Below are 57,671 nucleotides of genomic sequence, written 5' to 3' on the forward strand. Positions count from 1 at the left end.
CGCTGCCACCGACGCGGTCGGGACCACGGCCGGCGGCCGGGCCCGGCCGGACAGCGGCCCGGACGCCCCGGTCGGCCGGGCGACCCGGAATGGCGAAGCGGCGACCCGCAACGGCGACACGGCGACCCGGAACGGTGACGGGGCGGCGCAGCTCGGCGAGCGGCCCGGCCGGCTCGCCCAACCGACCATGAGCGCGCCCGGCGGGGTGACCGGGGTGAGCGCGTCGGGCGGGGGGACCGCGTCCGACGGGGTGGGCGAACCGACCACCGAGCTGGACGTGCTGGCCGTGCCGGCCACCGAGCAGGACGTACCGGTCGAACCGGCCGCGTCGGTCCGGACGTCCGGCGGGCCGGCCAAGGCCGAGGCGGCGGCCCGGCTGCATCCGAGCGTGGAGTGAACGGAGCCGCGACGACGGTGCCGGGCGGTCCGACGGTGCCGACCCCGTCCGGGGCGGGCTTCGGGGGAGTCGGGGACGGCGGCACTCGGGGTCACAAATAGACTCGCTCAGGTCACGGCGCGCGTGCCAGGCTGCGCCGGGGAAGCCGACGGCGGAAGCCGCGAAGACGTCAAGGCATGAAGGGGGCACCGATGTCCGCCATCTCCCGCGAGGAGGTCGCGCACCTGGCGCGACTGTCGCGGCTCGCCGTCACCGAGGAGGAGCTGGACACCTTCGCCGGCCAGCTCGACGTGATCCTCCAGGCCGTCGCGCGGGTCGGCGAGGTGGCCGCCGCGGACATCCCGCCCACCTCGCACTCCGTGCCGCTGACCAACGTGCTGCGGGACGACGTGGTGGTGCCCGGACTGACCCGGGCGGAGGCGCTCTCCGGGGCGCCGGACAGCGAGGAGGACCGGTTCCGGGTGCCGCGCATCCTGGACGAGGACGAGCCGCCCAGCCCCCGTGGTGAGGGCCCGGCGGAAGGGAAGGCGTGACCACCATGGCTGACCTGACCAGGATGACCGCGACCGAGATCGCGGCCCTCATCGCCACCGGCGAGGCGTCCGCGGTCGAGGTGACCCAGGCGCACCTGGACCGGATCGCCGCGGTCGACGACCGGGTGCACGCCTTCCTGCACGTCGACACCGACGGTGCGCTGGAGGCCGCCCGCGCGGTCGACGCCCGGCGGGCCGCCGGGGACGAGCTGGGCCCGCTGGCCGGGGTGCCGGTGGCGGTCAAGGACGTGCTCACCACCAAGGGCGTACCGACCACCGTCGGGTCGAAGATCCTGGAGGGCTGGCGCCCGCCGTACGACTCGACGATCGTGCGCCGGCTGCGCGAGGCCGGCACGGTGATGCTGGGCAAGACCAACATGGACGAGTTCGCGATGGGCTCGTCGACCGAATACTCGGCGTACGGACCGACGGGGAACCCGTGGGACCTGGGCCGGATTCCGGGCGGCTCCGGCGGCGGCAGTTCGGCGGCCCTGGCCGCGTACGAGGCACCGTTGGCGATCGGCTCGGACACCGGTGGCTCGATCCGGCAGCCGGGTGCGGTGACCGGCACCGTCGGGGCGAAGCCGACCTACGGCGGTACGTCGCGGTACGGCCTCGTCGCCTTCTCCTCGTCGCTGGACACCCCCGGCCCGTGTGCGCGTACCGTGCTCGACGCGGCGCTGCTGCACGAGGTGATCGGCGGGCACGACTGGCGGGACTCCACCTCGATCCCGCAGCCGGTGCCGGACGTGGTCGCCGCCGCCCGGGCCGGTGCCACCGGCGACCTGACCGGGGTCAGGCTGGGACTGGTCACCGAGTTCTCCGGCGAGGGCGCCGAGCCGGGCGTGATGGCCGCGTTCCGGGACGCCGTCGACGCGCTGACCAAGCTCGGTGCCGAGGTCGTCGAGGTCTCCTGCCCGCACTTCCAGTACGCGCTGCCGGCGTACTACCTGATCGCGCCGAGCGAGTGCTCGTCGAACCTGGCCCGGTTCGACGGGGTACGGTTCGGACTGCGGGTCGGTGACGACGGCGTGCACTCGCTGGAGGAGGTCATGTCGCTGACCCGGGACGCCGGCTTCGGCCCCGAGGTCAAGCGGCGGATCATGCTCGGCACGTACGCGCTCTCGTCCGGCTACTACGACGCCTACTACGGGCAGGCGCAGAAGGTGCGTACCCTGATCACCCGCGACTTCAACGCCGCGTTCGAGCAGGTCGACGTGCTGGTCTCGCCGACCACGCCGTTCGTGGCGTTCCCGTTCGGCTCGCGTACCGCCGACCCGTACCAGATGTACCTGGCAGACCTCTTCACCATCCCCACCAACCTGTACGGCGGACCGGGCATCTCGGTGCCGTGCGGGCTCTCCGAGGGGCTGCCGGTCGGCTTGCAGATCATGGCGCCGACGATGGCGGACGACCGGATGTACCGGGTCGGCGCCGCCCTGGAGTCGGTGATCGGCACGCTCACCCCGCCGGCGCTCTGAGCCGGGGTCCATCTCCTTCCGGACATCTTGATCGACGACGCCACGCCCCGGAACCGACGCCGGTTCCGGGCGTGGCGGGGTGCCGAGCCCGCCGGGGGGCAGTGAGCTGTCGCGCATTCTGGTGAGCGGTGCGGCGGCTTCGGCGAGCCGGGGTTTCGGTGCGTCGGGCGGCTTCGGTGCGTCGGGCGGCTTCGGCGGTTTTGATGAGTCCGGCCTTCGGTAAGTTCAGCGGCTTTGGTGAGTCGGGCGGTTTCGGTGGACCGGCGATGCCCGTTGCGCTGTCGCCGGCCGGTGGTGGTCCGCGACGCCTGTCACACCTCCGTTCTTATTGCCAAGACTTTGCAATAAGGTCGGGCTGGACCGGCCATCCCGCCACGGGGAGACGACCATGCCGCACGGCTCCACCAGCCCTGCTCCTGCCGTCGAGACCTGCGCCACGCCGGACGGTTCCGTTCCCGAGCTGATGACCGCCTGGGGGCGCGGCTGGGCCGTCTCCCGGGGGACGTCCGCGCCGGTCGAGGTGGTCGGCGGCTTCCGGATCGACGTCGGCCTGCCTGGTCATCGGGTACGCCACGTGCTGCACAGCTACGACGCCGAGGCGCTCGCCCGGCTGGCCGGAGCACTGACCGCCCCCGGCAACTGGATCAAGGCCAGTGGCGATCCGGCCGAGTTCCGGGCCGCCCTGCCCGACGGCTGGACGATCGACATCGCCGGCTACCTGATGACCGTGCCGTTCCGCGCGGGCGCGGTCGAACCGCCGCCCGGGTACGCCCTCGGCGTCGACATCGAGCCTGGCAGCGGGGTCGTCGTCGCCACGGTGCGGGACGGTGCCGGTGAGCGGGCGGCGTCGGGGCGGCTGGCGCCAGCCGGGAAGTTCGGCATCGTAGACCAGGTCGAGACCGAGCCGGCGCACCGGCGACGAGGGCTCGGCGGCGTCGTCATGCGTACCCTCGGCGACCGGGCGGTGGCGGGCGGACTGCGTACCGGAATCCTGGTCGCCACCGACGACGGCCGCGCCCTCTACCGCAGCCTCGGCTGGGTCGTGCGCTCGGACGTCTCGGGGGCGTACCGGCCCGAGGCTCACCCCGGATAGGGGTTGTCGCGGCGCCCGGTGCGCAGGGTGCGGGCCCACCAGGTCAGCTCGGTCAGCATCGTGTCGGCGGCCTGTCGGGTGGGTGCGTCGACGACGAGTGTGCCGTTCTGGTCGACCAGGCGCCGGGGCCCGGCGATGGCGACCGCGTTGCGGGTGGTGGCGCCGTACAGTTCGGGGAAGACCAGGCGGAGCTGTTCGACGGCTCGGATGCCGCCGGAGGACGCGCCGTAGGAGACGAAGCCGACCGGCTTGAACATCCACTCTCGATAGTGCCAGTCGATCGCGTTCTTCAGCGCGGCCGGAAAGCTGTGGTTGTATTCGGGGGTCACCACCACGAAGCCGTCCGCCGAGGCCAGCCGGCCGGCGATCGGGCTGTTCGGGTTGCCGCCGGCCGGGGTGCCGGACAGCGGTAGATCGACCTCGGCCAGGTCGACCAGGTCGACGGCGAGGTACGTACGCCGCCGGGCCGTCTCGGTGAACCAGTCGGCGACGATCCTGCCGACCCGTGGTCGACGGACGCTGCCGACGATTACCGCGAGGGTGAGATCCGGGGCGGGGACGATGGGGGAGCGTTCCGGCTCGGTCATGCGGGCCACGCTAGAACCACAACGAATGTTGAGGTCAAGCTCGACTGTCGTCGCTGTCGTCGCTGTCGGTTCGCGCGGGAGTCGCCGTCCCAGGACCTGGTTCTCGTCGTCATCAAGTGGATCCTGAGCAGGACGGACGACCCGTACGAGGGTGCCCGGCGCGAGCCCGGGTTCGCCAACCTGTGGTCCGTGCGGATCCGCAACACCGCTGAGGGGCCCAGGACGGGCTTCACCGTCGTGCTCTGCTCCTACTTCGTCAACTAGGAGAAGCACCAGGTGGAGGCCGACAACTTCGCCACCCTCAGCTACCCGGTCTGACGGGGCGGCCCGGCGCGTTGGCGGCTCACGCCACATTGCGGCCGGCAGGTACAGAGGAGGGATGCGGAGCGTGGTCGTCCTCATGGCACTGTCGTTGTCGAGTACGTTCCTGGAGCGCGAACTTCCGGCACAGGCGATACGCGTCGGACCCGATCCGGCCGCGAAGCGGCACCGCGAGCGGCAGCTCCTCCAACAGATCGAGCGGGTCCTCACCGGCGGTCGGGACGTGGTCGTCGACGCGTCCTCGCGGAGTACTCGACGCGCCGTCATCCGCAGCGCGAGGACGAACGGCGCACGGGTGGTCGGTTATTGGGCGCGGCCACCGGAGCTGGGCATGCCCTGGATCCTCGAGTACGAACCGGAGTACAGCCAGCTGAGACGGCGACCGCACAGGGCGGAGGGATTCGACGTGCTCTACGAGATCGTCGGCCCGGAGGAAGCGGACTACCAGCTCCGAGAGCTCTGAGCCGGCTGACGCCGGCCGGGTGGACGGGCCGGTGCCGGGTCGGTTGTCCAGTCGTGTCCAACCGGGTCCAGGATCCCCGGCGACGTACCCGGACATCGAAGAGCATCTTCTCCAGTAGCGGCGCCGGCGGGGGTCCGGCGCACATGCCTACCGAGGAGGAGTCACTCCATGAGAGTCCTGTCCAAGAGGGCGAACTGGGCGACGTCCGTGGCGGTCGCCCTGGTGATGGCGGCACCGGCGCTCGCCCTGGGCCAGTCGGCGACCGCCGCACCGGCACCGGGGCTGGACCCCGGCGCCACCGCCGAGGCGTGGGCGGCCGGGCGGGCCGCGTACGGGCCGAACGCGACCGAGCACCAGGCGATCGTGGCGTACTGGACGCCGGAGCGGATGCGGGCGGCACAGCCGGTCGAGGAGTCACCTGCCTACCAGCAGGCGGTCGAGCGGTACGTCGACAGCGGCCAGGCCACCCGCCGGTCGGTGGACCGGGGCGCCCGGCTGACGGTCCCGCCGGCCGCCGGTGAACTGGGCATGCCGAGCAGCGGTCCGGTGCCGGCGGCGCTGAACCCGAACTTCGCCTCCAACCACCCGACCGCGCGGACCAGCGGCAAGGTCTTCTTCACCATGGGCGGCGGCAACTTCGTCTGCTCCGGAACCGTGGTCAACTCCGAGGGCCAGGACACCGTCTGGACCGCCGGGCACTGCACCCACCCCGGCGGGCCGGGCGGCGCGCTGGCCACCAACTGGTCCTTCGTGCCCGCGTTCGACGACGACCTGGCCAATCCCCGGCCCTTCGGCACCTGGACCGCGGCCCGGCTCTTCCCGGCGCCGGGCTGGACCGCCAGCTCCAACTTCAACGAGGACATGGCCGTCGCGATCATGAACACGCTCAACGGCCAGCACATCGTGGCCCGGCTCGGCGGGCAGGGCCTGGACGTCAACCGGGGCCTGAACGTGCCGATCAACGCCTTCGGCTACCCGGCCGAGGCCCCCTTCGACGGCGGCAACCTGCTGCGCTGCTCCGGCACCTCGCAGCCGGAGTTCCAGGGCGCCACCCAGACCATCCGGATCCCCTGCGACATGACCCGTGGCTCCAGCGGCGGCGGCTGGCTGCTCAACTGGGACGGCAACTTCGGCTTCCTGTACGGCGTCAACAGCCGGATCGACCGGATCGTCAGCCCGACGATCATGATCTCGCCGTTCTTCGACAACACCGCGCTGACCCTCTACAACCAGACCCGCAACCTCTGACCACCTGATCGTCGGAACGGCTCCGGCGGGCGGACCCGTACCAGGGTTCGTCCGCCGAAGCCGTCGCCGTCCGGCACCGCCGTCCCGAGAAGGCATCCGGGGGAGTCGCCCGGAGGAGTCGTCCGGAGGAGTCGTCCGGGCCGTCGGCGTACCTGGGGTTATCGGGCCATCGCCGGCTGGCGCTGCGTCCGGCCGAGGAACTCCCGGATGTACCCGGCGATCTCGTCGACGTGGGTCTCCAGCGCGAAGTGACCGGTGTCGAGCAGGTGGATCTCGGCGTCCGGCAGGTCCTGCTGGAAGGCGTGCGCGCCGGCCGGGCCGAAGACCGGATCGTTGGCGCCCCAGACCGCGAGCAGCGGTACATGGGTCTGCCGGAAACACTCCTGCGCCTTCGGGTAGATCTCCAGGTTCGTCTGGTAGTCCCGGAAGAGTTGGAGCTGGTTCTCGTGGTTGCCGGGCCGGGCGAGCACCTCCATCGCGTGGTGCCAGGCGTCCGGGCTGATCAGGCTGACATCCGGCACCCCGGTCTCGTATTGCGCCCGGACCTCCTTCTCGGTGAAGGCCAGCCGGGCGGCGGCCTCGTTCTTCGGCCCAGGATCCTTCGCGTACGCGAACAGCGGCTTCCAGAACTTGTCGACGAAGCCCTCCTGGTAGGCGTTCCCGCTCTGGGTGACGATCGCGGAGATGCTCTCCGGTCGGCGCAGCAGCAGCCGCAACGCGATCGGCGCACCGTAGTCCTGCATGTAGACGGCGTACCGGCGGATGTCGAGCTGGTCCAGCAGGCTCATGGTCACGTCGGTGAGCGCGTCGAAGGTGTACGGGAAGTCGCCCAGCGACGGGACCGAGGAGTAGCCGAACCCGATGTGGTCCGGAGCCACGACGTGGTACTGGTCGGCCAGGGCCGGGATCAGGTTCCGGAACATGTGCGAGCTGGTCGGGAAGCCGTGCAGCAGGACCAGTGGGGGAGCGTCCGGCGGGCCGGCCTCGCGGTAGAAGACCTCCATTCCGTCGACCGTCGCCGTCCGGTGGTGCACTCCGCCGATCATGTTTTCCCCCGATCTGCCCCTTTCCTCTCATCCTGCCCGCAGCCCGGCGCTCTCCGGGCGGGTATCGACGCTGGCGGACGTACCCGATCCGGGTTTGCGGCAACGGGGGCCGGCGCGCGCCGACGGCGGCCGACCCCGACGGACCCTGGCGGTTCAGGGCTGGAGGAACCACGGGCTGGTGTACGCCACGCCCCAGTCGTTGCACGGATGGTCCGCCGGCCCAGGGCTGGCGTTCGGCTGCGTCGGATCGGAGATCCGCAGCACCACCCAGTGCCCGTCGACGATGTCCCGGAGACCCGGGTGGCGAAGAACCGGCCGGCCTGCATCGCGGGGTGTCGTTGTGCAGGTCGGCGTGGACCAGCGTGGTGCCCTGGGTGATCAGGGACGCCCGCGACGCGCCGGTGCCCGCGGCCTGGTTCGGCCCGGCCGCCCGGACGGCTCGGCGGGGCTCCGGGAGTTGGGCCGGCTCAGTGGGGCTCCGGGAGTTGGGCCGGCTCGGGCCGCTCAGGAGTTTCGTCCGGCTCAGTGGGGCTCGGGGAGTTCGTGGCCGGTGAGCAGGCGGGCGCCGTCGAGCACCAGCGGCTCCCAGCGGGCCGCCCCGGTACGCCCGTGTTTCGGGTCGACACCGGTGAAGACCCGGCCGCCGATGCGTACCCGGACGTGCCGGGCGGACCAGTCGGCGGTGGCCCGCTGGCGTACCCGGCCGGGGCAGCGCCAGGTGCGGTCGTCGAAGCGTACGACCTGGGAGTGCCCGTGTACCTGGCCGAACGGCACGAACCCGCCCCCGGCGTAGTACTCCAGCCACGGCTCGTGCAGCTCCCAGCCCGCCTCCGCCCAGAACGGCCCAGCGGTCCGGTCCAGTCCGAACTCCCCGCCCCGGAACAGCAGCGGCTGCGGTCGTCCGTCGAGCAGTCGGGCCGCGAGCGCCGCGCTCGGCGGCTCGCCGAGTTCCCGCCAGGCGCCGACGGTCAGGCCGGCGTGGCAGACCAGCAGGTCCTCCGCGTCGGCCGTCCGGATCGCGACGGCCACCCGCAGCCGGCCCGCCGCCCACCAGGAGCGGAGCAGTTCGACGCCGGCCTCGTCGAGCTGCTCCGGCCAGAACGGCGTACCGCCGGGCAGGTACTGCGCCTCGTGGTTGCCGGCGAGCTGGATCCACCGCTCCGGCTCGCTGTCGAGGTACCGGCGGACCAGGTCCAGCACCGCCGGGCTGTCCGGGCCACGGTCGACCAGGTCGCCGACCTGCACCACGGTCAGGTCGTCGGGCAGGCTGGGCCGGTCGGGATCCGCGCCCAGCGCCCGAAGCGCGGCGTGGAGCTGCTCGGGATGGCCTCCGACGTCACCGATCACCGCTATCCGGGCCATCGCCGCTCCTCGACCGTGCCGCAACCGTCTCTGGCGAGACTATCTCGGCGACGATCTCCACACTGGCCGCTCGCCCTCTGCTCGGTCGTCGCTCGTCACGTCGGGTTACCGCGTCGCGCCGTGAGGCGATCCCCGACCACGTCCGGTGGCCGGCCGACCCCGGGCCGTGCCGGTCAGGCAAACGCGGCCGAAATTTCGGTCCCGATCCCCGGCAGGCGGGCCAAACGCACCGAAGTGATCTATTAGGGTGCCTTGACATGACTGGCGGTTCAGGTGACGGGTTCACGGTAGACCCGACAGCGCTGGAGACCTTCTCCAAGACCAGCTTCGCCCGTGCGGACGACTTCGACGAGATCCGTGGCCGGCTCCGGGACGGCGCCGTCGGCCGCTCGTCCTTCGGCATCATGCCGGCCTCGTTCACCCTCTACGAGCAGTACGAGACTTGTCTGGACGAGTGCCTCGCGGCGCTGGCGGACGGGGTCGAGGTGATGGAGGTGATCGCCGACGCGGTCACCGCCGAGCGGGACTCGTACCTCAACAGCGACGCCGCCGCGCAGGCCCGGTTCGGCGGCGGCTGACCGGCCGCCGCGCCGGCCACGGGTAGACGAACGACGAGCACGCAGAAGACCGACAAGGGGGAGGGTCGAGTGTCGACCGTCGCGCTCGAACGCAGCAAGAACTATTTCGAGCAGTTCATCGGCTCCGTGCCGGAACCGCTCCAGGGATTCACCCGTACGGTGCTGTCGCCGTTCGAGCAGCTCCTCGAACAGGTGGCCGGCGACCCCGACGACCTGATGCGCGGCGCGGAGCGCTGCCTCGCGGCCTCCACGGACGTGCTCGGCATCGCGGCGCAGCAGCAGGCCGACCGGGCGCAGCTCCAGCCGCCGGCCTGGGGCGGCAGCGCCCAGGAGGCGTTCCAGACCGGGCTGACCAACGTCGAGCAGACGATCCGGCAGCTCGCCGAGGGCCTGAACGCGGCCAAGGAGGTACTCGTCGAGGCGGCGAACGCGGCCGTCGACGCGTTCAACCTGCTCTGTGAGCTGATCTTCGAGTTCCTGACCGCCTTCCTGATCGAGGCGATCATCGCCGCCGCCGCGGCGTTCTTCAGCTTCGGCGCCTCGATCGCCGCCTTCGTCGTACGCTGGCTGGCCCGGCTGGCGTTGACGCTGGGCCGGGGTGCCCGGATCGTCAGCAAGCTGGTCCGGATCCTGGTGAAGCTGGCCCGCAAGCTGGACGACGTCAAGGCGATCCTCACCCGCTACCGTCAGCGGGTGATGGAGCTGCGCAAACTGAAGAAGGAGTACGCCGTCTGGCGGCAACAGGGCCGTACCGCGCAGGGGCGGGCGATCCTGGCGGAGCACAGCCTCAAGGTCGGCGTACCCCGCTTCGTCTTCAACCAGATCTCGCCGGTCAACCTGAGCGGCAAGGGCGGTGCGGTGCTGGACACCGCCGTCGGCATGCACGACATCTCGGACGGGCAGAAGGACCGCAACTACGCGACCGACGGCACGTACCGGCAGGACATCGGCCCGTACACCAAGAGTGCGCAGGATCTGATCGACTCGGTGGGCTGACCGGCCGCCCGGCGGACCGGTAGCCCGTGCACCGAAGCGGACGAGGGTAGGAGAGGACGACGTGGCGGAATATCCCGCGTTGGATCGGCTGGAGCAGCTCGCGAACGGTCTGGACGACCTCCAGTTCCAGATGAACCGGCGGATCGAGGAACTCCAGGCGCAGCCGGTCGAACTGGAGAGCGAGAGCGGCGCCGTACGGGTCACGGTCGACCACGGCGGTCGGGTGGACCGGGTCGACATCACCTCCCGGGGCATGCGATACAGCCCCGAGCAGCTCGGCTCGGAGATCACCGGCACCATCCGGCGGGCGCAGCGGGAGGCGACCCGGCGGTTGCAGGACTCCATGCGGGAGGTGCTGGGCAGCGCTGCCGACGACTATCCGCTGAGCTGACCGATGTCGACCGACTACCGCCACCGCTACGCTGACGCGGTTACCAGCAAGCTGGAGCCGGGCGAGGCGATCCTCGCGCTCAGTGAGGCCAAGCGCCCGCATGGCCTGGCGCCGGACCCGCCGCCCCGACCGCCGGAGCCGTCCCCCGGCGACGGGGCGAAGGTGGCCGGGATGGGGCTGGCCAACGTCGCGCTCAGCGGTGTCGAGGCGATCGACAACATCGGTGGCGGCGGCCCGACCGACTGGCTGATCCGGCTCTTCTTCGGGCGTGCCGCCCGGGGCCGGCTCGACTCGGTCGCCGCCGACTACGTCCGGGCGGTGGCGACCGACCAGCGGCTGCTGGCGGTGGTCACCGACCGGCGGTTCGTGGTCTACCGGATCGGCCGCTCGACCGAGATACGACCGTTCGGGCAGCCGCCCAAGCCGTTGGTGGCGGCGAAGTTGAAGCCACTGTGGACGGTGGACCGGGCGGTCGTCGCCGGGGCGCGGCGCCGCTGGCACCGGCTGCACGGCGCCCGGCTCCGGGTGACCTTCCGGGACAACTCCTGGCTGGAGCTGACCGGCCCGCTCTGCCTGGGCCGCCGGCGGGCCGACGAACTCCGGGCCGCCCTCGGCGGCTGAGCCCGGCCCGAATTGGTGCGTCTGGCCCGAAGCGGCGTGGCCGGATCGGGGCGCTGTGGCTGGCTCGAAGTTGTGTAGCCGGCTCGGGGTGACGTGGCCAGCCCGAAGTGGCGTGGCCAGCCAGCCGGCTCGGGGCGGTGTGGCCGGATCGGGGCGGCGTGGCCGGGGCGGGCTACCGTGACCCGATGACGACGGGTACCGGGACCGCCGGTCGCCGAGGAGGTCCGAAGATGACCCGGAGTTCGGCACGGGACGACTGGCGGCGGGTCTTCGTCGCCGAGGCCCGGCGGCGCCGGTTGCCCCGTGCCGAGATCGGCGCGGCGTTGGCCGAGGTCGACGCGTACTGCGCGGAGCCGGGGACCGATCCCACCGACGCGTTCGGCGAGCCGACCGAGTACGCGGTGGCGCTCGCCGACGGGTACCGGGCGGCCGAACCGGAGTCGGCGGTACGGTCACCGTGGCTGGGCGCCTTCGTGGCCGCCAGCACCCTGGTCGGGGTGATGGCCCTGCTCGCCGGGGTGGAGGCGACGACCGGGGACGGCAGCGGGGCGCTCACCGTCGGGCAGGTCGTCTCGGCTCTGGCCGGGGTGGCCGGGATCGTGCTCGTGGCCGCGTGGCTGTTCTGGCCCGCCCGGGCGTACCGGCCGACTCCCGACTGGCGGTTCGGCCTGGTCGGTGCCGCCGCGATCGCCGTGACGACGGTGCCGGTGCTGGTCTGGCAACAGGTGGCGGTACGGGTACCGGGCTGGCTGCTGCTCGGGGCCGGTCTGCTGCTGCTGTTGGCCGCGTGGTGGCCGCTAGCCTCCGGCCGACTGCTCGCCGACCGGGCACCCGCGCGGGCCACCGACGCCGGAAGCTCGGCGCCCGCCCCGGGTTGGCGTACCCGCACCGTCCGCTGGGGCCTGCCGGTCGCCCTGCTCTGCGTGGTGGCCATCGCCGTCCTGCTGGACGCCACCGGCACCTCCTGACCCCACCCGCCATCCTCTCCTCCCCAGTCCGCTGTCCTGGCCCTCCCCGTCCGCCCTCCACCGGAATCAGCCGGGACCGGCTGCCCTTGCCGTCCTGCACTTCCCAGTTGGCCGTCCTCTCCTTAGCGGGCTGTCGTCCCCTCTCGCGGGCCGCCCTCTCCCGAAACCCGCCATCCGGCCGTCCGCTACTCCGCCTGGCGTACGTCGTGCTCCATCCGCGCAGTCGTGGATGACGATCGTCGGCCGACGCGGTGACCGCACCCGCCCGCCTAGCGTCGATGCCAGAGCCCGCCACACAGGCAGGCGACCGTAGCCCGCCACACAGGGCGGCGACCGTTGCCGGTCACGAGAGGCGACGGCCGTTGCCGGTCACGAGAGGCGACGGCCGTTGCCGGTCACGAAAGGCGGCGGCGTAGTGCGCCCGGCAGGGCGGCGATGTGCGCGCCGGGCAGGGCGGTGGCCGTCAAGGCGGCAGAGGCTCGACACAGCGCTAGCGGAGGAGGGCAACCGATGACAGCGACGATCCCGCCGACGGCGGAACCGGTCCGGCCGGCGGAGGGGCATGATCGGAACGTGACAGCGGGCGACGAGGGCGGGACGGGTGTTCCGGCGATGCGGCGCCGGCCGCGCTGGAATACTTCGGCCCTGGTCGCCCTGACCCTGGTCGGGATACCGGTCGGCACCGCCGTCGCCGGGGCGCCGATCACCTACGAGGGCACCCTGCCGCTGGCCGCCTGGCTCGGCCTGTTCCTGCTGCTCCGTCGCCGCTGGCCGGTGGCGGTGCTGCTGGCCAGCCTGGCGGCTGTCACGGCGTTCCGGATCGCCGACCTGACCGGGGCCGGTTGGGTGTGGCCGGCATCGGTGATCTTCTTCCTGCTGGCGGCCGACGACACGCCCCGGCGGCACGGCCTGCGCTGGGCGGTCGGAGCCGGACTGTTCCAACTGGTCTTCGCGGTCAACTGGCAGTGGACGTCGGAGGGCCAGGACGTGCAGCGGGCGATCGGCGAGGTCGGCGGGGAGGCGCTCGGCCTGGCCCTGACGATCGCGGTCGCGGTCGCCCTCCGGAACTGGCTGCGCTGGCGTACCGAACTCGCCGCCGGGCTGGCGCACGCCGAGCAGGAGCGGCGGCTGGAGGCCGGGCGCCGTACGGCGGAGGAGCGGTTGCAGATCGCCCGTGAGCTGCACGATGTGGTGGCGCACACGCTGACCGTGGTGGGTGTGCAGTTGCGGGTGGTGGACGAGGCACTGGACGACTCCACCGACGAGGCGCGGGCCGCGCTGCGTACCGCGCAGGAGATCCGGGCCAAGGCGGTGGCCGACCTGCGGTCGCTGATCGACGTACTGCGTGGTCCGGACGACCGGTCCGCTGCCGGCGCCGTCCCGGCCCCGCAGGCCGACCTCGGCGGCCTGGCCGAACTCACCACCCGGACCCGGGCCAGCGGCCTGGAGGTCGTCCTCGACGTCACCGGCGAGCCCGGCACCGTGGCCGCGCCGGTGGCGCTGGCCTGCTACCGGGTGATCCAGGAGGCGCTGACCAACACGGTGAAGCACGCGGCTGCCCACCGGGCCATAGTGCGGTTGACGATCACCGACGACGAGGTCGGCGTGGAGGTGGTCGACGACGGCATCGGTCCCGGTCCGGGCTCGGTGCCGGGGCACGGCGTCAACGGGATGCGGGAACGGGTCACCGCCCTCGGCGGCACCCTGACCGCCGGCCCGGCCGACGGCGGTGGCTACGCGGTGCGCGCGACGATTCCTGTGGCAGGCTTCCGGCCGTGACGATCAGGGTGCTGCTCGCCGACGACCAGGCCCTGGTGCGGGCCGGGTTCCGCAGCCTGCTGCGCCGGGGGCGGGAGATCGAGGTGGTGGGCGAGGCGGCCAGCGGCGACGAGGCGGTCCGGCTGGCCCGTACCCTGCGTCCGGACGTGGTGCTGATGGACATCCGGATGCCGGGCCTGGACGGTCTCGCAGCCACCGAACGGATCGTGACCGACCCGGCGATGTCCGGCTGTCGGGTGATCATCCTGACCACGTTCGAGACCGACGAGTACGTCTTCGCCGCCCTGCGTGCCGGAGCCAGCGGGTTCCTCACCAAGGAGATCGAGCCTGCGCAGCTCCGTCAGGCGGTCGGGATCGTCGCCGCTGGCGAGGCGCTGCTCTCGCCGAGCGTCACCCGCCGGGTCGTCGAGCAGTTCGCGCACCGGCCGGTGGCGGCGACCGACACCGGGGCGCGGCTGGCGGTGCTCACCGAACGGGAGCGCGAGGTGCTCCGGCTGGTCGCCACCGGGCTGACCAACGACCAGATCGCCGGGCGGCTGTTCATCAGTCCGCTGACCGCCAAGACCCACATCACCCGGGCGATCGGCAAGCTCGGCGTCCGGGACCGGGTCCAGTTGGTGATCCTGGCGTACGAGACCGGCCTGGTCCGCCCCGGCACCCCGGCCGAACCGCCGGACTGAGCCGGTGCGGTCGGTGGGGTCGGGAGGCGGAGGCGCCGAGGCGGCCGGGATCGCCGGGTCGGGGCGCCGCCCCGACGGGCGGCACCCCGACCCGGCGAGGGGAGGTGGCGGGCGTTCCGGGGTCAGCCGACCGCCGCCGCCTCGGCTACCTGCTCGGCGTCCGGCCGGAGCTGCGGGGCGGCCAGGGTGAGGGCGATGTTGACGGCCGCGAACACGGCGGCGACCAGCAGTCCACGGTGGAAGCCCTCGACCAGCGCCTGCTGCTGGCCGGCTCCCTGGGCCAGCGCGTCGCCGACCCGGCTGCTGGACAGCGTGGTGACGACGCCCAGCCCGAGTGCGCCACCGACCTGGAAGAAGGCGTTCAGCACGCCCGAGGCCGCGCCCGCCTCGTGGTTCGCCACGTCGGCCACCGCGACGATCTGGGCCGGCACGCTCAGCGTGACGATGCCGAAGCCGAAGAGCAGCAGTCCGGGCAGCAGTTCGGTGGTGTAGTCGCCGGCCGCTCCGGCCCGGCTGAGCAGCAGCAGGCCGGCCAGGCCGACGGCGGCGCCGGCGAGCTGCACGGTACGGGTGCCGAGCCGGTGCACGAGCTGGCTGGCGAGTACTGCGCCGAGGATGGCCGTGAAGCCCATCGGCAGGAAGTGCAGTCCGGCCTCCAGCGCCGAGTCGCCGCGTACCTGCTGGAGGTAGATCGCGGTCAGGAAGAACATCGCGAGGAAGGCGGCACCGTTGAGCGCCAGGGCGGCACTCGACACGCCCAGCGCCCGGGACCGGAACAGCCGCAGCGGCACCAGCGGGGCGGCCGAGCGCGCCTCGACGGCGACGAAGGCGACAAGCAGGGCGGTGCCGCCGATCAGGAAGCCGAGCACCTCGAACGAGCCCCAGCCGCTCGGCTCGGCGCGTACGACTCCGAAGACGACCGCGAGCAGCCCGGTGGTGCCGAGCAGTGCGCCGGCCGCGTCGAAGGTGCGCGGGCCGGTCTGGTCGTGCCGGATGTCCCGTACGAAGGTGGGCAGGACGGCGACCAGCGCGAGCACGATCGGCACGTTGACGAAGAAGACCCAGCGCCAGGTCAGCGAGTCGACGAGCAGACCGCCGGCCACCACTCCGAGGGTGCCGCCGAGCCCGGCGAGGCCACCCCAGACGCCCATCGCGATGTTGCGTTCCCGGCCGTGCGGGTACGTGACGGTGAGGATGGCGAGCGCGGCGGGGGAGAGCATGGCGCCGCCCAGTCCCTGTACGGCGCGGGCGCCGATCAGGAAGCCGGGTGAGTCGGCGAGGCCGGCGACCATCGAGGCGGCGCCGAAGAGCAGTAGCCCGGCGACGAAGACCCGCCGGGGGCCGAGCAGGTCGGCGGCCCGCCCGCCGAGCAGCAGGAAACCGCCGAAGAGCAGCGTGTACGCGCTGATCACCCATTGCAGGCTGTCGGGCGTGAAGCCCAGGTCGGTCTGGATGTGCGGGAGCGCGACGTTCACGATCGTCACGTCCAGCACCACGATGAACTGCGCGAGTGCCAACACCGCGAGGGTGGCCCAGGGACTGCGTCGCATTAGCTACCTCTTTGCCGAAGCCGAGACCATGGAAGATGTGTACGCCATACGTCTACGCCGTACGTATGCACCGTAGACAAGGAAGTCTACGGTGTATACTTCGCGGTGTGGCAAGTATGAGCAAGGACACGTCCCGGCAGCGGCGGCTCGACCCGGACCGGCTGGTGGCGTCCGCCCTGGAACTCGCCGACGCCGAGGGACTGCCGGCGGTGACCGTCCGGCGGCTCGCCCAGAGCCACGGCGTCACCCCGATGGCCCTCTACCGGCACTTCCGGGACAAGGACGAGCTGCTCGACGCGCTGGCCGCACACCTGTTCGCCTCAGTCGTGGTGCCCGAGCCCAGCGACGCGCCCTGGCCCGAACAGTTCCGGGAGCTGCTGGCCGCGATCCTCGCCGCGCTGTCGCCGCACCCCAACGTCGCCGGGCTGACCCTCACCCGGATCTTCGCCTCGGACCCGGGGCTGGCCCTGGCCGAACGCACCCTCGGGCTGCTCGCCGAGGCGGGCTTCTCGGCCGAGCAGTCCGCCGAGGTCGGCAGCCAGGTCCTCTGCTCGCTGATCGCGATCGTCACCCCCGACCCGGCCGGCGCCGACACCCTGGACCCCGAGGCCCGGGAGGACCGGCTGCGGGCCAAGCGGCTCTCGCTCGCGGCGCTCCCGCCCCGGCGCTACCCGCACGTGGTCGCCGCCGCCGACGCCCTGGTGCACTGCACCAGCGGACAACGCGACCCGGAACTGGCCGTGGACCTGATCGTCGCCGGGGTCCGCGCGGTCCGCCCGGCGGTGAAACCCGGACGAGGCCGGGCGGGGTGAACGACTAGGCTTGCAGGGTTCTGTCCGGATGCCGCCGGGGGGCCGGCTGCCGCCCGAGAGCTGGAGTCTTGATGAGCACGACCGTCCTGCCCTCGTACGACGACGTCGTCGAGCGCTACGCCCCGGTGATCGGCCTGGAGACCCACGTCGAACTGGGCACGAAGACCAAGATGTTCTGCGGCTGCCCGACCGACTTCGGCGGCGAGCCGAACACCCGGGTCTGCCCGGTCTGCCTCGGGCTGCCCGGCTCGCTGCCGGTGGCCAACAAGGCGGCGATCGAGGCGACCATCCGGATCGGCCTCGCGCTGAACTGCTCGATCGCGCCGTGGGGCCGGTTCGCCCGGAAGAACTACTTCTACCCGGACATGCCGAAGAACTTCCAGATCAGCCAGTACGACGAGCCGCTCTGCGTGGACGGCTGGCTCGACGTGGAGATCGTCGGCGAGGACGGCCAGCCCGAGCTGTTCCGGGTCGGCATCGAGCGGGTGCACCTGGAGGAGGACACCGGCAAGAGCCTGCACGTCGGCGGGGCCACCGGGCGGATCCACGGCGCGACCGAGTCGCTTGTCGACTACAACCGGGCCGGCATCCCGCTGGTCGAAATCGTCACCAAGCCGGTCGCCGGTACCGGCGCGCAGGCCCCGATCGTGGCTCGGGCGTACGTCACCGAACTGCGCGACGTGATCCGCTCGCTGGGCGTCTCCGACGTCCGGATGGAGGAGGGCTCGCTGCGCTGCGACGTCAACACGTCGCTGTCGCCGGCCGGCTCCGCCGAGTGGGGCACCCGGACCGAGACCAAGAACGTCAACTCGCTGCGCTCGGTCGAGCGGGCCGTCCGTTCGGAGATGCTGCGCCAGGCCGCCGTGCTCGACGGCGGTGGCCGGATCGTCCAGGAGACCCGGCACTTCCACGAGGACACCGGCGACACCACCTCGGGCCGGTCCAAGGAGACCGCCACCGACTACCGCTACTTCCCCGAGCCCGACCTGGTGCCGCTGGCCCCGGACACGGACTGGGTGGCCGAGCTTAAGGCGGCGCTGCCGGAGCTGCCCCGGGTGCACCGGCGGCGGTTGCAGCAGGAGTGGGGCCTGAACGACCACGACATGCAGTCGGTGCTCAACGCCGGTGCGGTCGAGCTGATCGAGCAGACCGTGGCCGCCGGCACCACTCCGGCCGGTGCCCGGAAGTGGTGGCTGGGCGAGCTGTCCCGGCGGGCCAACGAGGCCGGCGTCGAGCTGGCCGCCGTCGGTGCCACCCCGGCGCAGGTGGCCGAGCTGCAGAAGCTGGTGGACGCGGGCAAGCTCAACGACAAGCTGGCCCGTACGGTGCTGGAGGGTGTGGTGGCGGGCGAGGGCTCGCCGAGCGAGATCATGGCCGCTCGCGGCCTGGAGGTGGTCTCCGACACCGGCGCGCTGACCGCCGCCGTGGACGAGGCCATCGCCGCCAACCCGGACATCGCGGCCAAGGTCCGCGACGGCAAGGTGGCGGCGGCCGGCGCGCTGGTCGGCGCCGTCATGAAGAGCACCCGGGGCGCGGACGCGAAGACCGTCCGCTCGCTGATCCTGTCCCGGCTCGGCGTCGAGGGCTGATCCCGGCTCGGCGTCGAGGGCTGATCCCGGCTCGGCGTCGAGGGCTGACCGGTACGCAAAGGGCTCCGTCCCGTCGCGATCCGCGCGGGGCCGGAGCCCTTCGGCGTACCCGGGGGTCGGAACCCGCCGGCTCATCTGCGGGGGCCGGGGCGCCGTCGGCGTACCCGAAATCGGTGCGGCGGCGTCAGCCGGTGGGGGTCGGGTCCGGTGGCGGGGCACCGGCCGGCGGGATCGGACTGGCCGGGGTCGGCGTGCCGGGGGTCGGGGTTGCCGGGGTCGGCGGTTCCGGCTTCTCGACCACGTGCCGTTCCAGGTTGACCTGCGCCTCGCCGGTGCCGCCGAGCAGGATGTCGTCGTACGCCTGTAGCGCCCGCTGCTGGTCGAAGTAGAGCACCGACATCGCCAGCGGGGTCGGCTTGTCGCCCTCCAGGCCACGCAGCCCGGCCCCGCCGGTGGAGCCCTGCACCTGGAGCTGGGTCGGCATCGCGCCCGGCACCTGTGGCAGTTCACGCACCTCGCGGCTGTGCGTGTGCCCGGCCAGCACCAGCGGTGTGACGCCGGAGAGCGCCTCGGCCGACGCCGGGTCGTGCACCAGGGCGATGTCGACCGGCTTGCCGGAGGCCCGGATCGTCGAGGCCAACTTCTCGCCGGCCCCGGTCACCTGGTCGACCGTCTGCGGCAGGGCGCCGGACCCGGCCGGCGAGGTCTCCTTGTCCGGGGTGAAGCGGGGGTCGCCGATGCCGGCGATGGTCAGCCCGGCGACGTTGACGATCGAGTTGTCGAGTACGACGGCGTTCGGCTGCCGGTCGACGGCGGCGGCGGTGGCCGGCGAGTCGTGGTTGCCCCGGATGAAGACGTACGGCACCTTGAGCAGGCCGATCGAGCCGACGAAGGACGCCTCCGGCTCGCTGCCCCAGTCGGTCATGTCCCCGGTGTCGATCACTACGTCGATCTTGAACTGCTCGACCACGGTCCGGACCACCTGCCAGGCGGTCGGGTTCAGGTGCAGGTCGGAGACGTGCAGCACGCGTACGGTGCCCTGCTCCTGGTCGAAGACCGGCAGGGTGGAGACGGTGGTGTAGAGCTGGCTGACGTTGCCGACCATCCGCTGGAGCTGGTCGGCGTACCGGCCGTAGTCGTTGGCGATCCGTCGGGCGTCGCCGACGATGGCCGGGGCGTTGACCAGGAGTCCCTCGTACCGGGGTTCCTCGATCGAGTCCGGCCGGAAGGTCAGCGCGGCGATGCCGAGGCTGCCGCCGGTGATCAGCAGGGCGAGCCCGCCGGACCAGGCCACCCGACGGGTACGCCGGAACACCAGCGCCGCCAGGATCATGCTGGCCAGTACGGAGACCGCGACCGTGCGTACGCCGACCCGGATCACGCCGTTGGTCACGTCGCTGACGGCGGACTGGCTGGCCCGGCTGATGCTGGCCGGGTCGTCGATCAGTGCCTCGGTGCGGCGCTGGTCGAGCGAGCCGAGCCGGACCGAGAGGTGTGCCGGGCCGGAGTGGCTGCTGAGCTGGAGCGCGCCGAGCGGCGGGATGGTGACGGTGGTGCCGCCGTCGACCGACGGTGTGATCGCCATCTCCGCCCGGAACGGCCCGATGTCGGTCTGCATCCGGCCGCCGAGCAGGACTCCGACGACGATCCCGACCACCGTGACGGCGATGATCGACAACGCCGTACCGGTCCGCCGGCTCGGCTTCGACGTCACCACGGCCCTGACGCCACGTACGGCGGAACGCGACCAGCGCAGCACACGCCGAGCCGCCGGGGGCGACGTGCCCCCGGCGGCTCCGGTGTCGTTCCTCCGCCTGTCCATGCTCAATCATCACCTGCCCAAAGCGACATCTTCAAAACCCGCCGCAGGTCGCACGCCATTTCCACCGCGGGTATGAGCTAGCTCTCCCCGCGTGGCGGGGCCGGACCCGCCCCCGGGTGTCGGGCGTCAGCTCTTGCCGGCCGCGCCGCCGGAGAAGACCAGCCGGAAGATCCGATCGTCCTCGGGGGCCGGGTCGCGCTTGCCGTCGTGGTTGGAGGTGGAGATCCACAGCGAGCCGTCCGGCGCGGCGACCGCCGTCCGGAGCCGACCGTACTCGCCGACCAGCAGCGGGCGGGGCTGGCCAAGTACCGTACCGGCGGCGGTGAGTTCCACCAGCCAGAGCCGCTCGCCCCGCAGGCAGGCCGCCACGAGGACGCGTTCGATCATCGCGGCCCCGGAGCAGGACGCCTCGGCGGTACTCCAGGTGACCAGCGGATCGACGTACTTCTCGGCGTCGGCGCCGCCCCCGCTGGTGCCCTCGACCTCGGGCCAGCCGTAGTTCTTGCCCGGCGTGATCAGGTTGATCTCGTCCCACTGGTTCTGCCCGAACTCGGTGGCGTAGAGCCGCTTGTTGGCGTCCCAGGCGATGCCCTGCACGTTCCGGTGCCCGTACGACCAGACCAGCGAGTTCGGGAACGGGTTGCCCGGTGCCGGCTTGCCGGCGGCGGTCATCCGGAGGATCTTGCCGCCGAGGCTCTTCAGGTCCTGGGACAGCCCACGCTCAGAGGCGTCACCGGTGGTGGCGTAGAGGTAGCCGTCCGGCCCGAAGCCGAGCCGGCCGCCGTTGTGGATGCCGGAGAGCGGGATGCCGGTGACGATCGGCGTCGGCTCCGCACCCAGGGTCAGCTTGGCGACCCGGTTGTCCTCGCTGGTGGAGTAGTAGACAAAGACGGTCTTGTCCCGCTGGTAGGCCGGCGAGACGGCGATGCCCAGCAGGCCGCCCTCGCCGGCCGCGTCGACCTCGTCGAGGGTCTGCACGGTGGTGACCCTGAGCCCGTTGGTGTCCGACTCCGGGCCGACCTTGAGGATCTTGGCGGTGTCCCGCTCGGTCACCAGCGCGCCGCCGTCGGGCAGGAAGGCGATCCCCCACGGGATCTGCAAACGACGGGCGAGCACGGTCGCCGCCACCTGCTGCCCGGCTCCACCCTGACTGGGTGAGACGGACGGGGTCGGGAACCTCGGCGGCTCGCCGGCCGGATCCGGTTCCGGCTCGCCGAAGGCGCAACCACTGGTGACGAGCACGGCCGCCGCACAGAGCGCGACCGCCGCGCGCCGACGGCTGAGTCTGGGGTACGGGCGAGCGCTCACCCGGACCAGGGTAGTCCGATCCCGTCGTACGCCGTCGGTCCGCTCGATCATCCACACCGATCTTTCCTCGGTCATCCCACCGGTCTTTCGGAGTCGTCGCTGGCCGGAGCGCCGGTCGGCGCGACCGTGGCCGCGTCCGGACGCCGCCCGGTCGGGTCGCCGCACCGGTCGACCCGTCAGCGGAGAGAGTCTCCGTGCCCCCCGGCCGGTTCCCGCCCCGGTCCGCGTTCGCGCCGGTCGGGCTGGCGCGCTTCCCGCACTGCGTAATTCCGCACGGGAGTGCCGCCTTTCGGCCGACGCGGAAATCGACGCAACCTTCCTTCCGTGCCCCATTGGTGCCCGGCCGGAACGCCGGTCATTGCGGGCGTACGGGATGTTGCGGTCAACGACGGAGATCGACATCCGGCCGCCGTACCCCGGTCGGCGGTGCGGGATCGCGCAGCGGGTGAAGGCGCTGTGAAAAAACACCTGAGCCGACTTGCCCGGCCCGGCTTGAATTGTTGCCGGAGAGGGGGCGCGATGATCCACAGTAGCGACGAACTGCTCGTCGGGCCGTCGGTCCCGTCGTTGGTCCGGCTGGGACGCTCACCCGACGCCGATCTGGTGTACCGGACGCTCCTCGTCCTGGGGCCCGTGGCGGCCGGCGACCTCGGCCGTGGGCTGGGGCTGTCCCGGCAGCGGGTCACCGACGCGCTCGCCGAACTCGCGGCGGTCGACGCGGTCTGCGCCGGTCCCGGAGACCGGCCCGGCTGCCAGGTCTGGACGCCCCGACCACCCGGGCACGTCTTCCGGACGCTCCGCGCCGCCCAGTCCACCGGCGCGGTGCGGCGGATCGTCCCCGTTCCCGGCCCGGCGCCCGGCGACCCGGCCGGACCGGGGCTGCCCCGGGTCTCGCCCGCCGACCCCGGCGTACGGCTGCTGCCCACCCGGCGGGCCACCCGGGCCCGGCTCGCCCAACTGGTCGGCCTGGCCCGGCACGAACACCTGTCGATGAGTCCGGAGCAGGTCTTCGAGCCGGAGTCGGCCCGTTCGGGAGTGCCGCTCGACCAGGGGTTGCTGGACCGTGGCGTACGGATGCGGGTGCTCGGCGTGCAGCCGGCGGACCCGGATCCGCTGCGGTCGTACCGCCGGCAGCCGGCGGAGAGCCGGCCGGACTACCGCCGGCAGTCGTCCGTACCGATGAAGCTCATCGTGATCGACCGGCGGGTGGCGCTGTTTCCGCTGGTCCCCGGCGACTACAACCTCGGCTACCTCGAGGTGACCGAGCCCTCGGTGGTGGCCACCTTCGTCGCCATGTTCGAGCAGCAGTGGAGGACCGTCCCCGAGCGATCGGAGCCAGCCATGCCACAGATCGACCTCAGCGCCCGGGAGCATCAGTTGATCACCCTGCTGGCACAGGGGCACACGGATGCCAGCGCCGCACGGCAGATGCGGATCAGTGCCCGCTCGGTCACCAACATCCTGCGCACCCTGATGGACCGGGTCGGTGCCGAGAACCGCTTCCAGTTGGGCCTCGCGCTGGGCGCCCTGCGGGCCGTACCGGTTCCGGGGCCGCCGGGCGGTGTGCACAGATCGGCCGGACCGGCCCGGTGAGCCGAGGCGGCACCACCGGCCGGACGGGAGATGTCAGCACCACAGGCGGAAGGGAGCAAGCATCGGATGACGGGTACGACGGGAAAGATCCGCGACGGCGGAGCCGACGCGGCGGTGACCAGATCGGGAGGTGGGGCCAGGATCGTCGTCGCGACCGTGCTGGCCGGGGCGATGTCGCTGCTCGACGCTGCCGCACCGGGCGAGTCCGACTGGCGGCGGGCGGGGCCGGACCGGGCGGCCTCGGCCTCCGGCGACGATCCGCCGCCCGGCGATTCGTTCCAGGAGTCCGGCGGCGTCTGCGGCAACTGCGTGTGACCGTACGAATCCGAACTGGCCGGGTACGCAGCGGGGGGTACCCAGACCGGTCATCTGCTTCGGTAACGCGCGAGTGGTGCTGATCAGAAGAAACGGGCATGTCGCCGGGCGGATCAGCGTTCCGACCGTGCGAGACTGCCCGGCATGGCGCTCGCCACCACACCGGAGCTGACCGAGCCGCCATCCCGGTCCGTCCGGCGGCGACCCACTCCCGGGTGGGTCGCCGCCGGGCTCGGCGGGCTCGGCGTCGGCTACCGGCTGGTGCTGTTGCTCGCCGAGGTGCCACCGAGCAACAGCGACGAGGCCGTCACCGGACTGGTGGCCCGGCACATCGCGCAGGGGCGCGACTTCCCGCTCTTCTTCTACGGCCAGCACTACATGGGCGCCCTGGAGTCCTACCTCGCCGCACCGCTGTTCGCGGTCCTCGGCTCCTCCACCTTCGCGCTGCGCCTGCCCAACCTGCTGCTCTACGCGGCCTTCCTGGCGCTGATGTGGCAGCTCACCCGCCGGCTCTACAGTCCCTGGCTGGCGGCGGTGACCGTCGGCCTGCTGGCGCTCGGCTCGGACCGGATCCTGAAGAACCAGCTCATCGCGGGCGGCGGCTATCCGGAGATGAACCCGGCCGGCGCGCTGCTGGTGCTGCTGGCGGTCAACCTCGGGCTCGGCGCCGTACGCCGGACCGGCCCGGCGTACGCGGGCTTCGGGCTGGTTGCCGGACTCACCCTCTGGGACGACTGGCTGATCCTGCCGTACGTCGGCGCGGCCGGTGCGCTGCTGCTCGGGTTCCGGTGGCGGGCGCTGGGCGGTCGCTCGGGGCTGGCGCTCGGCGCCGGCTCGGCGGTCGGACTCGTCCCGATCGTGCTGCACAACCTCACCGCCGCACCCGAACACCGCTCGCTGGCCGTCTACGCCGGACTGGGCGGTGGCGCCGGCTCCTGGCCGGACCGGCTGCACGGTGCCGTCCTCTTCGGACTGCCGATGGGCACCGGGCTGTGTCCGCCGGGACGGTGCACGCCCTGGCAACTGTGGTGGGGCGTTGCCTATCCGGTGCTGCTCGGGGTCGCCGTCCTGCTCGCCTGGCGGGCACTGCGCCGCGCCACCGACCGGGTGACCCGGGTCCGGCAGGCCGGCCGGCTGGCCCTGCTGGCCGGGGCGGCGACCAGCCTGCTGGCGTACGCGGCCAGTGGCGCCGCCGCGACCAGCCCGGTGGAGAGCGCCCGTTACCTCTCCGTGCTGCTGATCTCGACGCCCGCCGTGCTCTGGCCGCTCTGGTCGGCGCTGACCCGGCCGTACCGGCCCGTCCGGCTGGCCGCCGCCGTCCCGCTGGCCGGGCTCGCGGTCAGCATGCTGCTGGCCAGCGCCTCCCTGCTGGTGGCGAGCCCGGAACTGGCCGGGCGGGCGACCCAGCGCCGGGACCTGGTCGCCGGGCTCGACCGGCTGGGCGTACGCGAGTTCTACACCGACTACTGGACCTGCAACACCGTCATCTTCCTCAGCCGGGAACGGATCGTCTGCGGGGTGATCGGCGAAGACCTGCGGGCCGGCTGGGACCGCCATCCCCGCTACCCGAGGCTGGTCGCCGAGGCGCCCCGGCCGGCGTTCGTGCTCGCCGAACGGTCGGCGCTGGACCTGGCGGTACGGGCCCACCTGCGCGGTGCGGGCGTGCCGGTCACCGAGACCATCCTCGCCGGACACTCCGTCTACCGGCCGTCCGCCCCGGTCGACCTGCCGCTCCACTGACCCCGCGACCACAACCGTGACCTCGACGGCAGCATGGGCATTGGCACCGGAACCGACACCGACGCCGGGCAGCCTGGGCTCCGCCGTCGAGGGTGATCGCCGGCATCCCGGTGCCGGGGACTATCGTCGGCGGACGTGAAGGTGTGGATCCCCCATTCCGAGGGCCTTGAGCTGCTCGGCGAGATTCCCGACGGCGTCACGGTGGAGATCGCCCCGACGCCGGACCAGCTTCCGTCGGACCCGGCCGGAGTGCGCTTCTGGGTGCCGCCGTTCCTCGCCCAGGGCGCCGCCGTGCCGGTCGCGGCCAAGCTGCCCGACCTGCGGGTGGTCCAGTTGCTCTCCGCCGGGGCGGACATCTGGGCCGGCCGGCTGCCGGCAGAGGTCACCCTCTGCGACGCGCGCGGCGTGCACGACTCGTCCACCGCGGAGTGGGTGGTCGCGGCGGTGCTGTCGTACCTGCGGTCGTTTCCGCTCTTCGCGGTCGCCCAGACCCGGCACGAGTGGGTGTACGACCGGGTCAACCCCACCGACGAGCTGGCCGGCAAGCGGGTGCTGATCGTCGGCGCGGGTTCGATCGGGGCGGCCACCCGGGCCCGGCTGGCGCCGTTCGAGGTCGACCTGACCATGGTCGCCCGGACCGCCCGCCCCGCCGAGGGCGTGTACGGCGTCGACGACCTGCCGGCGCTGCTGCCGGAGGCGGACGTGGTGGTGCTGCTGATACCGCTCACCGACGCCACCCGGGGTCTGGTCGACGCCGGATTCCTCGCCGCCATGGCCGACGGCGCCCTGCTGGTCAACGCCGCCCGTGGCCCGGTGGTCGACACCGACGCGCTGGTCGCCGAGGTGACGACCGGCCGGATCGCGGCGGCGCTGGACGTCACCGAGCCCGAGCCGCTGCCGCCCGGGCACCCGCTCTGGGACCTGCCCAACGTGCTGCTCACTCCCCACGTCGGCGGCTCGGTACGCGGGCTGCTGCCCCGCGCCTACCGGCTGGCCGGGGCGCAGTTGCGGCGGTTCGTCGCCGGAACCCCGCTGGTCAACGAGGTGGTCGACGGGTACTGAGCCGGCGCGGGTGCGACGGTCGGGCCGCCTGGCCGGGCGGGCTACGACGCCGCGTCGTCCCGGGACTCCCCGAGTGGCTGGCCGCTGGCACCGACCAGGTCGGGCAGGTCTGCGGCCCGGACCGCCGGCAGCGTCGCCGTGCGGCCGTCCCAGAGCAGGACCACCGCCTGGCCGCGCTGGTCGGACGTCAACTCCACGATCTCGGACCAGGCGATCCAGCGCTGGCCGAGCAACGCCCGGATCCGTATCCCGCCGGGGTCGGCGTCGGTGCCGGCCCGCCAACCCCAGACGCCGACCGCGACCGGTATCAGCAGCAGCGGGGAGAGATACCAGCGGGCGGTGGCCAGCGGCACGGCGCCCAGGAACGCGAGAACGGCGGCCACCCAGATCGCCTGGCTGTGCCGGAAGCGGAGTGTGCCGGTCTTACCCACCCGCTGATTTTCGCACCCCGCCCGGACCGGCCCGGCGACGGCCTCGCCGGGGTGGCCTCCGTCGCTCCCGCCCTCTGCGGGCTGGCGTTGTCCGGGCTGGCGTGTACCGGCTGGCCGGGAGGCGCTGTCTGAAGCGTGACGACGAACGGCTGGATCTCGAATCCAGCCGCACCGGACCACGGTGGTCCTGCTCGACCGGTGTTCGACTCGTCGGGGGTGGTGCCGTGGCTTCGACCGGGGGAGTGTCGTCGCTCCCGGCCGGCGCCGGGCCGCCCCGAACGCCTTCGTCGAGCTGTCGCCGACGACGGCGCGGCCGGTGCCGGAGGCGACCGGTAGTGGATCGGCCGGGCGGTCCGAGTGGGGTCGGCCGGCCGGTCGACACCGCTGGCCGGGCCGGGGGTGGATCGGGCTTGACCGGCTGGGGGAAGATTCTCCCGAGCAACCCGGAGTGGGAGATCCCTACCAATACGTAACCACGCCCCCGGCCGATCGTTGGGGGTTGATAGGAATGGTCGGCTGTGCTGGCCGACCCGTCCTGCACCACGTCCGAGCCCCCTCTGCGAAGGCATCCCGCCATGTTCGTGGCGCACATCGCGGACGGCCGAGCCCGCCGGCTCGTCGTCCGGGTCACCGAGACCGGTGCCCCACTGCTCGCCGTGGGCATCCTGTTCGCCGGTCACCTCGGCGCACTGCCGCCGTACGCCGCGGTCGCGGTCGCGGTCGGCGCGGTCGCCGCCGTGGCCGCCGCCCGGCTGGTCCGGCTGGCCATCAGACTCCACCGCGGCAGTACGGGCTTCGGCCCGTGCCGGGGCGCCGGCTTCCTCGGCTTCGGCCTGGTCGCCAGCGCGCTCTCCTCGTTCGCCCTGTTCCTGGCGCCACCGGACGCCCGGTCGACGGTGGCGCTCGGCGGTCTGTTGCTGACGCTCGCCCTCTACCTGCTCGGGATGATGCTGCTGCCCGGCCGCGCGAGCACGGTGCCGGTACGGCTGCGCCGTGGCTTCGACGGGCTGAGTCTCGGCGTCAGCCTCGCCTTCTCAGCCTGGGTGATCCCGCCGCATCCGCTGCCGACCCTGGCCATGGTCGCCGCGCTGTTGGCCACCGCCGCGCTGCCGACCATCACCATCACCACCCTCCGGGCGTACGAGCACCGGCGTTCCGCCGCACTCTGCGGCACCGGGGCCGGTCTGGCGGTGTTCGGGCACTCGCTGGTCGCCGTCCTGATCGACTACGGCGCACCGGCGACGGCACTGCCGCTGGTCGCCATCTCGCTGGTCGCCGGGCCCGCGCTGATCGCCGCCGGAGCCCGCCGGGCGAATCCGGTCGCCCAGCCGAGCACCGGCCCGTCCGAGCCGCAGACCAACCTGACCGCCTATCCGCTGCTGACCATCCCGGCGATCGTGGCGACCCTCTCCGCGCTCTGGCGGCTGAGCACCGTCGGCACCTTCGACAGCACCCAGATCCTGCTGGGCCTGGCCGTGATCCCGACCCTGGTGGTCCGCGAGGTGCTGGTGATGCTGGACATCCGCCGGTACGCCAAGAAGCTGGCGACCCAGGAGGCGCACTTCCGCTCCCTGGTCTCCGGGGCCAGCGACCTGACCATGATCGTCGGCGAGGACCTGCTCATCCGCTGGCAGTCGCAGACCGCGGCCCGGATCTTCGGGCTCTCCGACGCCGAGGTGCTCGGCCGGGCGTTCCCCGACCTGATGCATCCGGACGACGCCGCCGACGTCACCCGGGTGCTCACCGACGTGCTCGCCGGGCGCCAGGTGCCGACCGGGCGCCCGCAACTGGTCACGGCGCGGCTGCTCGACGGGCACGGCGCCTGGCGGGACACCGAGTCCACCATCAGCGACCAGCGGGCGGTGCCCGAGGTGGCCGCGCTGGTGGTGCACGTCCGGGACGTCAGCGAACGGCAGTTGCTGGAGCGCAAGCTGAACGAGCTGGCCTTCACCGACGAGCTGACCGGGCTGGCCAACCGGCGGGAGCTGATGCGCACCATCGTCACCCAGCGAGGGGTGAAGGGGCACACCGGGGCGCTGCTGGTGATCGACCTGCACGGCATGTCCGGGATCAACGACGCGCACGGGCGGCAGATGGGCGACGCCGTACTCGCCGAGGCGGGTCGGCGGTTGAAGTCCGGTGCCGGTGCCGACGACCTGGTGGCCCGGCTGGGCGGGGACGAGTTCGCGGTGGTGACGGTGGACCGGCCGGTGCTCGCGTACGCGATGGGGACCCGGCTGCTGACCGCGCTGACCGAGCCGTACCCGATGCCGGGGGCGATGCTGCACCTCGGCACCAGCATCGGGCTTGCCGACCTCTCCGGCGGCGACGGTGTCGACGACGTGTTGCGCCGCGCCGACCTGGCCCGGCTGCGGGCCCGGCAGCTCGGCCGCAACCGCGTCGAGTGGTACGACGACCAGTTGGAGGAGCAGTTCACCCGGCGGCTGGACCTGGAACGCGAGTTGCCCGGTGCGGTGCAGCGGGGCGAACTGGACCTGGTCTACCAGCCGGTGCTCGACCTCGACGACGAGCAGCCGGTGGGCACCGAGGCGCTGCTGCGCTGGCGGAACCCGGCGCTCGGCACCGTGCTGCCGGCCGAACTCCTGCCGGTGGCCGAGGACCTGATGCTGGTGGAGGAGCTGGGCCGGTGGGTGCTGGACACCGCGTGCCGGCAGCTCGCCGCCTGGTCGCAGCGGCCCCGCCGGCTCTGGATGTCGGTCAACATCTCGTCCCGGGAGCTGACCGCGCCCGACTTCGTCCGCTGGGTGAGCACCTCGCTCGCCGAGCACCGGGTCGAGCCGGACCGGCTGGTACTGGAGATCGCGGAACCCCGGGGCGGCGTCGACGTACCGGCGGTGGTCACCCAGCTCGCCGGGCTGCGGGCGCTCGGCGTACGGACGGCGCTGGACGACTTCGGCAGCGGGCAGGCGTCACTGGCGCAGCTCCGCCGGCTGCCGGTCGACTTCCTCAAGGTCGACCGGACGCTGGTGACCGAGGGCGGCAACCGGCAGGGCGAGAGCAAGCCGTTCATCGACGTGCTGGTGAGCCTCGGCAAGCGGTTCGGTCTGGAGATCATTGCCGAGGGGCTGGAGTCTCCCGTGCAGGTGGAGCAGGCCCGCCGGGCGGGCTGCCGGCTCGGCCAGGGGTACGCGCTGTCCCGGCCCGCTCCGGCGGAACGGGTCGAGGCGTACCTGGAGGAGTTCCCCAGCCCGTCCCGCTGACCTGGGTCAGTCGGCGGTGTAGCCCGGCATCGGGTAGCAGACGAGCAGGTCCCGGACCTCGCCGGCGACCCGGTCGAGGGTGGCCTCGTCGTCCTTGACCGCCGCCGTGACCGCCTCGTCCATCCAGGCCGCCACCTGCGGCATCTGCTCCTCGGTCAGCCCTCGGGTGGCCAGCGCGGCGGTGCCCAGCCGGATGCCGGACGGGTCGAACGGCTTGCGCGGGTCGTACGGCACGGTGTTGTAGTTCAGTTCGATGCCGGCCCTGTCCAGCGCCTGCGCGGCCGGCTTGCCGGCGATGCCCTTGCTCGTCAGGTCGGCGAGGATCAGGTGGTTGTCGGTGCCGCCGGAGGAGAGCGTGAAGCCCCGCTCGACCAGCGCCGCCGCCAGCGCCTTGGCGTTCGCGACGACCTGGTGGGCGTACCGGCGGAAGTCCTCGGTGCCGGCCTCCCGCAGCGCGACCGCGATGCCGGCGGTGGTGTGGTTGTGCGGGCCGCCCTGGAGGCCCGGGAAGACGGCCTTGTCGACCGCGCTCGCGTGCTCGGCGGTCGTCATGATCATGGCGCCCCGGGGGCCGCGCAGGGTCTTGTGCGTCGTGGTGGTGATCACGTCGGCGTGCCCGACCGGCGACGGGTGGGCGCCACCGGCGACCAGGCCGGCGATGTGTGCGATGTCGGCGACCAGCACCGCGCCGACCTCGCGGGCGATCTCGGCGAAGCCGGCGAAGTCGATGGTGCGCGGCACGGCGGTGCCGCCGCAGAAGATCAGCTTGGGGTGCTCCCGGCGGGCCAGGTCGCGTACCTCGTCGAGGTCGATCCGGCCCGTCTCGGCGGAGACGCCGTAGCGGACCGGGTTGAACCACTTGCCCGTGGCCGAGACCGACCAGCCGTGCGTGAGGTGCCCGCCCATCGGCAGCGCCATCCCCAGCACCGTGTCGCCGGGGGAGAGGAACGCCAGGTAGACCGCGAGGTTGGCCGGGGAGCCCGAGTACGGCTGCACGTTGGCGTGGTCGACGCCGAAGAGTTCCCGGGCCCGGGTGACGGCGAGCGTCTCGATCGGGTCGATGAACTGCTGGCCCTCGTAGTAGCGGCGGCCGGGGTAACCCTCCGAGTATTTGTTGGTCAGCACCGTGCCGCTGGCCTCCAGGACGGCGGCCGAGACGTAGTTCTCGGAGGCGATCATCCGCAGCTTGTCGTGCTGCCGAGTCGCCTCGGACTCGATCAGCGTCGCCAACTCCGGGTCGGCGGCGGTCAGGCTGGGAATCGGTGGTACGTGCACGGTGGTCGTCCTCCTGGCTGGTCTCCGCCTCGCCGCCGATGCTATCGGTTACCGGGCGATCGGCCCCGGCCGGTGCCCCGGGCTCAGAGCTGGCACGGCGGTGCTGGCCCCGATTGGAGCTGGCGGGGACGGGCCCCGATCAAAGCTCACGGTGCTGGCCGATCAGAGCTGGCGGGGCTGGCGCCGATCAGGGCTGGCGGGGCGGTGCGGTGCTGCCGCGCGGGATGAGGTGGGCGGTCTCGTCCTGGAAGTCGCCGAGCGGCTGGCCGGCGATGGCGGCGAGCAGCCGGCCGGCGGCGTGTGCCCCGTACGCGGGGATGTCCCGGCTCAGCGCGGTCAGCGACGGGTGGACGAGTTGGCACAGCGGCGAGTCGTCCCAGGCGACGATCGAGACGTCGGACGGTACGGTCAGCCCCATCTCCTGGGCGACCGAGAGGCCGGCGATCGCCATCACGTCGTTGTCGTACACGATCGCGGTGGGCCGGTCGGCAGAGCTGAGCAGCCGCCGGGTGGCCCGGGCGCCCTCCTCGCCGCTGTAGTCGGAGGAGACGGTGGTCGTACGCTCCAGGCCCAGCCGGCGGCAGACGGCGCCGAACGCCTGCGTACGGATCTCGGTGTGCCGCAGGCCGGGCAGGCCGCCGACCCGGGCGATCCGCCGGTGCCCGAGCGCGACGAGGTATTCGAGCACCTCGGCCAGGGCCACCGACTCGTCGGACCAGACGTAGTCCGGCCCGCCGTCCTCGCCCGGCCCGCCGATCACGACCGCCGGCAGCCGCAACTCCGCCAGCACCGGCAGCCGGCGGTCGTCGATACGCAGGTCGCAGACGAGTACGCCGTCCACCCGCCGCTCGCCCCACCAGCGCCGGTAGACCGCGATCTCGGCCTCGGGGCTGGCCACCACCTGGAGGGTCAGCGCGTACGACCGGGCGGAGAGTTCCGCCTCGACGCCGCTGATCAGCTCCATGAAGAACGGCTCGATGCCGAGGATCCGGGCGGGTCGGCAGAGCGCCAGCCCGACCGCGTTCGAGGTGGCGCCGGAGAGTGCCCGGGCCGCGCTGTTCGGGTTGAAACCGATCTCCTGGGCGATGGCGAGAATGCGTTGCCGGGTGGCGTCCGAGACCCCGGGTTGTCCGTTCAGCGCGTAGGAGACGGCGCCCTTGGAGACCCCGGCCCGCCGGGCCACATCCGCGATCGTCGGCCGCTTCACCCGGCGCTCCTTCGTCTCCGACGAGCCGGGCCGGGGTGGGCCGGTCCGGGTCACCCGCACGTTGCGTCGTGCTGCCGGCCGAGCCGGAAGCTCGGACAGGCCACGGGAGTGAACTTTTCCGGTTAAGCATACCGATGCCGGCAATCTTGCCGGTACTGCCGGCAGCCCGATCCGGCCCCCGGACAGCGCCCGGATATTTCGAGGTCGAGAACTTCACGTCCCCGGTGACCTGGACCGTTTTATTGCCGTGGCTCGACCATTCGGGGCCGATTTGGCGGCCATTGACAGGTCGGAAGGCCGCCCGTACGGTGACTTTACTTATCCGGTTCAGTCGACATCTCTCGATGTCTGGAGTACGCCTCCCGGCCCCACCCGGGCCGGCGACGGTGCCCTCCACCAGCGAAGGCGCGGTGTGGTCACGACCGACCGCGCCCCGAGGAAGTTGAGGTGCCCGTGACGTCCTGGCAGAGCCTGCACGACGGATGGTCGCTGACGGCAGTCCGCAACCCGGAGATGCCGGAGAACCCGGAGGTGCCGGAGTCCGTCGCCTCGGCCCGGGTCCCGGCCACCGTGCCCGGCTGCGTGCACACCGACCTGCTCGCCGCCGGCCTGGTCCCGGACCCCTACCTCGACGAGCACGAACTCGCGCTGGCCTGGATCGGCCGCACCGACTGGTGCTACGAGACCACCTTCCAGTGGGCGGCGGGCGGCCGTAACGGCGAACGGGTGGAACTGGTCTGTGCCGGTCTCGACACGGTGGCGACGGTTGTCCTCAACGACGTCGTGCTCGGCCGGACCGCCAACATGCATCGGAGCTACCGGTTCGACGTGTCCGGGGCGCTGCGGATCGGCGACAACGTGTTGCGGGTGCGGTTCGACTCGGCGTACCGGTATGCCGAGGAGCAGCGGGAGCGGCTCGGCGGGCGGCCGAACGCGTATCCGACGCCGTTCAACTTCATCCGCAAGATGGCCTGCAACTTCGGTTGGGACTGGGGGCCGGAGCTGGTCACCGCCGGCATCTGGCAGGAGATCGGACTGCGGACCTGGCGGACCGCGCGGCTGGCCGAGGTCCGCCCGCAGGTCACCGTCGCCGACGCCGAGGGCCGGGTCACGGTACGCGTCGAGGTCGACCGGGCCGACGGCGAATCCGACGGCGAATCCGACGGCAAATCCGGCGCCGAACCGCTGACCGTCCGGGCCACCGTCGCCGGTGAGGTTGCCGAGACCGTGCTGGCGGCCGGTCAGCGCACCGCCGAACTCGCCGTCACCGTTGCCGACCCGGAGCTGTGGTGGCCCCGGGGTTACGGCGAGCAGCCGCGCTACCCGCTGACCGTCACCCTGCACGCCGGGGACCGTGAGCTGGACGGCTGGCAACGGAAGATCGGCTTCCGTTCGGTACGCCTGGACACCGCTCCCGACGAGCACGGCTCGGCCTTCACCGTCGTCGTCAACGACCTGCCGGTCTTCGTCCGGGGCGTGAACTGGATCCCGGACGACTGCTTTCCGCACCGGGTCACCCGGCAGCGGTACGCCGAACGCCTCCGCCAGGCCGCCGAGGCGAACGTCAACTTCCTGCGGGTCTGGGGCGGTGGCCGCTACGAGTCGGAGGACTTCTACGACCTCGCCGACGAGTTGGGGTTGTTGGTCGGGCAGGACTTCCTCTTCGCCTGCGCCGCGTACCCGGAGGAGGAGCCGTTCCGCTCCGAGGTACGGGCCGAGGCGGTCGAGCAGGTCGTCCGGCTGGCCAGCCATCCGAGTCTGGTGCTCTGGTTCGGCAACAACGAGAACATCTGGGGCTGGCACGACTGGGGCTGGCAGGCCGAGCTGGCCGACCGGAGTTGGGGCGCCGGCTACTACTTCGAGCTGCTTCCCGCCGTCGTCGCCGAACACGACCCGAGCCGACCGTACTGGCCGGGCAGCCCGTGGTCGGGGCGGCCGGACATCCACCCGAACGATCCGGCACACGGCAGCATGCACATCTGGACGGTGTGGAACCAGCTCGACTACACGCACTACCGCGACTACCTGCCCCGGTTCGTCGCCGAGTTCGGCTGGCAGGGCCCGGCCGCGTACGCGACGCTGCGCCGGGCACTGCCCGGCAGAGAACTGGCCGAGGACTCGGCCGCGCTGGCGCACCGGCAGAAGGCCGGCGACGGGCGGCTCAAGCTGGCCCGGGGGCTGGCCGCACACCTGCCCGCGCCGCGCGACTTCGACGACTGGCACTACCTGACCCAGCTCAACCAGGCCCGGGCGATCAGCGTCGGGGTCGAGCACCTGCGGTCGTACCGGCCGGTCTGCATGGGCAGCGTGGTCTGGCAGCTCAACGACTGCTGGCCGGTGACCTCGTGGGCCGCGGTCGACGGCGACGGCCGCCGCAAACCCCTCTGGTACGCGCTGCGCCGCGCGTACGCCGACCGACTGCTCACCATCCAGCCGAGGCAGGGCGGGCTGGCCCTGGTGGCGGTCAACGACGGCGGCGCACCGTGGACGGGCAGGGTGGACGTGACCCGGCTGACCCTGGCCGGCGAGCCGAGGGGCAAGGCGACGGTCGCGCTGTCGGTACCGCCGTACTCGGAACTCACCTGGCCGTTGCCGGCGGACGTCGGCAGTTCGGACGACCCCCGCAGCGAGCTGCTGGTCGCCGATCCCGGCGGTACCGCCGAACGGGCCTTCTGGTTCTTCGCCGAAGACCGCGAGGCGGCGTATCCGCCGGCCGACTACGACGCCACGGTCGAGCCGGCGCCGGACGGGGTACGGGTCCGGGTGACCGCCCGGACGATCCTGCGCGACCTCGTGCTCGCCCCGGATCGGCTCGATCCGGCGGCGGAGGTCGACGAGGCGCTGGTCACGCTGTTGCCGGGGGAGTCGACCACCTTCACCGTACGCTCCGCGGTCGCCCTGGACCCGGCGGCGCTCACCACCCGGCCGGTACTCCGGTACGTCAACGACATGGTTCCGAAGCAGTGATCCCTTGCCCTGCGCTCTCGCTCTGATCCGTACCCCTGTTCCCGGACACCGCTCCCGGAAAGGATCACCACCGCCATGAAGCGCCACGTCCCCCTGCTGTTGGCGCTGGCCGGGCTGCTGCTCGCGGCCTCGCCGGCACCCGTCTCCGCCGCCCCGGACGACCCGTCCGCCCCGTCCACCCCGTCCACCCTGTTCACCCCGGCCGGCTCCGGACAGGCCGGTAACTCTGGGCAGTCCACCGCCGGCTTCGTCGTCCGCAAGGGCGACCAACTGATGCTCGACGGCAAGCGGTTCCGGTTCGCCGGGACCAACAACTACTACCTGATGTACAAGTCGCGGGCGATGGTCGACGACGTCTTCGCCGACGCGAAGGGGGCCGGATTCACCGTGCTGCGGCACTGGGGCTTCCTGGACATCGGCACCCCGGGCGGGACGGACTCGGTCGCCGGTCCCGCCGACGGCGTCTACTTCCAGTACTGGGACGGGCAGCGGCCGGCGTACAACGACGGGCCGGACGGGCTGGAACGCCTCGACTACGTCCTCTACGCCGCCAGGCAGGCCGGGATCAAACTGGTGATCCCGCTGACCAACAACTGGCGCGACTTCGGCGGCATCGACCAGTACGTCCGCTGGCGCGGCGGCCAGTACCACGACGAGTTCTACACCGACCCGGTTATCCGGGGCTGGTACAGGGACTGGATCTCGCACGTACTCAACCGGACCAACACGCTGACCGGGGTGGCGTACAAGGACGACCCGACGGTGATGACCTGGGAGCTGGGCAACGAGCCGAGGTGCAAGGGCTCCGGCGTCTACCCGATGTCACCGACCTGCACCCCGGCGGTGTTGACCGCGTGGGCCGACGAGATGACCCGGCATATCAAGTCGATCGACCGTCGGCACCTGGCCAGCGTCGGCGACGAGGGCTTCTACTGCGACGACCCGGCCAGCGCGGACTGGACCGTCAACTGCGGCGAGGGCGTGGACTCGATCGCGCTGACCCGGCTGCCGGCGGTGGACGTGGTGTCGTACCACCTCTACCCCGACCACTGGGGCAAGGACGCCGCCTGGGGAGTCGAGTGGATCAAGCGGCACAACCGGGACGCCCGCCGGCTCGGCAAACCGGTGATGCTCGGCGAGTTCGGTTACGTCGACAAGGCCACCCGGAACCCGGTCTACCAACAGTGGACGGACGCGCACATCGCCAGCGGTGGCACCGGCTTCCTCTACTGGATCCTCTCCGGCATCCAGGACGACGGCAGCCTCTACCCGGACTACGACGGCTACACCGTCTACTGCCCGAGCCCGGTCTGCACCACGCTGGGCAATGCCGGTGACGAACTCGTCCGGGGCCAGCGCTCCCGACCGCCGGTCGCCGACCACGACAGCGGGGTCACCGAATCGGGTACGCCGCTGACGCTGACCCCGGCCACGAACGACATCGCGTACCGGACGACGGTGCGGCCGGCCAGCATCGACCTGGACCCGTCGACCGCCGGCCAGCAGCGTACGGTCACCGGCCCCGGTGGCGTCTTCACGCTCGACCCGGCCAACGGGACTGTGCGGTTCGTACCGGCGGACGGCTTTCAGGGTCGGGCGGTCGCCGCCTACACCATCCGCGACCAGGCCGGACGCGTCTCGAACGTTGCCGAGTTGACGGTGACGGTCAAGCCGGCACCGGGCGACCCGATCCTGATCGCCTCCTGGGAGACCGGGGTCGAGGGCTGGGCGCCGGGCAACTGGCAGCCCGACGCCGGAACGGTGGCCCAGACGACGGACTTCCACACCCAGGGCGCGGCCGGGCTGCGGGTCGCGGCCACCGGCGGCGGCTGGTTCGGGGTGACCCTGCCGACCCCGGTCGACCTGTCGGCGAAGGCGACGCTGAAGTACGACCTGCGGGTGGACCCGACGGTCGGCACGTCGACCTCCATCGCCCTACAGACTGGGGAGGGGTGGGCGTGGTGCCAGTCCACCTTCGGCTGGGTATCGCAGGGTACCGAGACGACGGTGACGGTCGACCTGCTCACCGAGATGTCGTGTGACGCGGCGGCGCTGGCCGACGTACGCGGAATCCTGATCTATGTCAGCCCGGGCACCCACGACCTGGACCATCTGCGCGCCGAGTGAGGCGGGCGGGCCGGTTGCGGGCGGACGTGCGCCCGCAACCGGCCGCAGTGGATCTGCCGGAGCTGGCTTCGTGATAGCTTCGGTCCCAGCGTCGCGTGCCGGTGGCAGACCGTGTCAGGCATGGAGGCGCCGGACCGAAGGGAACACGACGTGTCAGTCGTCCCTTCGCCCTCCACCTGTGGTTGAGGGCGAGAAGGCCAGGCTGGTGGCCTGGAGTCGAGAGTTGCGCCGGGTCCACGGAAGGCTCCGCGAGGCACTGCGGGTCACCCGGGAGGCCGTGGCCGACGGTGAGCCGGCGGAGCCGGCGACCAGAGAACTGCTGCTGTTCTGCCACGGGTTCTGCACCGCCCTGAGCGCACATCACGAGGGCGAGGACCGGGAGCTGTTCCCGGCGATTGCCGAGCAGTTTCCGGAGCTGCGGGAGACGTTGCGCTATCTGCGGCAGGACCACTCGATGATCGAGCATCTGCTCTCCGGCCTCCAGGCCGCCGTGACCCGGGCCGCTCCGCCGAAGGAGCTGAATCGGCACCTGGAGGGCGTGGCGGCGATCATGGAGTCGCACTTCAGGTACGAGGAACGCCAACTCCTGGTGGTACTGGAGACTCTGGCGCTGGACGCGAATCCGGACGTCGTGCTGGGACCGCTGTGACCGTCAGAGGTAGCTGGTGCATTACGCGGCCGTGAGGCGCTGGTAGCGCGGGAAGAGTCAGAGGTCCGACTGGTTGGCGTAGTTGCCGGCAGCGATGTCCCACGAGAGGCAGTCCCAATAGCTGTCCCCGATCATCGCCGGCGCATCCCACCTCGCGATGACCCACTGCATCTCGTTCTTGGCGTCTTCCCAGCCGTCGGGGTCGGCACCGACGATCGCGGGCACAAGATCGGCGACCAGGCGTAGCGAGCGGGCGTACAGATCGAGCGACGAGTTCACGAACGTGAGTGCCTGGTGGTGATCGATGACCTGTACGGCACCCGTGTCCAGGTCGAGACAGAACTCGCCGCCCCATGCGTCGGTGCCGTAGCCGAATCGCAACAGTCCATTTCGGAAGATCAGGTTCGGGCCGGGCAGAAACAGGTCGGCATCGTCGAGTCGCAGCGATTCCGGCAGGTCGGCCGTTGCCAGTCGGTCCCGCAACTCAGGCGGCAGCGAGCCCCACCCGTCGAGTTCTGCCAGCACGGACATGGCGGTCAACCTACCGAGCGCCAGCCGGCAGCGCGGGGATCAACTCGGCCAGGACGACCCCCGGGCCGATCCGGTAGGGATCTGCGGTCGCTGCCTTCGAGCCGGGGACCGTACCGGCGCGGACCTCGATGCGGAGAGATAGAAGGCCGTCGACATTGTCCTGGCGAGCACGTAACGTGTTTACCTGCATACCGAGAGGTGTGTGCGGATCACTCGGTTCACTGGCGATTGCCGGCAACGAATCCGTGAGGTGGTCGCCGCATGGACGGCAGGAAGCACAGCGCTCGTTGTGAGAAGGCCCTCAAGGACGGTTGCCGGTGTACCGGCTGCGGAGGATCCCAGCACGGCTGGGGTGGCTCGATGGACCTGGTCAACGGTAATCCCGACGACCGCCTGCGGCGCCGCGAGGCGTACGAGGAGAAGTTGCGGGCAGAGCCGGGCTCGCGGTGGCCGAGCAACCAGGCTCGTTCGATCGTCGCTCACCTGGCGCGACTGGACGCGGTGGACTGGCTGGCCCGCTCGACACAGCACGGCATGCCGGATCGGGCGCGGCCGGCACCGGCACAGCCATCCGGCGGAAGGCGCGAGGTCGAGGACCGCATCAGACCGGTCGAGCAGGTATCTCTCGTTGCCGAGGCGATCACGACCGGAACCTGGCCAAGAATCACGAGAGACGTCGCCCGGGTCGCGTCGGATCCGACAGGCGTACGGCGAGAGTTGGCCAACCATGGCTGGTGTGACCTGCTGGTCGGAATGATCCGGGCAATCGAGCTGGTCAAGGGGCCGCTCAACAGCCTCTCCGAATGGCCGGTCACGATGATCAGCGAGGCCGTCCTGACGTCATCCATGCAGGCCGGACGTCCGCATGTCACCGGCACCGTCGTGGACCTCGTGGTGTCCGAGGTCTGGCGGGGCTTCAGGGCAGCCGCGTGTGGTGGGATCCCACTGATCGAGCTGCTCACCGGCGAGGAGGCTTTGCGCGCCCTGCGAATCCTGGCCGTGTTTATCTGTCCCGCGCCGAGCAGGCATGCCGAGGTACGGAGGTATGCGCTGAAGCCGCTCGGCGAAGACGTTCACCACGTCCTCAGCGAGCAGACGGAAGCGCGGTTGGCCGAGATGTTCGTCGAATGGCTGCCGTAGCACGGCCAGTTCAACCTCCTGAGGTCCAGACCTAGGAGCGACTGGCGATCGCAGTTGCCTCGGCGAGCAGCGCGTCGAGTTCGTCATCTGTGATCTTTTCGTCGGTCAGCACCTTGTACGTGACCGCAGCCTGAATCTTTCCGATCGAACTCGGCTCGATGTCGTAGTCGGCGTCCGGGTCGATGTTGGCTCTGATGAGCGCCTCCGCGTCCTGAGCATCGATAGCGGGCGCATCGTCTGCCAGACCGGCCCGCAGGTCTGCCACGAACCTGATCACCTCTGCTGACGTTGCGTTCTCCCCGAAGCGTCGGTCGACGGCAAGGAAGAAGAGTGCAGCCAGAAACCGAGGAAACCCGTCCCAGCCCTCAGCGTCCAGTTGCGTTTCGATCCTCTCGTTGGCCTCGTTGTCACCCCTGACCAGGGTCCGGATGTAGGCTGCAAGCTCAGGTTTGGTCGTCATCTCTCTTTTTCTCTCGCTGCTTCCTGGCGCTGTTCCACACCGACTTGGCCGCGACGGCAACCGCGCCAGTGGCCATGATCGCTGCTGTCACCGGGTTGTCGATCTGTGGGCGCTCCTGCGACTGAGGTGGTTTCGGGGGAGCCGTGCCGGCAGATGTCGTTCCCGAAGGGCCGTGCTGCTGCCGAAAGTACTTCAGGACCGCCTTCCCGCCATCCTCGACCTGCTTCAAAGTGGATTCATGGTCCTCGGCCTTCTGCATCTGCTTGCGCCAGATGATGTCTGCTTTGCGGCCCCGTCGTCCAGCTTCGTCCAGGAGACGTTCACCCGGGGGCATCTCGGTGTCCTGCACCTCGTCGTCCGACGCTGAGCCGGGTGCAATCCGGTTCGAGTATGTGGTGAAGCGTGCTCTGGCCTCCGTCAACAGACGGGCTGTCCTGGCAGCCTTCTCGCCGGCGGTCCGGATATCGGTGATCGCTTCCTGCATCTGGGGATGGTCGCTGCCCGATGCTGCCTCGGAGTACCGCTGGCGAGCTTGTTTGGCGTCGGCTTCGGCGCGCATCGCGATGACCGCTGTGGCGGCGAGTCGTTCCCGCACCGCTTGCAGTTGAGCCACGATGTCGGCGATGGAGCTGGTCATCCGAGCGTCGCGAGGTAGGCGTCGGCGTGCTCAACTGCCGCGTCGATGCGGCGTACGGTCAGGTCGACCTCTCGGCCGAAGTCCTCCAGAATCTTCAAGCCGGCCTGGGCGTCGTCATCCCGGCTGTCGTGCACGGTGAGCCGGGCGAGCTGTTCTGCCTCAGCGGCCTCTGTGCCCACCGTGACCAGGATTTTCTTGGCTTCTTGTGCAGCCAGAGATCCCTGGCGGATCGTCCGCTTGACCTCGTCGATGTTCACCGCGTCGCCCCTGATCAGACCAGGACGATTGCACACGCACGGGCGGCGGTCGCGCTGCCCTGGACAAGGGCGATGGGCTGTGCGTGTGTGCTTTCGGCTCCCTCGGTCCTGGGCATTCGGTGTCCTCCCCGGTCGCCAGACGACGGCGATGCGCGCAGACACGTGGGAGGTGTCGGGTTACCGCCGCGTGGTCGATCGAACACTAACCGAAGGGACCGGCGAGAGCAGCCCCGGAAACGCAGTTCTCATTGCCTGAAAGACGGCGGACGCAGCCCCTGGCCAGGATTCCGGGCCGCTGTTGGTCAGCGCGGGTCGGCCTGGATGGTGGCGACGAAGCCGGACCAGGCCGGGCCCGTGAAGGCGAGGATCGGTCCGCCGAGGTCCTTTGAGTCGCGTACGGCCACAGCCCCGCCCGCGTACCGCACCTCGACGCAGGCGGCGTTGTTCGCGCTGCGGGACGACTTGAACCAGTCCCGTTCAGGAGTGTGCTCGATGGGGGTCACGTCATCTCCTTGGCGATTCGCCGGATTAACGCCAGCGACTCGTCCGAGCTTAACGCGCGTTCCAACGTCTCCTCGAAGGTGATCACGTAGTCGGCTACCCGGCCCGACTGGTCGATGATGTCACTGGAGGTCAGGATCTCCTGCCAGACCAGCTCGGGCAGCCGAGGCGAGGGGAAGGAGAGGATCTGGAACGGTCCACCCAGCGCGGGATAGGCGCCTGCGGTGAACGGCACGATCCTGATCTGGATCTGCTCCGGCCGCTTGGTGACCAGCGTGGCGAGGTGTTGGAGCTGGTCCCGCATCACCGCCGGTCCGCCGACTTGCTGCCGAAGCACACCCTCGCCGAGCACGGCGATGAGGGTGAGCGCGTTATCCCCGGTCAGTCGCGTCTGCCGAGCCATCCGGACCGCAATCCGGCGGTTGACCTCGGTGAGCCGAACGTAGGTGTTGCCGCCACGCATGATCGCGCGGGCGTACGCCTCGGTCTGCAACAGGCCGTCGATCACGTCGCTCTGGTAGCTGCGGACATGGTCAGCGCCGGCTTCGTAGCCGAGGAACCGGAGGAACTCGGCGGGGAAAAGCTGGGAGTACTGGTGCCACCAGGCACGTTTGGTCGACGATTCCCGTAGCTGCTCAAGCTCTGCCGCGTCGTTGGGCTCGATCTCGTAGACCTGCACGAGCTGGGCCAGGCGGTCAGCGGGCAGCTTGACCTTGCCCGCTTCCACACCCGACACGTACGCCTGGGCGATGCCCGTGGCCCGACCGGCCGCTACGGCGGTCATGCCCAGCTCCTCGCGTCGCTCGCGCAACCGGAGACCAAGCTCCCACGCCTGCACGGTCGGCGACTCCACCGGGCTCGGCTTCGACCGACGCGACCTTGACGCTCCAGACGACCCGGCGCTCATCACGACTCCTCCTGTCCACAACGATGATGGCAGATAGTACGCGGAGAATCTCTTGACGTCATCCTCTTGATATCAACGCGATCATCCTTAATCCTAGTCACTGCAGGTTGGTGATGACGTCGTCACAAGTTGCCCTGGAGGTATTGGGTCGACATGGAGTCACTTCACCTGTCCGAAGCGGCCGGGACGGCCAGCTTGTACGGGTTGTCCGTCCCGGTTTCTGAGTCACGCCCTGCTGCCGTACGTGTTGCTCGTGCTTGCGGTGGTGGGGCGGGGTGGCCCCGGTCTGGGGTGAGCGCGCCGGACTGTCCGGCCGGGGCCACCCGTCCACGTCCTGTTCTCGGAGAGGCTGGTGAGGGGTCATGCGTGCACTGCTCCGGTGGTCGTTCCGGCAGGAGGGGCGGGAGGGGCAGCCGCTGCGGCGGCTCGGTGCTTCCTACCGGTCGGCGAAGCGCCGGCCGTTGTTGCCGTCGCAGGTGCGGCTACGCCGGTTCACCCCGGTCGGCTTCGGTCGGCGGGGGATCGATCCGGACGAGGTGACCGAGTTCCTGGAGCAGGTCGCCGGTGACCTCGCCAGGGCGTACGCCGAGTTGGCCGGCGTCCGGGAGCAGAACGCCCGGATCAAGGACGCGTTGCGGCGGTGGCAGTCCCGGCAGGTGTCGACGGCGCACGGGTTGGCGCGGCGCTGATGGCCGAGACTGCGGTGGTGCAGTGCCGGTCGTGTGACGGCCTCTCCTTCACCCTCGACCCGTGCCGCTGCACCTACGGCGGCAACCGCCTCCTGATCGGCGAGAGCATCGGCGAAAGCGAGGCGGACCGGCGGACAGCGGGGAAGGCGTACCAGGACTGCCTGGAGTGTCAGGGGGTCGGCACGGTCGGCCGGCCCTGCCACGACTGCGGGCAGACCGGGCGGCGTCGCGCCCAACTCGTACTCACGATGGCGAACCTGGATACCGGGGCGGTGGCCTCGGCGAACGTCGTACCCGGGGTGGTGGAACCGGCGCCGTGGCCAGACGACGGCGGTGGGAGCTGGTATCTGCCGCTCGCCCCGCTGCTCCGCGACTTGGCCGCCGCCGTCGGCGTCGGCGCCGGCTCGTGGACGGACGTTCGCCAGCCCGGTGATCCGGACGGCCCGCTCGTCTTCCTGCCCCGCGCCTGGCGGCCGGAGCACTCCGCGTCGGCCCGCGAGACGCTGGAGGCCGAGGCCATCGCCGGGGAGAGCACCGAGGCGTGGCGGCTCTATCTCGGCCGGTCAACGGTCGCGCCGCCCCGGGAGCCGGCGACCGAGCTGGGCCGGCTCTGCCGGCTGGCCGATCTGCTCTGCCTGGACCTGGTGGTCGAGGCCCGCCGCCTGATCGCCACCGACGGGCTGACCTGGGCGATCCGGTTCGAGGTGCCAGGCGGGCCGGTGCCGTCCGAGGCCCGGGGCTACGCCGACGACCTGACCACCGCGATCACCACCACGACAATCCTCGACGCCTGCTACGGCCTGGAGGAGCGCGGCCTGACCGCCCCCGCCCACCATGTCACCATCGGGCAGCCACCACCCGACCCACCCACGATCGACCTGGACCAGCTAGAACGGCGGATCCTCGCCGACTGTCTCGACCTGGCGACCGGCAGCCCGACCGCCGGGGCGCAGGCGATCTGGCGGGACGGCCGCTGGTGGCACACCAGCCTGCGTACCGCCGGGACCTTGGAAACGCTCACTGAGTGGTCGACCGGGCAGATCTACAGCCGGCGTGCGACGAAACTGCGCCGGGGATGGCAGCCGCCGGCACCGTCGTGGCAGGACTCGCCCATCCCGTACGTCGACTGCCTCGACTGCGACCCGCACAGTCGACTCCGGCGCTGCGACTGCCGACTCGGCACCGACCGCGCCGATCCCGACTGCCCGAAGTGTGCCGGCTCCGGCCGCAGCCCGTCACTGCTGCGCTGCCACACCTGCCGGGGCAGCCGCCGACTCCACTCAGAGGCGGCGATCACGATCACCGACCTCGCCGGCCGGGTCGTGCACCTCAGTTGGCGCGGCGACGCGTCCGGCTGGCGTACCGGTGAATTCGCCTGGCAGGACGACCCCGCCGACCACCAGGCCGATCATGCCGGACCCGGCGGCGACGGCCGGGCCGGGCCGGCGGGGGAGCAGACCTGGCGGACCGGCAATCAGGTGCTGGCACCGCACGTGGCAACCCATCCCGGCGGCAAGCCGCTGCACCAGCTTCCCGACCACTTCCGGCTCGCCGGCTGGGCCAACCACTTCGGGGTACGCCCGGAGGACCTGGTCGAACTCGACGGCGGCGGCAACCTCGACCACGGTCTCCGGAACGGCACCGTCACCCTGCACCGGCCCGACGCCGACCCGCTCACCGAATACCTGCGCTGGGCCGCCCGGGGCCGACCCGGCGGCCGGCTCCTCGTCCTCGCCCGCCGACCCGACGTGCCACCCCTGGCCGACCTGGTCCGGCTCGTCCTCGGGCTGCGCCTGAGCGTCACGATCACCCTTACCGATCACATCCGCAATGCCGGCGACCTCCGCCTCCTCCAGGGCGAAAGCTGGGACGTCACCGTCAACATCTCCAGTCGACTGCCCGCCCCGGCCGACCCGCCCACCCGATCCACCCCGGAAGCCGCGATCGCGCACTGCCTCGACTATCTCGAACTCGCCATCTCTGGCAACGTCCCCGACAACCCCGACCAGCCGATCCCAGTCCCGCAGACCCCGACCCCGATCGCGGTCGACGACCCCGTACCCCTGCTCCGTCGGCTCGCCCACCACCACCCCGGACAACCCGTCGCCGTCCACTACGACGGCGTCACCTGTCAGGTGTGGCTCCGCGAACGCGACGACGTACGCCAGCTCGCCACCGCGCCCACCCTCCCCGCCGCCATCGGCGCCCTCGGTCTCTGAACGGTGGTCGGTGCGGTGGCGTCGCGACGGGTTGCCAGCACCGAGCCGCCGAGGATCAGCGTGAACGCGGCGACGACCGGGACGGTGAGCGGCTCGCCGAGCAGCAGCACTCCGGCGACGACCGCTACCACCGGGTTCACGTACGTGAAGACCAGTGCCCGGCTGACGCCGACCTCGCGGATCAGCGCGGCGAAGATGACGAACGCCGCCGCCGTGCAGACCACGGCCAACCCGGCGAGGGCAGCCAGGACCCGGCCGCTGGGCAGCGCCGCCGGCCAACTCAACACTGCCGGTGGGGCATACACCAGCGCGGCTCCGCCGAGGCAGACGGCGGACAACGGCAACACCGGTACGTCGGCCAGCCGGCGCGCCAGGATCAGCGGTGCGATCCCGTAGCAGAGGGCGGCGAGCAGCACCTCGACGATCGAGAGCACGTTGCCGCCGCGCAGACCGGGCGCGGCCAGCACCGCCACCCCGGCGAGTCCGACGCCCAGACCCGCCCAGCGTCGCCTGCCCAGCCGCTCGACGTCACCGGCCAACCGCCCGACCAGTACGGCGATGATCGGCGACGCGGCGATCAGCAGGCCCGTCATCGAGCTGCTGATCTGCCGTTCGGCGTCGGTGAGCAGCCACCACGGGACGATGATCTCAAGCGCCGCGAAGGCGGCCAGCGGTCGCCAGTGCCGGTGCAGTCCCCGGGCACCGCGTACGGCCAGCGGCAGCAGCACGGCGGCGCCCACCGCCGTCCGGACGAAGACCAGCACCGGTACCGGGACGCCGCCCTCCACGGCTACCTTGATCAGCAGATACGGAATGCCCCAGATCACACTCATCAGGGCGAAGAGCAGCCAACCCCGCCTCGTCACCGCGCTCTCCTCAGTGGAATTCCGGGTCCCGGGTGCGGGTCCGCTTCAGTTCGAAGAAGCCGTCGGTGCCGGCGACCAGCAGCACACCGTCCCAGAGCCGGCCGGCTGCCTCACCGCGTGGGATCGGCGTCACCACCGGCCCGAAGAACGCGATCCGCCGACCGTCCGGCCCGGGTACGTGGATCACCGGCGTACCGACCTCCTCGCCGACCGGCTCCATCCCGGCCAGGTGGCTACGCCGGAGTTCCTCGTCGTACTCCGTCGAGTCGGCGGCGTCGGCGAGTTCGACCCCGAGCCCCACCTCGGTCAGCGCGGCGACGTAGAGGTCCCGGCCGATCGGCTGCCGGTCGTGGTGGTGCCGGGTGCCGAGGGCGGTGTAGAGCGGACCGAGCACCTCCGCGCCGTACTTCCGCTCGGCGGCGACGGCCACCCGGACCGGCCCCCAGCCGACCTCGAAGAGGTCGTGGTACCGCTGCGGCAGGTCCGTCCGGCCCTCGTTGAGGACCGACAGGCTCATCACGTGGAACCGCACCTCGATCTTCCGCATCTGCTGGACCTCCAGCAGCCAGCGGGAGGTGATCCAGGCCCACGGGCAGATCGGGTCGAACCACATGTCGACGGAGGTCGGCGTCATCGAGATCCCTTCGCAGAGGTTCGCTGTGCTGCCAGTGACGTTAGGTGGCATATTGGCTGTGCAGAAGCGCCAATTCTCGGCAAACTGATTGGGCCAATTGAGGGGGAAAGTGGAGGTCCACGTACGGCTGGTCGGCGGTGACGACCTGACCAGTCAGATCTACCGACAGTTACGGGAGGCCGTGCTCGACGGGCGACTGCGGCCGGGCGAGCGGCTGCCGCCCACCCGCGAGCTGGCGGAGCGGCTCGGGGTCGCCCGGAACACCGTGGCGGCGGCGTACGACCGGCTCACCGCGGAGGGCTTCCTGGTCGGCCGGGTCGGCTCCGGAACGTACGTCGGCGATCGCCGGCTGATCGGCGAGGCGCGACCCCGGTCCGCCCCGGTCGGCCGAGGCGTCCGACCCCGTCCGATCTGGGACTCCGTCCCGGAGACGCCGCGACACCCCGCCCCGAGGTACGACTTCCGGGTCGGCGCCCCCGATCCGGCGCTGTTCCCGCTGGAGACCTGGCGGCGGCTCGTCGCCCGGCAACTCCGGGCCGCGACCGTCCGGTATCCGGCCTACACCGAGCCGGCCGGGCATCCCGAGTTGCGCGCGGCCCTCGCCCGGCACGTCGGCGTATCCCGATCGGTGCGGGCCGGCGCCGACGACGTCCTGGTCACCCAGGGCGCGCAGCAGGCGCTCGACCTGATCGGTCGGGTGCTGATCGAGCCGGGCGACCGGGTGGTGGTGGAGGAACCGGGCTATCCGCCGGCACGTCGCCTGTTCCAGACCCTCGGCGCCCGGGTCACCGGGGTACCGGTCGACGCGGAGGGACTCGTCGTCGCCGCGCTGCCGGCCGGCAGCCGGCTGGTCTACGTCACCCCGTCCCACCAGTTCCCGCTTGGCGTACCGATGTCGTTGGCCCGGCGTACCGCCCTGCTCGACTGGGCGGGGCGGCACGGCGCGGTGGTGGTCGAGGACGACTACGACAGCGAGTACCGGTTCGCCGGCCGCCCGCTGGAACCGTTGCAGAGCCTGGACCGGCACGGTCGGGTTGTCTACGTCGGTTCGTTCTCCAAGACCCTGCTGCCGATCCTGCGGGTCGGCTTCCTGGTCGCGCCGGCCTCGCTGCGGCCCGCGCTGCGCACCGCGCGGCAGCTCACCGACTGGCACGGCGACCTGACCACCCAGGGCGCGCTGGCCGAGTTCATCGACGAGGGCCTGCTGGCCCGGCACATCCGCCGGACCAGCCGGGAGTACGGGGCCCGCCGTGAACGCATCCTGGCCGCCCTGGCCGCGCACCTCGCCGGACGGCTGCACCCGGTGCCCTCGGCCGCCGGGCTCCACCTCGCCGTCCGGCCCGGCCCGGACCCGACCGGAGATCTGACCGCGGTGGCGGCGCGGGCCCGCGAGAACGGGGTCGCGGTGGAGGACCTGGCCCGCTACTGCGCCGAGCGGCCCGCGCAGCCCGGCCTGGTCATCGGGTACGGCGGCATCGCGCTGACCGACATCGACGAGGGAATCCGCCGCCTCGCCGCCGGGTTCGTCCAGCGGTAGAACGGATCAGCAGCGGGCTGACCGGGCGACGTTCGGGGTGAGCACCTGGCTCTCGAACCACTCGGCGCGGGAAGCCGTCGACTTACTCGCCCGACTGGCCGCCGAGCGCGCGCCGGTCGGCTGAGCGCCCATGCCGAGCGGGCCCCTCCTGCCGCGATGTGCGGAGGAAGGGCCCGCTCTCGACCGGGCGCCGCATCCGGCGGTCCGGTTCGCGCCGAGGTCAGCGGTTGGCGCAGTAGCCCACGCTGAAGGTGCTGGCTCCCGGCTTCAGGGTCCTGTTCCAGGCATCGCCGTGGATCCGGTAGCTGCCGTCGCCCTGGAGTTGCCGTTGGAAGTTCCAGGCCGTGTAGATCTGGCCGCCGAGTTCGACATAGCCGTACCAGTCGACGGGCTTGTCGGTCCTGTTGGTGGCGACGACGTTCGCGCAGTAGCCGCCGCCGCTGTCCGAGCCCCACTGGGTGAAGTTCGTGACCTTGATGTCGACGTTGCCGTCGGCCGGGCCGACCAACCGGCCCACACCCCAGCGGGAGGTGGTCTGGTAACCGGTACCCAACTGGTCGGCCCAGTTCCGGATCGCGGTACGGGTGCCGCCGGTGGCGTCGTTGACCTGGAAGTCCAGGCCGTGGAACGTGTCGAGGCCGCCGTACTCCAGGAGGCTGATCGCCGCCTCGACGGTGTAGCCGGTCTCGGTGCGGACCGTCGCGCTGGTCAGTCGGCCCCGCTGGAACGTTTCGTCACCGGTGCCGAACGAGACGCCGTTGTCCGCGTTGATCCGGATCTGGGTGTCGTCGTAGCGGTAGGGGCCGTTCTTGGCGTTGCCCCCGTCGACGTAGATCTCCACCGAGTCCCGGGTCCACGGATCGGAACCGGAGACGTCGACGACCGGGTCGGCGACTTCGGCGAGCACGTAGAGCGTCTGGTCCCGCCACAGGGTGCGGACCGTGGCGGTCGCGCCGTCCGCGCCCGAGACCGCCTTGGCGGTGGTGACCGCGCGGGCGTCGGCCCAGGTGGTGTCCACGGTGCCGTCGACCACCGGCGCCGTACGGGCCTGGGTGACCTCCAGGTACGACAGCTCCTCGACCAGGCCCAGGGTGCCCAGCGCGCCCGGGGCGTTCCAGCCGGCGGTGCGACCGTCGTTGCCCACCTGGACGTCCAGGGTGAGCGTGTCGCCCTCGGCCGCGTCGGTCAGCGGCAGGTGGGCGACGATGTCGTAGCCACCGCTGCGCTCCTTGGCCACGGCGGGCACGTTCCCGCTGCCGTTCCGGGCCACCGTGTACGTCTGGTCAGCCAGCACGAAGCTGACCTCGTCGCCGGCCGAGGCGGCGGCGTCGGAGACCGTCACGAAGGCCGTCAGATGATCCGGAGCCCAGCGAAGTTGGAACTTTGCCAGGTCCTCCACCGCATGCAGCGGAAGCTTCCTCCAGGTCAGGTCGGAGGTGGCGGTGTCGGAGAGGGCGACGTCGCCGGCAAAGACGTTCGCCGTACGCAGCCGGGCCGGAAGCTCGCCGTCCACCGCGCCGTGGTACGCGGGCTTGGCCTTGAGGTTGTCGTCGAAGACGAGCGGGGCACCGTTGCCGGCCCGCCAGGACCGACCGTCGGTCAGGCCCCACACGGTGACCACGAACAGGTCGTCCGCGTACGTCCGGAAGAGTCGGAACGCGTCCCGGAAGTAGTAGCCCTGCTCGATCAGGTTCGCCCGGGTCACCGGGGTACCCGTGACGACGTCGAGTTCGGTGACGGCCTGGGTCACCGGCAGGTCCTCGAACGCCGCCAGCGCGGTGCCGAGGTTGGCGACCGGGGTGGCCAGTGACACGTGGAACTGGTGGCCCACCCCGTCGACCGGTACCCCACGGGCGATCAGCCGCTGCACCAGCGCCTTGTACCGCCCCTGCTTGCCAAGCTGCTCGGTGTTGTAGTCGTTGATGAACAGGGTGACCGGGTCGGTGCCGGCGACGGCGTGGACGTCGTTGAACGCCTCGTCCGCGTACCGGAACGCGAGGTCGATGTACTCCTCGCCCAGGATCCGGTACCACTCGCTGCGGCGCAGTCCGTCGCCGAACTCGCCACTGTCGGCGACGACCTCGTTGACGACGTCGAAGGCCCGCATCGGGTTGGTGGCGGAGCCGAACGGACCGTACCGGTCACTCAGCGACTCGGCGACGGCGAAGACGTGCGTACGCAGCCGGTCGCGGAGGACCTGTTGGTGCGCCGCCGACGTGCTGAGCGGGGCGCCGGCCTCGTCCTGGAAGAACCAGGCCGGAGTCTGGCTGTGCCAGACGAGTACGTGCCCGTAGACGCCGAGGTTGTTCGCCCGGGCGAAGTCCATCAGCGCGATCGCCTGGTCGTGCGGGCGGAAGGTGCGCTCCGCGTCGTACCACGCCTCCGGCTTCATGTGGTTCTCCGGGGTGATGTTGTTGAAGTGCCGGGTCAACAGTTGGGCGGCGGCGCCCACCGTCTCGCGGCTGTCGATCGCGACGCCCATCGGGAAGTCGGTGGTCTCGTGGATCGGCGCGAGGTCCTCGATGACCGGCGGCTCCGGCACCCGTACGACGATGTCGTCGACGAGGAAGTTGCTGGTGTTTCCGGCCTCGCCGTTCTGCCACCGGGTCTCGAAGTAGAGCAGGGCGCTGTCGGCCGCCGGCATCGTGAAGCTCGCGGTCACCTCGGTCCAGCCGGTGTTCGTGATCCCGTCGAACTGGGCGAGCGTGCTGAACGACTGGCTGCCGCCGCTCGTGCTGGCGAGGCTGAGCCAGATCTGGTCGGTCGGCTGTCCCTCGGCGAACCGCAGCCACGCACGGAACTCGTAGGTCACGCCGGTCTCGAACAGGGCGCTCACGTCGCGGCCGATGCCGGCGCCCTGGTTCACCCGGTTGCCGACCAGGGCCGCGGCCTCGCCGCCGTGCGCGAGGTCGGTCAGCCCGACCGTCGGGGCGCCGGGTCCGCCGTCGCGCGGGCCCCACCCGTCGAGCCCGTCCTCGAAGTCGGTGTCGACCACGACCGCGCCGGGTTCCGGCCCGCCCTGCGGGGTGGTGATGCTGATGTCGTCCAGGAGGTACGGAGTGGTGCCCTCGGCCTCGACGTAGAGGTTGGCCGCGGTCAGGCCCGCGGGCATGGTGTAGCTGCCGCCGATCCGTACCCAGTTCTCCGCAGTGGTGGGGACGTTGTCGCCGATCCAGGTGTAGGTGTTGGCACCACCGTCGGCCGGGGTGGCCTCCATCGTGAAGTGCACCCCCGCCGACCCGGTGGTACCGGCCGGAAGTTTCGCCCATGCGCTGATAACGTACGTCCCGCCGGGCTCGAATCTCGCGGCCGCGTCGATCGCCGCTCCCTGCCAGTTTGCGGTGCGGCCGGTGACCGAAAGGCTATTCGCGCTCTCGTGCCCCTCCGCCGTTATCCCGAGGGTGACGGCTCCGCGCGGCCCCCAGGGAGCGTAGGAACCCGACTCGAAATCGTTGGCCAGGACGACCCGGTCCGCGGCCTGGGCGGGGGCGGCGAACGCGACCGACCCAACGATGGTGAGCAGTAATGATGTGACAAAAGCGGTCATTCTTCGAGCGGGTTTCACCGGTCTGTGTCCGATGCGCATCAGGGGCTCCCTAGCCGGGCGGGACGGCGCGATGGTGGTGTCTCCGAACCGAACTCGCGGATTCAGTCGCGCGAATGTTAGCCGGGTGACGTGGGCTAGTCGAGATGCCCTGTCCGACCGGACGCCACCTCTCCGCCGGACGGTCAGAAGACCGAAAGTTTCGGCTAGCGGGGTGCCGATGTTTCGGAGCCAGTCCATGGTCGGGGCTGGGCGTACCACCGCTCGGATCGGAGGCCCTTCCGGTCGCGCTGGTCGGCTACCTCGCCCCAGGGGTGGCGCCGGGGCGACAGCCACCCCTGGGCACGTCAAGAGGACGACGGCAGGTACCGGATCCTGCTGGGCCGGCCCGACCGGTGGCTTGGCCCGAGCGACCGGTGGCTTGGTCCGAGTGTGCGGTGGACGCGCGCCACGTCAGCGGTATCGCGGCCGGTCGTCGTCGATCTGGGTGAAGGTGACGGTGTCGGAGAGGTAACCCGGGAAGCTGAGTGTGATGACGAGAACGTTGTCGATCGTGTCCTCGTCCTGCGCGCTCCCCAGCCCGAATCCCTGCCAGTTGCTCCAGTTGGTCGGGGTGAACCGCAGCATCACCGGCTGGCTGATCCACCTGCCGGTGCCCCGCATCGTCATCTGGAGATAGGCTGCCTCGGCCGGCGGGTGGCTCAGGCGTACCCGGAAGCCGGCGCCGGTGCCCTCCGGGATCGAGGTCGAGGCGGGCTCGGCGATCACCGTCGGCAAGTCGCCGACGGCGGCCTGCGTCGGTCCGGCGGGGGCGATGATCGCGACGGCGGCGAGCGCGAGCGCGCCGACCGCGCCGGACCAGCGGCGTACGGGAATGACGGGCATCGGAATCCTTTCGGGCAGCAACGGACGTCACGGCGGCACCGCCGGAGCCCGCCAGCGGCGCTGATCTGCGTGCCCTACCCGCGCGAAGGCATTGAGATCCTCCCATGTCCCGAGGTCGATCGGAACTTCCCGCCGCGAGCGCGGTCGGTCAGGGACCCCGCCCCCGGCTCGCCGAGCGACGGGATCCACCTCGGCCGGGCATGTAAGTCGGAATCGATCAGATCTGACCCGCGGATCAGCAGTCGCCCCGGGTCAATCTGTGGAAAGGCCCCTACAGTCGAAGGATGTGCAGTCTGGCGGTCTCGCGGTGACGGCGGCGCTCGGCAGCGGGACGGACCTCCGGGCGGAGCCCTCGGAGGTCGGGGAGCCGGCAGGCCGTAGCCGAGCCGCGCGGCTGCGCCGGAAGGTACTGGTCGGCCTCGTGCTGGCCTGGGCCCTGGCGATCACGGCGGCGGTCGTGCTGCGCGGGGGCGGGGACTCGCCGCAGCCGGGTTCGGCGGCGCCGTCGACCTCGCCGTCCGCTTCGGAGGGACCGCTCGACGCGACCCAGGTCTACCGGACGCTGCTGCCCTCGGTGGTGCTGATCCGGACGACGGCGGGTGCGGCCTCCGCCGAGAACGCGAACGCCATGACCGAGTCGGCGACCGGTACCGGTGTGATCGTCAACGCCGACGGCACCATCCTCACCGCCGCACACGTGGTGGACGGCGCCGGCCGGATCACCGTGACGTACGCCGACGGGACCGAGTCCGCCGCGACGGTCGCCGCCGCCGACGCCAAGCAGGACATCGCCACCCTGACTCCGGCGACGTTGCCGCAGACGGTCGTACCGGCGGTGCTCGGCGGTGCCGCCGAGGTCGGCGACGACGTGGTGGCCATCGGCAACCCGCTCGGGTTGACCGCGAGCACCACCAGCGGGGTCGTCTCCGGGCTGGACCGGGTCGCCCGGGGCGGGCCGACGGCGATCTCCGGACTCATCCAGTTCGACGCGGCAGTCAACCCGGGCAGCTCGGGCGGCCCACTCGTCAACGACCGCGCCCAGGTGGTCGGTGTCGTCATCGCGCTCGCCAACCCCACCGACGCCGGCACCTTCATCGGGATCGGCTTCGCCGTACCGATCGGGGCGGCGCTCGGTGCCGGCCGGGGCGACGGACAGGTGCCGCTGCTGTGACCAACTTCTCCCGACCAGAGCCAGCACAGAGGACGGACCGATGAACATGCCGCAACGCGACGCCGGGAACTGGGCCGGAACCGGAGCCGCGCCGGCCTCCGCCGGTCCGATCGAAAAGGTGCGCTACGAGGTCAAGAAGACCATCGTCGGCCAGGACCCGCTGCTCGAACGGCTGATCGTGGCGCTGCTCGCCCGGGGGCACATCCTGGTCGAGGGGGTACCCGGGCTGGCCAAGACGCTCGCGGTCAAGTCGCTGGCCGAGGCGATCGGCGGGGACTTCCACCGGGTGCAGTTCACCCCCGACCTGGTACCCGCCGACATCATCGGTACCCGGGTCTACCACCAGCCGACCGGCGAGTTCCAGGTGTCGCTCGGGCCGGTCTTCACCAACCTGCTGCTCGCCGACGAGATCAACCGGGCGCCGGCCAAGGTGCAGAGCGCACTGCTGGAGGTGATGCAGGAGCGGCAGGTCACCATCGGCCGGGAGACGCACCCGGTACCGAATCCGTTCCTCGTGATGGCCACCCAGAACCCGATCGAGTCCGAGGGCACGTATCCGCTGCCGGAGGCGCAGGTCGACCGCTTCATGATGAAGGTGGTCGTCGACTATCCGAGCGTGACCGAGGAGTTCGTCGTGGTCGAGCGGGCGCTCGCGCCGGCCACCCCGATCCAGCGCATCGTCGACCCGGCGACGCTCGTCGGGCTCCAGCAGGAGGCGGACCGGGTCTACGTCGACCCGTCCCTGATCGAGTACGCCGTCCAGCTCGCCCACGCCACCCGCGATCCTCGCCGGGTCGGCCTGACCGACCTGGCCCGGTACGTGACGTTCGGCGCCAGCCCCCGGTCGTCGATCAGTCTGGTGCTCGCGGCCCGCGCCCTCGCCTACGTCCGGGGCCGGGAGTACGCCGTGCCCGAGGATCTCACCGACCTCGCTCTGGACGTGCTGCGGCACCGGCTCGTCCTCTCCTACGAGGCGCTCTCCGACGAGGTCACCCCCGACCTGATCCTGTCGAAGATCCTGGCGAACGTGGCGATGCCGGAGCCCGCCGGCCGTGGTCGCTGACCGATGGCGACCGTTCCCGAGCGGTTGCTGCGGCGGCTGGAGTGGCGGCTCCGCCGCCGCCTCGACGGGCGCCTCCAGGGCGCGTACCGCACGGTGTGGCAGGGCAGCGGTATCGACTTCACGGACCTGCGCGCCTACACGCCGGAGGACGACGTCCGGCACATCGACTGGAACGTCACCGCTCGGCTGGACGAGCCGTACGTCCGGCAGTACACCGAGGACCGGGAGCTGACCGCCTGGCTGGTCGTCGACCGTTCCGCCTCGATGCGCTTTGGCCGTCCGCCGGACCCGAGCGGGGCGGACGGGGCGGGCACGGTCGGCAGGGCGGGCGCGGCCGACGGCTCGGGCAAGGCGGCCAACGGTGACGGGGCGGCCGAGGGTGACGGGGCGGCCAGGGGAGACAGGGCGGGCCGGGGCGACGGGGCGAGGCGGGACGGCGGGACGGCGCGGGGCAAGGAGTTCGTGGCGACCGAGTTGGCGGTCGCGCTGGGCCGGCTGGTGGCGCAGGGTGGCAACCGGCTCGGCGCGATTCTCTACGACAACCACGCCCACCGGGTGATCCCGCCCCGGACCGGCCGCGACCAGGTGCTGCGCATCGCGCACGAACTGCTGCGCCCGCCACCCGCCGCCGGCAGCGGCGCCACCACCGACCTGGCCGCGATGCTGCGGCTGGCCGCCAGCACGACCGCCCGACGCCGCAGCCTGGTCTTCGTGGTCTCCGACTTCATCGGCGACCCGGGTTGGGAACGTCCGCTCGCCATGCTCACCCACCGGCACGAGGTGGTGGTGATCCGGGTGGTCGACCCGGCCGAACTGGAGCTGCCCGACCTCGGCCTGATCCTGGTCGAGGACGCGGAGACCGGCGAACAACTCCTCGTCGACACCAGCGATCCACTGCTGCGTGGCCGCCTCGCGGCCGAGGTCGACGCCCGGGAGGACGCGCTGGCGGAGCGGATGCGGCGGGCCGGGGTGGACCCCCGACACGTCAGCACCGACCAGGACCTGCTCGCCGTACTCGTCGGGTTGGCCGGGCAGTCGGGTCGGGGGCGGCGATGAGCTTCGACTACCCGCTGGTGCTGGCCGTCGCCGTACTGGTCACCGCCGCCGCGATCCTCGGCTACGTCGCGCTGCAACGCCGTCGTACCGCCGCGCTGGCGGCTGCCGGCTTTGGGGTGCCGGCGGGCGGCAGTACGCGGCGGGCGGCACTGCGCCGACACCTGCCGTACGCGCTGCTGCTCGCCGCCCTGCCGATCCTGCTGCTGGGAGTGGCCCGCCCGCAGGCCGAGGTCGTCGTGCCGAGGGCCGCCGGCACGGTGATCCTTGCCTTCGACGTCTCCAACAGCATGTCCGCCGAGGACGTGGCACCGAGCCGGCTCGCCGCCGCGCAGGCCGCCGCGACCGGCTTCGTGGAGGAGCAGCCGGACTCGGTCGACGTCGGCGTACTCGTCTTCGGCGACCAGGCACTGCTGACCCAGGCTCCGACCGACGACCACGCCGCCGCCGTGTCCGCGATCGGGCGGCTCTCCTCGGGCGGCGGTACCGCGCTCGGGCAGGCGATCCTCGTCGCGCTCGGCACCATCACCGGCAAGCAGGTCAGCCTGCCGGCCGACGGCGGAATCGCGACCACGGAGGATCTCGGCTACTGGCCGTCGGCGACGATCGTGGTCTTCTCCGACGGCCAGCAGACCGGTGGCCCCGACCCGTCGGCGGCGGCCGAACTCGCCGCTGCCGCCGGGGTACGCATCCAGACCGTCGGGGTCGGCACCGCCGAGGGCGCCACCGTCGAGGTCGACGGCTACCAGCTCGGTACGGCGCTGGACGAGGCGTTGTTGAGCACGGTCGCGCAGATGACCGGCGGCAGTCACCACCGGGCCGGCGACGCGGAAGCGCTGGCCGAGACGACCCGCTCGATCGACCTGCGCCTGACCAGCCGGAAGGAGCCCGTCGAGCTGACGGCGCCGTTCGCCGGTGTCGCCCTGCTGCTGCTGACCCTCGGTGGACTGCTCGGCATCCGCTGGCACGGAAGGATCGTCTGATGTCGTCCAGGTGGCCGTGGGCGCTGCTCGGGCTGCTGGCCGTAGCGCTCGGCATCCGCTGGCACGGGAGGATCGTCTGATGTCGCTCAGTTGGCCGTGGGCGCTGCTCGCACTGCTGGCCGTACCCCTGTTGCTGGTGGCCCGGTGGTGGCTGAACCGGCGGCGTAGCCGGGCGGCGGTCACCGTTTCCAGCATCGCGTTGATCCGGGCCGCGCTGCCCGGCCGTACCTCGTGGCGCCGCCGCATCCCGGTCTTCCTCTTCCTCGCCGGACTGCTCGCGCTGGCGGCCGGGCTGGCCCGGCCGCAGGCGTCGGTGGCGGTGCCGTCGAACGACACCTCGATCCTGCTGGCGCTGGACGTCTCCGGTTCGATGTGCAGCACC

Annotated in this window: 50 protein-coding genes (1 of these 50 running past the window's edge); 31 read left to right on the top strand and 19 right to left on the bottom strand. The window is 71.7% G+C overall.

Going from position 1 to position 57,671, the window contains the following annotated elements; all coding sequences use genetic code 11:
• Positions 1-588 precede the first annotated feature (588 nt).
• The 3 genes from gatC to Pen02_RS06500 all read left to right on the top strand — a co-directional run bounded on the left by gatC (position 589) and on the right by Pen02_RS06500 (position 3,504).
• A complete protein-coding gene (gene gatC, locus Pen02_RS06490; protein WP_203865007.1) occupies positions 589-930 on the top strand; it encodes an Asp-tRNA(Asn)/Glu-tRNA(Gln) amidotransferase subunit GatC in 342 nt (113 codons plus the stop codon).
• Positions 931-935: 5 nt separating this feature from the next.
• Complete coding sequence (gene gatA, locus Pen02_RS06495) at positions 936-2,411, top strand: Asp-tRNA(Asn)/Glu-tRNA(Gln) amidotransferase subunit GatA (protein ID WP_203865172.1); 1,476 nt, start codon at positions 936-938, stop codon at positions 2,409-2,411.
• 388 nt (positions 2,412-2,799) lie between these two features.
• Entirely contained in the window at positions 2,800-3,504 is a 705-nt protein-coding gene (locus tag Pen02_RS06500; RefSeq protein ID WP_203865008.1) for a GNAT family N-acetyltransferase, read from the top strand.
• Here Pen02_RS06500 and Pen02_RS06505 read toward each other — a convergent pair.
• Positions 3,492-4,091, bottom strand: coding sequence for an NADPH-dependent FMN reductase (locus Pen02_RS06505; protein ID WP_203865009.1), 600 nt, complete (start codon positions 4,089-4,091; stop codon positions 3,492-3,494). The two genes, Pen02_RS06500 and Pen02_RS06505, sit on opposite strands and share 13 nt — an antisense overlap.
• Before the next feature lie 379 nt (positions 4,092-4,470).
• Here Pen02_RS06505 and Pen02_RS06510 point away from each other — a divergent pair, with 379 nt between their 5' ends.
• The gene (locus Pen02_RS06510; protein WP_203865010.1) at positions 4,471-4,875 is read left to right on the top strand and encodes a P-loop nucleotide/nucleoside kinase family protein; all 405 of its coding nucleotides are present in this window, start codon (positions 4,471-4,473) and stop codon (positions 4,873-4,875) included.
• A 168-nt stretch (positions 4,876-5,043) separates the two neighbouring features.
• Complete coding sequence (locus Pen02_RS06515; protein ID WP_203865011.1) at positions 5,044-6,123, top strand: trypsin-like serine peptidase; 1,080 nt, start codon at positions 5,044-5,046, stop codon at positions 6,121-6,123.
• A 158-nt stretch (positions 6,124-6,281) separates the two neighbouring features.
• On the opposite strand, the gene Pen02_RS06520 is transcribed toward Pen02_RS06515, so the two are convergent.
• Together Pen02_RS06520 and Pen02_RS06525 are read right to left on the bottom strand one after the other, a co-directional pair.
• On the bottom strand, positions 6,282-7,157 hold the full coding sequence (locus tag Pen02_RS06520) for an alpha/beta fold hydrolase (RefSeq protein ID WP_239140153.1): 876 nt from the start codon (positions 7,155-7,157) through the stop codon (positions 6,282-6,284).
• A gap of 534 nt (positions 7,158-7,691) precedes the next feature.
• Positions 7,692-8,531: a metallophosphoesterase gene (locus Pen02_RS06525; protein ID WP_203865013.1), complete on the bottom strand. Its 840-nt coding sequence runs from the start codon at positions 8,529-8,531 to the stop codon at positions 7,692-7,694.
• Between the two features lie 257 nt (positions 8,532-8,788).
• On the opposite strand from Pen02_RS06525, the gene Pen02_RS06530 reads away from it, so the two are divergent.
• The 7 genes from Pen02_RS06530 to Pen02_RS06560 all read left to right on the top strand — a co-directional run bounded on the left by Pen02_RS06530 (position 8,789) and on the right by Pen02_RS06560 (position 14,544).
• Positions 8,789-9,109, top strand: a complete 321-nt coding sequence (locus tag Pen02_RS06530; protein ID WP_203865014.1) for a hypothetical protein — start codon at positions 8,789-8,791, stop codon at positions 9,107-9,109.
• 69 nt (positions 9,110-9,178) lie between these two features.
• Positions 9,179-10,105, top strand: coding sequence for a WXG100 family type VII secretion target (locus tag Pen02_RS06535; protein ID WP_203865015.1), 927 nt, complete (start codon positions 9,179-9,181; stop codon positions 10,103-10,105).
• Positions 10,106-10,166: 61 nt separating this feature from the next.
• Positions 10,167-10,496, top strand: coding sequence for a YbaB/EbfC family nucleoid-associated protein (locus Pen02_RS06540; RefSeq protein WP_203865016.1), 330 nt, complete (start codon positions 10,167-10,169; stop codon positions 10,494-10,496).
• Positions 10,497-10,499: 3 nt separating this feature from the next.
• Positions 10,500-11,117, top strand: coding sequence for a hypothetical protein (locus tag Pen02_RS06545; protein ID WP_203865017.1), 618 nt, complete (start codon positions 10,500-10,502; stop codon positions 11,115-11,117).
• A 230-nt stretch (positions 11,118-11,347) separates the two neighbouring features.
• Positions 11,348-12,085, top strand: a complete 738-nt coding sequence (locus tag Pen02_RS42470) for a DUF1129 domain-containing protein (RefSeq protein WP_203865018.1) — start codon at positions 11,348-11,350, stop codon at positions 12,083-12,085.
• Between the two features lie 510 nt (positions 12,086-12,595).
• Complete coding sequence (locus tag Pen02_RS06555) at positions 12,596-13,864, top strand: sensor histidine kinase (protein ID WP_239140154.1); 1,269 nt, start codon at positions 12,596-12,598, stop codon at positions 13,862-13,864.
• Complete coding sequence (locus Pen02_RS06560) at positions 13,861-14,544, top strand: response regulator (RefSeq protein ID WP_203865019.1); 684 nt, start codon at positions 13,861-13,863, stop codon at positions 14,542-14,544. The genes Pen02_RS06555 and Pen02_RS06560 overlap by 4 nt, the downstream gene beginning before the upstream one ends.
• 122 nt (positions 14,545-14,666) lie before the next feature.
• On the opposite strand, the gene Pen02_RS06565 is transcribed toward Pen02_RS06560, so the two are convergent.
• Positions 14,667-16,094, bottom strand: coding sequence for a DHA2 family efflux MFS transporter permease subunit (locus tag Pen02_RS06565; protein WP_203865020.1), 1,428 nt, complete (start codon positions 16,092-16,094; stop codon positions 14,667-14,669).
• A 116-nt stretch (positions 16,095-16,210) separates the two neighbouring features.
• Here Pen02_RS06565 and Pen02_RS06570 point away from each other — a divergent pair, with 116 nt between their 5' ends.
• Both Pen02_RS06570 and gatB read left to right on the top strand, forming a co-directional pair.
• Entirely contained in the window at positions 16,211-16,906 is a 696-nt protein-coding gene (locus Pen02_RS06570) for a TetR/AcrR family transcriptional regulator (protein ID WP_203865174.1), read from the top strand.
• Positions 16,907-16,977: 71 nt separating this feature from the next.
• Entirely contained in the window at positions 16,978-18,495 is a 1,518-nt protein-coding gene (gatB, locus tag Pen02_RS06575) for an Asp-tRNA(Asn)/Glu-tRNA(Gln) amidotransferase subunit GatB (protein WP_203865021.1), read from the top strand.
• Between the two features lie 184 nt (positions 18,496-18,679).
• On the opposite strand, the gene Pen02_RS06580 is transcribed toward gatB, so the two are convergent.
• A complete protein-coding gene (locus Pen02_RS06580; protein WP_203865022.1) occupies positions 18,680-20,317 on the bottom strand; it encodes a metallophosphoesterase family protein in 1,638 nt (545 codons plus the stop codon).
• Positions 20,318-20,443: 126 nt separating this feature from the next.
• Entirely contained in the window at positions 20,444-21,625 is a 1,182-nt protein-coding gene (locus Pen02_RS06585) for a PQQ-dependent sugar dehydrogenase (RefSeq protein ID WP_239140156.1), read from the bottom strand.
• A 519-nt stretch (positions 21,626-22,144) separates the two neighbouring features.
• Between Pen02_RS06585 and Pen02_RS06590 the strand changes: the two genes are divergently transcribed.
• The 4 genes from Pen02_RS06590 (at position 22,145) to Pen02_RS06605 (ending at position 26,335) form a co-directional block, all read left to right on the top strand.
• The gene (locus Pen02_RS06590) at positions 22,145-23,218 is read left to right on the top strand and encodes a helix-turn-helix domain-containing protein (RefSeq protein WP_203865023.1); all 1,074 of its coding nucleotides are present in this window, start codon (positions 22,145-22,147) and stop codon (positions 23,216-23,218) included.
• A 66-nt stretch (positions 23,219-23,284) separates the two neighbouring features.
• A complete protein-coding gene (locus tag Pen02_RS06595; protein ID WP_203865024.1) occupies positions 23,285-23,533 on the top strand; it encodes a hypothetical protein in 249 nt (82 codons plus the stop codon).
• Between the two features lie 144 nt (positions 23,534-23,677).
• Positions 23,678-25,273: a glycosyltransferase family protein gene (locus Pen02_RS06600; RefSeq protein ID WP_203865025.1), complete on the top strand. Its 1,596-nt coding sequence runs from the start codon at positions 23,678-23,680 to the stop codon at positions 25,271-25,273.
• Positions 25,274-25,408: 135 nt separating this feature from the next.
• A complete protein-coding gene (locus Pen02_RS06605; RefSeq protein ID WP_203865026.1) occupies positions 25,409-26,335 on the top strand; it encodes a 2-hydroxyacid dehydrogenase in 927 nt (308 codons plus the stop codon).
• A 41-nt stretch (positions 26,336-26,376) separates the two neighbouring features.
• Here Pen02_RS06605 and Pen02_RS06610 read toward each other — a convergent pair whose 3' ends face one another.
• Positions 26,377-26,766, bottom strand: coding sequence for a PH domain-containing protein (locus Pen02_RS06610; protein WP_203865027.1), 390 nt, complete (start codon positions 26,764-26,766; stop codon positions 26,377-26,379).
• A gap of 575 nt (positions 26,767-27,341) precedes the next feature.
• On the opposite strand from Pen02_RS06610, the gene Pen02_RS06615 reads away from it, so the two are divergent.
• Complete coding sequence (locus Pen02_RS06615) at positions 27,342-29,987, top strand: putative bifunctional diguanylate cyclase/phosphodiesterase (RefSeq protein WP_203865028.1); 2,646 nt, start codon at positions 27,342-27,344, stop codon at positions 29,985-29,987.
• A 6-nt stretch (positions 29,988-29,993) separates the two neighbouring features.
• Here the strand turns inward: Pen02_RS06615 and glyA are convergent, their stop codons facing one another.
• Together glyA and Pen02_RS06625 are read right to left on the bottom strand one after the other, a co-directional pair.
• Positions 29,994-31,262 (bottom strand): serine hydroxymethyltransferase, encoded by a 1,269-nt coding sequence (gene glyA / locus Pen02_RS06620; protein ID WP_203865029.1) that lies wholly within the window; start codon positions 31,260-31,262, stop codon positions 29,994-29,996.
• Between the two features lie 187 nt (positions 31,263-31,449).
• Entirely contained in the window at positions 31,450-32,469 is a 1,020-nt protein-coding gene (locus tag Pen02_RS06625; RefSeq protein WP_203865030.1) for a LacI family DNA-binding transcriptional regulator, read from the bottom strand.
• A 513-nt stretch (positions 32,470-32,982) separates the two neighbouring features.
• On the opposite strand from Pen02_RS06625, the gene Pen02_RS06630 reads away from it, so the two are divergent.
• From Pen02_RS06630 to Pen02_RS06640, 3 genes are all read left to right on the top strand, one after another.
• Positions 32,983-35,436 (top strand): glycoside hydrolase family 2 protein, encoded by a 2,454-nt coding sequence (locus Pen02_RS06630; protein ID WP_203865176.1) that lies wholly within the window; start codon positions 32,983-32,985, stop codon positions 35,434-35,436.
• 75 nt (positions 35,437-35,511) lie between these two features.
• Entirely contained in the window at positions 35,512-37,563 is a 2,052-nt protein-coding gene (locus Pen02_RS06635; protein ID WP_203865031.1) for a cellulase family glycosylhydrolase, read from the top strand.
• A 178-nt stretch (positions 37,564-37,741) separates the two neighbouring features.
• A complete protein-coding gene (locus Pen02_RS06640; RefSeq protein WP_203865032.1) occupies positions 37,742-38,212 on the top strand; it encodes a hemerythrin domain-containing protein in 471 nt (156 codons plus the stop codon).
• Between the two features lie 57 nt (positions 38,213-38,269).
• Here Pen02_RS06640 and Pen02_RS06645 read toward each other — a convergent pair whose 3' ends face one another.
• Positions 38,270-38,743 carry an SUKH-4 family immunity protein gene (locus Pen02_RS06645; protein ID WP_203865033.1) on the bottom strand — a complete coding sequence of 158 codons (474 nt, stop codon included), beginning with the start codon at positions 38,741-38,743 and terminating at the stop codon, positions 38,270-38,272.
• A 360-nt stretch (positions 38,744-39,103) separates the two neighbouring features.
• On the opposite strand from Pen02_RS06645, the gene Pen02_RS06650 reads away from it, so the two are divergent.
• Positions 39,104-39,883 (top strand): hypothetical protein, encoded by a 780-nt coding sequence (locus Pen02_RS06650; RefSeq protein WP_203865034.1) that lies wholly within the window; start codon positions 39,104-39,106, stop codon positions 39,881-39,883.
• 31 nt (positions 39,884-39,914) lie between these two features.
• Here Pen02_RS06650 and Pen02_RS06655 read toward each other — a convergent pair whose 3' ends face one another.
• From Pen02_RS06655 to Pen02_RS06675, 5 genes are all read right to left on the bottom strand, one after another.
• A complete protein-coding gene (locus Pen02_RS06655) occupies positions 39,915-40,343 on the bottom strand; it encodes a hypothetical protein (RefSeq protein WP_203865035.1) in 429 nt (142 codons plus the stop codon).
• The gene (locus tag Pen02_RS06660) at positions 40,327-40,980 is read right to left on the bottom strand and encodes a hypothetical protein (RefSeq protein WP_203865036.1); all 654 of its coding nucleotides are present in this window, start codon (positions 40,978-40,980) and stop codon (positions 40,327-40,329) included. Before Pen02_RS06660 ends, Pen02_RS06655 begins: the two co-directional genes overlap by 17 nt.
• On the bottom strand, positions 40,977-41,237 hold the full coding sequence (locus Pen02_RS06665) for a hypothetical protein (protein ID WP_203865037.1): 261 nt from the start codon (positions 41,235-41,237) through the stop codon (positions 40,977-40,979). Before Pen02_RS06665 ends, Pen02_RS06660 begins: the two co-directional genes overlap by 4 nt.
• 302 nt (positions 41,238-41,539) lie before the next feature.
• Positions 41,540-41,740 (bottom strand): DUF397 domain-containing protein, encoded by a 201-nt coding sequence (locus tag Pen02_RS06670; protein WP_203865038.1) that lies wholly within the window; start codon positions 41,738-41,740, stop codon positions 41,540-41,542.
• Positions 41,737-42,645 carry a DUF5753 domain-containing protein gene (locus tag Pen02_RS06675; RefSeq protein ID WP_275413557.1) on the bottom strand — a complete coding sequence of 303 codons (909 nt, stop codon included), beginning with the start codon at positions 42,643-42,645 and terminating at the stop codon, positions 41,737-41,739. The genes Pen02_RS06670 and Pen02_RS06675 overlap by 4 nt, the downstream gene beginning before the upstream one ends.
• A 362-nt stretch (positions 42,646-43,007) precedes the next feature.
• Here Pen02_RS06675 and Pen02_RS06680 point away from each other — a divergent pair, with 362 nt between their 5' ends.
• Positions 43,008-43,334 carry a DivIVA domain-containing protein gene (locus Pen02_RS06680; protein ID WP_203865040.1) on the top strand — a complete coding sequence of 109 codons (327 nt, stop codon included), beginning with the start codon at positions 43,008-43,010 and terminating at the stop codon, positions 43,332-43,334.
• Positions 43,334-45,553, top strand: coding sequence for a hypothetical protein (locus Pen02_RS06685; protein ID WP_203865041.1), 2,220 nt, complete (start codon positions 43,334-43,336; stop codon positions 45,551-45,553). The genes Pen02_RS06680 and Pen02_RS06685 overlap by 1 nt, the downstream gene beginning before the upstream one ends.
• Here the strand turns inward: Pen02_RS06685 and Pen02_RS06690 are convergent.
• The gene (locus Pen02_RS06690) at positions 45,466-46,419 is read right to left on the bottom strand and encodes a DMT family transporter (protein ID WP_203865042.1); all 954 of its coding nucleotides are present in this window, start codon (positions 46,417-46,419) and stop codon (positions 45,466-45,468) included. The two genes, Pen02_RS06685 and Pen02_RS06690, sit on opposite strands and share 88 nt — an antisense overlap.
• A 10-nt stretch (positions 46,420-46,429) precedes the next feature.
• Positions 46,430-47,053, bottom strand: coding sequence for a mycothiol-dependent nitroreductase Rv2466c family protein (locus tag Pen02_RS06695; RefSeq protein ID WP_203865043.1), 624 nt, complete (start codon positions 47,051-47,053; stop codon positions 46,430-46,432).
• 109 nt (positions 47,054-47,162) lie between these two features.
• On the opposite strand from Pen02_RS06695, the gene pdxR reads away from it, so the two are divergent.
• Positions 47,163-48,590 (top strand): MocR-like pyridoxine biosynthesis transcription factor PdxR, encoded by a 1,428-nt coding sequence (gene pdxR, locus Pen02_RS06700; RefSeq protein WP_239140160.1) that lies wholly within the window; start codon positions 47,163-47,165, stop codon positions 48,588-48,590.
• 220 nt (positions 48,591-48,810) lie between these two features.
• Here pdxR and Pen02_RS06705 read toward each other — a convergent pair whose 3' ends face one another.
• Both Pen02_RS06705 and Pen02_RS06710 read right to left on the bottom strand, forming a co-directional pair.
• The gene (locus tag Pen02_RS06705) at positions 48,811-52,137 is read right to left on the bottom strand and encodes an endo-1,4-beta-xylanase (protein WP_203865044.1); all 3,327 of its coding nucleotides are present in this window, start codon (positions 52,135-52,137) and stop codon (positions 48,811-48,813) included.
• 450 nt (positions 52,138-52,587) lie between these two features.
• Complete coding sequence (locus Pen02_RS06710) at positions 52,588-53,019, bottom strand: hypothetical protein (RefSeq protein WP_203865045.1); 432 nt, start codon at positions 53,017-53,019, stop codon at positions 52,588-52,590.
• Between the two features lie 286 nt (positions 53,020-53,305).
• Between Pen02_RS06710 and Pen02_RS06715 the strand changes: the two genes are divergently transcribed.
• The 5 genes from Pen02_RS06715 to Pen02_RS06740 all read left to right on the top strand — a co-directional run.
• Positions 53,306-54,190 (top strand): S1C family serine protease, encoded by an 885-nt coding sequence (locus tag Pen02_RS06715; RefSeq protein ID WP_239140161.1) that lies wholly within the window; start codon positions 53,306-53,308, stop codon positions 54,188-54,190.
• Between the two features lie 40 nt (positions 54,191-54,230).
• On the top strand, positions 54,231-55,253 hold the full coding sequence (locus Pen02_RS06720; RefSeq protein WP_203865046.1) for an AAA family ATPase: 1,023 nt from the start codon (positions 54,231-54,233) through the stop codon (positions 55,251-55,253).
• A 3-nt stretch (positions 55,254-55,256) separates the two neighbouring features.
• The gene (locus Pen02_RS06730) at positions 55,257-56,309 is read left to right on the top strand and encodes a DUF58 domain-containing protein (protein ID WP_239140162.1); all 1,053 of its coding nucleotides are present in this window, start codon (positions 55,257-55,259) and stop codon (positions 56,307-56,309) included.
• Positions 56,306-57,289, top strand: coding sequence for a VWA domain-containing protein (locus tag Pen02_RS06735; protein WP_203865047.1), 984 nt, complete (start codon positions 56,306-56,308; stop codon positions 57,287-57,289). Before Pen02_RS06730 ends, Pen02_RS06735 begins: the two co-directional genes overlap by 4 nt.
• Before the next feature lie 79 nt (positions 57,290-57,368).
• Positions 57,369-57,671, top strand: the beginning of a protein-coding gene (locus tag Pen02_RS06740) for a VWA domain-containing protein (protein ID WP_203865048.1). It continues 810 nt past the right edge of the window; only the first 303 of its 1,113 coding nucleotides appear in the window; the start codon lies at positions 57,369-57,371; its stop codon lies beyond the right edge, outside the window.

This window comes from Plantactinospora endophytica (assembly GCF_016862915.1).
GTDB lineage: Bacteria > Actinomycetota > Actinomycetes > Mycobacteriales > Micromonosporaceae > Plantactinospora > Plantactinospora endophytica.

Coding starts and splice junctions, on each gene's coding strand:
- gatC (WP_203865007.1), top strand. CDS start 589: ATGTCCGCCATCTCCCGCGAGGAGGTCGCGCACCTGGCGCGACTGTCG.
- gatA (WP_203865172.1), top strand. CDS start 936: ATGGCTGACCTGACCAGGATGACCGCGACCGAGATCGCGGCCCTCATC.
- Pen02_RS06500 (WP_203865008.1), top strand. CDS start 2,800: ATGCCGCACGGCTCCACCAGCCCTGCTCCTGCCGTCGAGACCTGCGCC.
- Pen02_RS06505 (WP_203865009.1), bottom strand. CDS start 4,091: ATGACCGAGCCGGAACGCTCCCCCATCGTCCCCGCCCCGGATCTCACC.
- Pen02_RS06510 (WP_203865010.1), top strand. CDS start 4,471: ATGCGGAGCGTGGTCGTCCTCATGGCACTGTCGTTGTCGAGTACGTTC.
- Pen02_RS06515 (WP_203865011.1), top strand. CDS start 5,044: ATGAGAGTCCTGTCCAAGAGGGCGAACTGGGCGACGTCCGTGGCGGTC.
- Pen02_RS06525 (WP_203865013.1), bottom strand. CDS start 8,531: ATGGCCCGGATAGCGGTGATCGGTGACGTCGGAGGCCATCCCGAGCAG.
- Pen02_RS06530 (WP_203865014.1), top strand. CDS start 8,789: ATGACTGGCGGTTCAGGTGACGGGTTCACGGTAGACCCGACAGCGCTG.
- Pen02_RS06545 (WP_203865017.1), top strand. CDS start 10,500: ATGTCGACCGACTACCGCCACCGCTACGCTGACGCGGTTACCAGCAAG.
- Pen02_RS42470 (WP_203865018.1), top strand. CDS start 11,348: ATGACCCGGAGTTCGGCACGGGACGACTGGCGGCGGGTCTTCGTCGCC.
- Pen02_RS06555 (WP_239140154.1), top strand. CDS start 12,596: ATGACAGCGACGATCCCGCCGACGGCGGAACCGGTCCGGCCGGCGGAG.
- Pen02_RS06565 (WP_203865020.1), bottom strand. CDS start 16,094: ATGCGACGCAGTCCCTGGGCCACCCTCGCGGTGTTGGCACTCGCGCAG.
- Pen02_RS06570 (WP_203865174.1), top strand. CDS start 16,211: ATGAGCAAGGACACGTCCCGGCAGCGGCGGCTCGACCCGGACCGGCTG.
- gatB (WP_203865021.1), top strand. CDS start 16,978: ATGAGCACGACCGTCCTGCCCTCGTACGACGACGTCGTCGAGCGCTAC.
- Pen02_RS06580 (WP_203865022.1), bottom strand. CDS start 20,317: ATGGACAGGCGGAGGAACGACACCGGAGCCGCCGGGGGCACGTCGCCC.
- Pen02_RS06590 (WP_203865023.1), top strand. CDS start 22,145: ATGATCCACAGTAGCGACGAACTGCTCGTCGGGCCGTCGGTCCCGTCG.
- Pen02_RS06595 (WP_203865024.1), top strand. CDS start 23,285: ATGACGGGTACGACGGGAAAGATCCGCGACGGCGGAGCCGACGCGGCG.
- Pen02_RS06600 (WP_203865025.1), top strand. CDS start 23,678: ATGGCGCTCGCCACCACACCGGAGCTGACCGAGCCGCCATCCCGGTCC.
- Pen02_RS06615 (WP_203865028.1), top strand. CDS start 27,342: ATGTTCGTGGCGCACATCGCGGACGGCCGAGCCCGCCGGCTCGTCGTC.
- Pen02_RS06630 (WP_203865176.1), top strand. CDS start 32,983: ATGCCGGAGAACCCGGAGGTGCCGGAGTCCGTCGCCTCGGCCCGGGTC.
- Pen02_RS06635 (WP_203865031.1), top strand. CDS start 35,512: ATGAAGCGCCACGTCCCCCTGCTGTTGGCGCTGGCCGGGCTGCTGCTC.
- Pen02_RS06645 (WP_203865033.1), bottom strand. CDS start 38,743: ATGTCCGTGCTGGCAGAACTCGACGGGTGGGGCTCGCTGCCGCCTGAG.
- Pen02_RS06650 (WP_203865034.1), top strand. CDS start 39,104: ATGGACCTGGTCAACGGTAATCCCGACGACCGCCTGCGGCGCCGCGAG.
- Pen02_RS06655 (WP_203865035.1), bottom strand. CDS start 40,343: ATGACGACCAAACCTGAGCTTGCAGCCTACATCCGGACCCTGGTCAGG.
- Pen02_RS06660 (WP_203865036.1), bottom strand. CDS start 40,980: ATGACCAGCTCCATCGCCGACATCGTGGCTCAACTGCAAGCGGTGCGG.
- Pen02_RS06675 (WP_275413557.1), bottom strand. CDS start 42,645: ATGAGCGCCGGGTCGTCTGGAGCGTCAAGGTCGCGTCGGTCGAAGCCG.
- Pen02_RS06680 (WP_203865040.1), top strand. CDS start 43,008: ATGCGTGCACTGCTCCGGTGGTCGTTCCGGCAGGAGGGGCGGGAGGGG.
- Pen02_RS06685 (WP_203865041.1), top strand. CDS start 43,334: ATGGCCGAGACTGCGGTGGTGCAGTGCCGGTCGTGTGACGGCCTCTCC.
- Pen02_RS06695 (WP_203865043.1), bottom strand. CDS start 47,053: ATGACGCCGACCTCCGTCGACATGTGGTTCGACCCGATCTGCCCGTGG.
- Pen02_RS06705 (WP_203865044.1), bottom strand. CDS start 52,137: ATGACCGCTTTTGTCACATCATTACTGCTCACCATCGTTGGGTCGGTC.
- Pen02_RS06710 (WP_203865045.1), bottom strand. CDS start 53,019: ATGCCCGTCATTCCCGTACGCCGCTGGTCCGGCGCGGTCGGCGCGCTC.
- Pen02_RS06720 (WP_203865046.1), top strand. CDS start 54,231: ATGAACATGCCGCAACGCGACGCCGGGAACTGGGCCGGAACCGGAGCC.
- Pen02_RS06730 (WP_239140162.1), top strand. CDS start 55,257: ATGGCGACCGTTCCCGAGCGGTTGCTGCGGCGGCTGGAGTGGCGGCTC.
- Pen02_RS06735 (WP_203865047.1), top strand. CDS start 56,306: ATGAGCTTCGACTACCCGCTGGTGCTGGCCGTCGCCGTACTGGTCACC.